The following is a 55227-nucleotide window of genomic DNA, read 5'->3' as shown; positions in this document are numbered from 1 at the left end:
GGGAAGTGAGAGTTTGAGGGAGAGATGATGGATGCTCCAGGCGATAGGTGCGTCCCGAACATCTTCGACATATGGATTGCAATGGATCCATCAATGGGGTTGATGCACTCGAGATGAATCTGGTTAAACAAACAAGCAGGAGATTGCATGCCGTTCGTGAATGAATATGTTCCGCCAGTTGAATCGGAGCCATCTGAATTCTTCCGGGAAGCTCGCGTGAGGCTGAAGATTGGCGCTAGTGATCGGAACGTATGGACTATCGATCGCGAGAATGACATGGTGCTTGTCCGTCAGGGCGGGGGGCATACTATCGATTCTCACAATGAAGACTACTGGTCATTTATTGATCGAAAAGGCTACTACTATTGGACTACCTATCTGCTGTCTCAAAGAGAAATCTCCCAGGACGAAGTTGCCATTACCCGTTCTATTGCCTTCCAGGTTGGGCGAGGACTTAGTAATCCAGATGCGGCCACGACTGCGCGCATCAAAGAGGCGCTGTGTGAATACAAGGATTACGGCGTAGCGTCGGACTATAAGCGCGGTCTCTTGATCCTAATCGACGCGGTGACTGGGAAGGAGATCTGAGCAATGTTGACCCTCAGCCAAGCGCTTAATCAGCTGGCACAGCTCAAAGAATCTGGAAATGTTACCACCGAGGCGCTAATGGCTTTGGCCCGCAGAAGGCCGGAATCGTCCGGATTCCACACCGTCGCGAGCTTGGCGACCGCATCGAGGGCCTGCTTAAACTTGTCTTTGGACATGACTCGTCTCCTCAGATCTCGACGTTCGAAGATCAACACCAAGCTTCTTGCCGAAGATCTCACGCAGGCTCCGTCGGCCTTGCCCTTGTTCAAGGTGAACTTCTTCCAGTTGGCGCACGCGACAACGACAGTCTCTTCTCGGCCGTAGGCATCGTCGCGGACACAAACGATGTCACGCCCCCCGTCGGCGCCGGATTGGCCAAATTAATCAAGCACGTGCCAAGGTTGCATTCGCAGCAGTGTCGCAAACACAAAACGCCCGAACTGGTTGCCCGAAAGAACACTGAAATCGATGGGATGGACGGTCTGCGTAAATGCAATCGGCATGGCGCCGGGGGACTTTCCAAGGTTTTGTGGCACAGCCCTGGCACAACAAGCGCAGGAACCGACATTATCGCCGACCAATCCATGCGCTAAAATGTCGCTAACTCATTGATTTCATTGCGGTGAGTTGTCCTGGATCGTCTTCACCTCTACCCGAAACTCATTCGTAATGAGAAGGTCGGGGGTTCGATTCCTCTCTCCGGCACCAGACTCGGGTCCCTTGCCACCCATGTGGAAGCAGACCCTTTCTGTTTTTTTCGGGCGCTAGCGCAAGCGCCCTACTCCTTTCCGACCTTCAACAAGTCCGCCGCCTTCTCCAGGCTCTGTCGACTCCGCCAATACCCCGCCCAGGGATCCATGCGGCCGGCGAGGAAATCGGCAGCCGTCCTGACGTTCCATTGGTCGCCGGACCCCACCGCATCCAGCTCGTCCCACCCGATCGTCACCGACACGCCCATTCCGGCTCGCGCGCGCGCCGAAAACGCCGCGACCGTTGTCTGCGCCGGCCCGTTGCGCAGGTAGTCCACGAACACGCGGCCGACTCGGTGGCCCGCGCCGCTCCTGGCGACGAAGCGTTGCGGGATGGTGCGGGCGAGATGCTCCACGATCGCGCGGGCGATCGCCTTCACCTCGCGGTGATCGCGCTCCGGCTTCAGCGGGACGGCCAGGTGCAGGCCCTTGCCGCCGCTGGTCTTCAGCCAGCAGCGCAGCCCGAGGTCCTCGAGCAGCGAGCGGACCAACAGCGCCGCCTCCTGCACCTGCCGCCATGGCACGTCATCACCGGGATCCAGATCGAGCATCATGCGGTCCGGCAGCTCGATCGCGGCCGCGGTGCTGTTCCAGGTGTGCAGTTCGATGATGTCCAGCTGTGCCGCAGCCACCAGGTCCTCGGGCGTGGCGATGGAGATCGCCGGCTCATGGCCCGGCCAAAGCGCCGGGTCGGTGCCGTGCAGGCCGCGCATGCCTTGGGGATGTTCCTGGAAGACCATGGTCTTGGCGACGCCGGCCGGCGCCCGCCGCACGAAGATGTGACGCCCCTTCAGGTGCGGCAGTGCCCACGCCGCCGCCTGCGCGTACCAGGTGACCAGCTCCCGTTTCGTGATGCCGGTAGCCGGGTCCAGCACGCGATCGCCGTGCGTGATCCTCACGAGCTCGCGCGGGGCGAGCGCGGCTGCCGGCGAAACCCACGCCGGCCGCTTCGGCGGCTCGGGCACCACGGCGGTCGCTGCCTTGTCCTCGCGCAGCCCCTTGAAGGACGCGTGCCGCAGGCTCGCCCCCTTCGGCCATTCGTTGTACGCGACTTCGCACACCAGGTCGGGACGCACCCAGGTCGCATGGCGGTCGTGGCCCGTGGGTCCGGCGAACGGCCGCTTCTTCTGCGCCATGCCCTCCAGGCGCTGACGCAACGCCGCGGAGACCTCACCGGTATAGCCCGTGCCGACCTTGCCGGCGTACTGCAGGAGGCCGGCCTCGTCATGCGTGCCGACCAGCAGCGCGCCGATTCCGTTCGGGCGCGAATTGTCCGGCCAGGTGAATCCACCGATCACGAACTCCTGGCGCAAGCTGCATTTGAGCTTGATCCAGTCGTCGCAGCGGCGCTGCACATACGGTGAGCCGCGCCGCTTGCCGATCACGCCCTCCAGGCCCAGCTGGCGGGCCGAATGCAGGATCGCACCCGCCTCGGCGGCGATCTCCTGGCTGAATCGAAGCTGCGCGCTTTCCTCGAACAGGGCCTGCAGCAGCGCCCGTCGCTGTTCCACCGGCACGCGACGCAGATCGTGACCGTCGCACCAGGGGACGTCGAAAAGATAGAAGACGATGGGGTCGTTGCGGTTGCTCTCGATCGCGTTCTGCAGGCCGTTGAAGCTCGGTGTGCCGCCCTCGTCCAGCAGCACGATCTCGCCGTCGTACCAGCCGGCCGGCAGCTTCGCCGCGGCAAGCGCCTTGCGCAGGACCGGAAAGCGCGCGGTCCAGTCGTTGCCGCGCCGTGTCACCAGGCGCACGTCACGGCAGTCGATGCGCGCGAGCATGCGATAACCATCGAACTTGATCTCGTAGATCCAGTCACCCGCCAGCGGCTGGTCGACCCGCGTCGCCAGTTCCGGCGAAAACTCGTGCGGCAGCGCAGCCGCAACGGCTCCACTCGGCAGGGGACGGTTCGCGCGCGCGCCTGGCATCGCCCGATGCTACGAACGTACGCTGGGTGCCAGTTGTAGGACTGCCGCTGCTGACGCGCGCAGTGGCGCCAAATGCAAGCACCTGCGTCATATGATCCATGCAGACACTCCCGTATCGCGATGATCTCCACCGGTCCTGACAGCATTGAAGTCGTGTTGGCGGACGATCACGACCTGGTGCGCACGGGCATCAAGGCGCTGCTGCTCGCCATCCCGGGAGTGCGGGTGGTCGGCGAGGCGCGCGATGGCCACGAGCTGCTCGCGCTGCTCACCGGACATCTGCCGGACGTGGTGGTGACCGACATCTCCATGCCCCGTCTGGACGGCCTCACTGCACTCGCGCGCATCAAGGCGCAGTATCCGCAGCTGCCCGTGCTGGTGCTTTCGATGTACGACACCGCCGATTTCATCAAGCGCGCGGTCGCCAGCGGCGCCGACGGCTATGTGCTCAAGGGCTCGTCGGCGCACGAACTCGAGCAGGCGCTGCGCTCGGTCGTGCTGACCGGTTCCTACTTCAGCGCCGCCATTACGCAGCAGTTGTTGAAACCGACCGAACCCGAGGCGGGCCAGGAATTGACGGAACGCCAGGTCGAGGTGCTGACCATGATGGCCCGTGGCCGTTCCGCCAAGGAGATCGGCTTCGAACTGGGACTGAGCTCCAAGACGGTGGACGCGCACCGCGCCCGCATCATGGAGCGCCTCGGGCTGAACGACATTGCCAGCCTCACGCTGTACGCCGTCCGCAAGGGGCTGGTGAAGCCCTGACAGGGGTCGCGGGGCGCACCCCGCAAAGGCTCAGAACGCCCGGACCAGCGCGAGCACCACGAGACTCCAGAGCCCGACGGACGCCAGGCCTCCCAGCCAGAAGGCGCGGCTGGCGAGAAGCCCCGTGGGCGTCTCGCCTTGGACGTCGGTGTGGCCGGTGCGGGCAACGGAAGGAGCCCCGACGCGCACGCGCAGAGGCTGGTGTCGAACTACTGATGACATGAAGCAAGATTAAGCGTGGGTCGCTGCGCGGCAGTAGGAATATGGCTGCAAGCCCTGTCGGCATCGCCCTAGCAGAGTCGGTTCCCGTCAGAAGAAAGTTCCCATCTGACCGGACTGGGTTTCCACGCTGCGCAGCGTCCACGCGACGAAGCCATCACCGCTGCGACAATCGTTTTCGTAAACCTTCGGTGATCATCCTTGGCGAGTCGGCCGACGCGGCCTGCAAGTCCTGGATGACACGACCGCGTCACTCGCACCGCTACAACGGGCAGGACGCAAGCAGGAGCCGTCCCGCCATGATGAATCCCAGACACCTGATGCAGCTGTTCGTGCGGTCGGCCAAGGCCTGGTCCGACGACTACGCCCCCAGCATGGGCGCGGCGATCTCCTACTACACGGTATTTTCGCTCGCGCCGCTGCTGGTGATCGTGATCGCCATCGCCGGGGCGGTGTTCGGTCGCGAGGCCGTGCAAGGGCAGATCGCCGCGCAGCTGAGCGGCTTGATCGGACAGCAGGGTGCGACGCTGGTGCAGAGCCTGGTCGCCGCATCGAGCGACATCCACAAGGGCCTGGTCGCCGGCGTCGTCAGCGTGTTCGTGCTGATCCTGGGCGCCACCAGCGTGTTCACCGAACTGCAAAGCTCGCTCGACCGCATCTGGCACATCCCGCCTTCGGAAAAGCCCGGCGGCATCATCGCCATGCTGCGCGCGCGGCTGCTGTCCTTTGGCCTGATCCTGGGGCTGGTGTTCCTGCTGATGGTCTCGCTGCTCGTGAGCGCCGCGGCCGCCGCCTTCGGCGATCTCGCGGGCGGCCTGATGCCGGGCGCCGCCGTGCTGGTACAGGTCGTGAACATCGTCATCTCGCTCGGCATCGCGACGGTGCTGTTCGCGATGATCTACAAGCTGCTGCCCAACACGCACATCAACTGGCGCGACGTGTGGGTCGGCGCTTTCACGACCGCGGTCCTGTTCGAGATCGGCAAGTTCCTGATCGGCCTGTATCTGGGCAAGAGCAACATGACGCAGTCCTTCGCCGCCGCGGGCTCGCTGGTGGTGCTGATCGCCTGGGTCTACTACGCCGCGCAGATCTTCCTGCTGGGGGCCGAGTTCACCAAGGTCTATGCGCAGGAACACGGCTCGAAGGCGGCGCACCATGCGCTCGCGATGACCGAAGCCACGGCCGCCCAGGGCATCCCTGCCGAGAAGCTGCCCAAGGCAAAGCAGCCGGTGCCGCCGGTGGCCGCGACGAAGGCGCAGGCGGACGAAGCTGCGACCAACGCCGAGAAGAAGAAGGACCAGCACGGCGACGCGGAGCCGCCGCTCGCGGGCGCCCAGCGCCTGCGCGAAAACCGCCAGAAGATGCGGCAGACGCGACCGCCGGAACCGGTGCCGCGTAGCGAGAGCGCAATGGCGGGTGCGTCGGCAGTCGCGGGGGTGATCGCGATGGCGGTGGCGCGGCACTTCCTGCATCGCAATACCAAGCGCAGGGCGCCGCGGCCCTCAGCGCCGTCGGCGGGTTAGCGCCTGCGCCGGGCGCAGAGCGACCGAGCGGTCGGACTTGCGCGACGCATTCAGTCCGGGGACGAGTCCGCGCGCCCCTTCAGCTTGACCGCCTCTTCTGCCATCACCGCCAGTTGGTCGGCCATGCCTTCTTCCATGAGGCGGGCGCGCTTGAGGATCTTCTCCACGGCGCGCTGCGCGGTGTTGGCCGAGGTGTTGATCTCCTCGAATCCCTCGATGTGCTTGCGCATGCGCTCGATGGCGCCGTCGACCCGCGCGAAGCTGGCTGCTTCCTGCTTGTCGTGACTGGCGGCCCGCACCGACAGTGCACTGGCCACCATCAGCGCGGCGCGCAGCCACACGTCGCTGGCGGGATCTTCGGCGTCCCAGCGCAGCACCAGGTCGTTGCCGAAGCGCTGGAACACGGGGATGCTGGGTTGCGCCGTGCGCGTCGAATGAACGAACAGGCAGACCGCGGCATTGCGATTGCGCCGCGCCTCGTCGGCTTCCTTCAAGGAACGGGCCAGGTCGTAGCCGGCGTGCTGCTTGGCTTCGATCACGATCCGGGCGCCGGCGGCCAGCTTCTCCGGGCCGATCGTGATGAGGTGGTCGCCGACCTTGCAGTTGGGAATGGTGCCGGTGCTGGCGCCGGTCTCCTCCACGATGTCGCCGCCGGCCGCCACCAGCTCGCGCAGGCAACGGGCCAGGCCCTCTTCGAACTCCAGGCCATGCTGAGTGCCGCGGGCCGCTTCCTCGCGGCGCGCCTGCAGCGCCTGCACCGCGGCGTTGAGGGTCTCGGACAGGCGCGTGTTGTGTTCAACCGTGATGCGCTGGTGCTCCTGCAGCATCAGGTACATGCGCTTGAGCGCGGAGTTCTCGTTGTCCAGGCTCAGCTCGCTGGTCAGGCTGCGCTGCGCGGCCTCGACGCGGCCGACCAGGCGGCTCAGGGCCGAATCGGGTTTGTCGAGCGAGAACTCGGCCACCACGGCGCCGAGGTTGCGCGACAGCGCCTCGTTCAGGTCGCCGTGCTTGGCACCCAGTTCCGACAGGAAGCGCACCAGCGCGCCTTCCTTGTTGTCCAGGGAGAACTGATGCAGGATGGCCCCGTTCTGCTGCTGCACGGCGCCGTCCAGGGTCTTCTGCAGGTTGGCGATCAGGGCGTTGTCGCCGCTCGGGTCCAGCGCCTTGAGCAACTGGCTGTTCTCGCCGATGAACTGGTCGAACAGCTTGGCCAGCGTCTGCTCCGCCTCCTTCACCTGCTGCTTCACGACCACGGCCAGGTCGCCGTCGGCACGCGTGAGGCGGTTCACGCGCTCGACGAAGATGCCCTGGGAGGGATCGAAGTAGTGCGAGAGCGAGCCGGTCACGCGCTCCTCGAACTTGCCGCGCCAGGTGTTCAGGCGTTCGCCCAGCTGCTCCATCAGGCGGTCACCCTCGCGCCGTACCGTGTCGCTGTCCAGGGTGCCACGGGCCGCCTTCAGGCTGAGGACGCCCACCTTCAGCGCCGTGACCAGGAAGTTGGTGCGCGCCGGGCCGTCGGGGTATTCGGCCATGGCGAGCAGGACCTCGGGGTCACTCACCGCAAAGGTGACGATGGTCGGCTCGTGGCCGGCTGCGGGCTTGGTCTGGATCGGGGCGATTTCCGGGCTGCTCATGCGGTACTTCTCTGCTGCAGAGACCGTATTGTCGCCGTGCCGCCGCCCGTGCGCACGCGGCGGGTCAGCGCTTGCGCAACTCCGGGCCGGGGCGTTCTTCCACGCCGCGCAGGGGCAAGGAGGGCTCGACGGCCTCGGCGCTCGGCGCCGTTCGTATGCGCGTGACGGTGTCGGCGCCGCGGCCCTGCCCATCGAGCCAGGTGGCGAAGTCGCCCACACGCATTCGCGCGAAGGCGGCATCGGCAAGGACGACGGCCGGGCACGGCGGGACAGCCGGGGCGGCCACGCTGCCGAAGACGACCAGCCGGCCGCCCGGATGGCTGCTCCGGGCGCAGGCGATCAGGTCGCTGCACCACCAGCCATCCAGGACGAGATCGATCACGGCGAGGTCCCAGCCCTCGCCATGCCCTTCGAACCAGGCGCGCGATTGCGCGTGCCCCTTGGTGCGCGCGACCAGCTGCAGGCCACCCAGCCGGCACAGCATGTCGGGCACGATGGACCTTACGGTCAGGATATCTTCGACAAGGAACACCCGCACGCTCGCAACTCCGGCTTGGGTAGGTGATCAGATTCTGACCATCGACTGACCCCTTGGGGGCCCCCCCATCCATTTAGGCCCGGTCGTGCCCAGAGGTCGGCACGGTGGTGCCCGCGTCGCTTCGCTCCCGCGCCACACTCAGGGCCTGTTCAGGCCCTGGTCGTGAAGCAGATCGTCCAGCCGGATGGGCAGGCGGCGCACCCGCACACCGGTTGCATTGAAGACCGCATTGGCGATGGCCGCATTGACGCCGGTGGCACCGATCTCGCCCGCGCCCTTCATGCCCAGCGGGTTGATGTGCGGGTCCTCTTCGGGCACCAGCAGCGTCGTGACCTCGGCCACGTCGCCGCAGGTGGCGACCAAGTATTCGGCGAGGTCGGCATTCACGTAGTGCGCGTCGCGGTGATCGACTTCCGAGGCTTCCAGCAAGGCGGACGCCATGCCCCAGATCTGCCCCGCCATCAGCTGGCTGCGGGCGGTGAGCGGGTTGGCGATGCGGCCGCAGGCGAAGGCGCCGACCAGCCGCGGTACGCGGATCTCGCCGGTGACGGCATGCACGCGCACCTCCGCGAACTGCGCGCCGAAGGCGTAGGCCAGGTGCTTTTCCATCACGCCGCCGCCGATCACGGGCACTCCCTTGCGCAAGAGCGCGAAACCGCCGTCCTCGCCGCCGACGCCTTCCGCGCGATGCGCGATGTCCACGGTCAGCGGATACGACGCAGCCGCAGTGGCCTGCAGGCGCCGCTTCATTTCCTGGCAGGCGTGGGCCACCGCGTTGCAGGTGGTCGTGGCGCTGTTCGAGCCGGCAGTGAGGGGCGCGGCCGGCAGCTCACTGGAACCGAGCACCACTTCCACGTGGTCGACGGGCAAGTCCAGGACGGCCGCCGCGGTCTGCGCGAGGATCGTGTAGCTGCCGTTGCCGATATCGTTGCTGCCGATCTCCACGCGCGCGCGATCGGCGGCCAACAAGGTGACGCGACATTCAGCCGGGCCCATCTTCGCGGGGTACAACGCGCTGGCGCAGCCGAAGCCGATGCGCCAGTCGCCCTCGCGCCACTGCCCCGGTTGCGCCGGCCGCCGCGACCAGCCGAAGGCCTGGGCCGCGAGATCGAAGCAGGGCATCAGCGAGCGGCTGGTGTAGGGCTTGCCTTCGACGGCATCCACCTGGGTGTCGTTGCGCCGGCGCAGCTCGATCGGATCGAGCGCCAGCGCCTGCGCCAGTTCGTCCATCGCCGATTCCAGCGCGAAGAGATAAGGCAGCTCGGGCGGCGCGCGCATGAAGCCCGGCATCTGCCGGTCGGCCAGCACGTTGTGCACCTGCGTGCGGATGTTGCGGCAGGCGTAGAGGCGCGCCGTCGAGTCCGAGCCCGCCAGCGCGAAGTGATCCACGCGGCTGGTCAGCTCCCAGCTCTCGTGGGCCAGCGCCTGCAGCGTGCCGTCGCGGCTGGCGGCGATGCGCACGTCGTGCCGCGTCTCCGCGCGGAACGTGCGCACGGTGAAGCCCTGCTGGCGCGTCACGACCAGTTTGACCGGCCGCTGCAACTGGCGCGCGGCAAGCGCGATCAGCGCCGTGTAATGCGCGAGCGGCCCGCGCGACCCGAAGGCGCCGCCGACAAAGGGACAGTGCACGCTGATGCGCTCGGGCGCGATGCCCAGTTGCGTGGCCAGGCCATGCTGGTAGGCGCGGGTGTTCTGGCTCGACTCCCACACGACCAGGCGATCGCCCTGCCACTCGCACGTCGCCTGGAACAGCTCCAGCGGATTGTGGTGCTGCGCCGGCGTGTCGTAGCGCAGGTGCAGTTGCACGGCGGCGGCCTTCCACGCGGCCTCGGCATCGCCGCGGGACAAGTGCGTCTCACCGAGCGCTTGCGCCGGGACCACCGACGCACCGGGATCGTCCATGCCTGCCGTGGCCGCCTGCGGCGCGTACTCCACGCGCAGCGACCCGGCCGCGTCGCGCGCGATCTCCGCGCTTTCGGCAACGACCACGGCGACGATCTGGCCGGCGAAGAAGATTTCGTCGGACGCCAGCGGCGGCCGCGAGAAGGTGAGGTGCCCGCGCCCGGCAACGCTCTTGGCTTCGTGCACGAGCCCGCTCGCGTTTTCATGCGTCAGCACCAGCAGCACACCGGGCCGGGCGGCGATGGCAGCGCTGTCGATCGCGCGGATGCGGCCCCGCGCGATCGGGCTGGACACGAGCCAGGCGTGCGCCGCGCCGGCCGGCTGGTGGTCGGCGCCGTACAAGGCACGGCCCGTCACCTTGTCGGGTCCGTCGACGCGGGGCAGCGCCTGGCCGAACGGGGCGGCAAGTGGAGTCATCACGGGGTCTCGCTACATGTTGGTCTGTTCAGGGGGCACGCGCTGCGGGTCGGGCAGGTCCGCCGCGCCGGCATTGCTGCCCCGGGTGTCCCCCTGCGGTACCTTGCCCAGCACGTAGCTGGTCATCGTGAGCGCGCCCATGGACCCGCCCTCCAGGAACGGCCGTGCCGGCTCGCCAGCGGCGCGGCACAGGCCCGCCAGATACGCCAGCGGCAGGAAGTGCTCGGGCGTCGGCACCGCGGCGTGGTAGTCGGCGTGGCGCCCGGCATCCGCCAGCCGCCCGGGATCGCGCGTCATGATGTCCTTCACTTCATCGTCGAAGCGCTGGGCCCAATCGAAGGCCTCCTCGGTCCGGTGCCGGTCGAGGCGACGCAGGTTGTGCACCACGTTGCCGCTGCCCAGGATGAAGATGCCGCGCTCGCGCAGCGGCGCGAGCCGTGCGCCCAGGTCCACGTGGTACTGCAGGTCCTCGGCAATGTGCAGCGAGAGCTGGATCACCGGGACGTCGGCGCGCGGATACATGTGCGCGAGCACCGACCACGTGCCGTGGTCCAGGCCCCAGCTGTCCTCGTCGAGGCCGAGGTAGGCGGGCCGCACCACCTCCGCGATTTCGCGCGCGATGTCGGGCGCGCCTGGAGCGGGGTAGTCGAAGTCGAACAGCGCCCGCGGAAAGCCGTAGAAGTCGTGGATCACGCGCGGCTGCTGCATGGCCGTGAGGGCGCTGCCCTGGATCGTCCAGTGCGCCGAGATCGCCAGGATGGCGCGCGGCCGCGGCAGGCTTTGTGCCAGCGCGTGCCAGGCCGTGGTGAAGCGGTTGGACTCGAGCGCGTTCATGGGACTGCCGTGCCCCACGAAGGCGGCGGGCATCAGGTCGGAAGCGGGCATCGCGGGCCTTTCGTGCGTGGGCAATTCTCGCTCGCGGCCCGGGGGCGTGGTGTAGGTCGCGATCATTCGGATAACTCTGCCGCCCTGTTCTGCGCTTGGCCTCATCCACTGCCTCGGCACCTCGCGGCTGCGCATCGCCGGTCGCGCGTCAAGCGCAGCTGTCACCTGGGCGACTGCATGCGGCTTGCAGGGGAGAGAGGCGCACGGCGCGCTGCATCGCAGCAAGCTCTCATGCCTGCCCCGTGCGATGCTCGCTTGTCAAGAGTGCCGTGACCGGACGGCACCAAAGTGCCTGCGGAATACTCACCCTGTCGAAAGCAAGCACTGGCGCGGCCTGCGACGCTTGCCCACGGCCTTTTCCACAGGCTTCTCCACCGTAGCTGTGGGAATCCGCCTACCGATGGTTGCAACATCCTTCATGGTCGACGCCCTGCGCGTGCTGCATGTCGACGCCGAACTCGTCGCCATCGCAGCGTTCGAGCGCGGGCGCGTGAGCAAGCGCTACCTCGCACGGACACCATTGCTTGATCACGCAAGCGTCGTGAGCTGCGGTGCCTGCACGGCGGGCAGGCCACCGAGGAACAGGTCGGCCACCACGGGTGCCATGTCCTCGTAGGCCAGCGCACCGTGCGGCTTCATCCAGGTGAACATCCAGTTCACCATGCCGAAGAGAAGCATCGTGAGCGGCTTGCCCAGCGCGGCGTCCTTCAGGTCCGGACGCAGGGCGACGACCACGCCCGTGAAGGCGGCCACCACTTGCCGTTCCTTGGCGAGGATGCGCTTGCGGTCCGCCGGCTCCAGGAACTTGACGTCTTCGGTCAGCACGCGGTGCTCGTTCTGCGCGTTGGCGTATTCCTGGACCAGCCGGCGGATCAGCGCGCGGAGTTGCCCCTGCGGCGCCGCCTCTTCCGCGAGCGCGGCGCCGACGATCCCCTGCAGGCGGGTGACGTGGCCCTCGGCGATATTCACGAGCAGCGCGTACTTGTCGCGGTAGTAGTGATAGAGCGTCGCCTTCGACAGGCCGCAGGCCTCGGCCACCTGGTTCATCGAGGTCCCCGGATAGCCGCCGCGCGCGAACAGCGCCGCCGCGTGCTGCAGGATCAGCTCGCGCTGGTCGTCGTAGCCGGAATGGCGTCCGCGTCCCATCAGCGTTCGTCGAAGGAAAGGACTACGCGCTCGGTGAGCGGATGCGCCTGGCAGGTCAGCACGTAACCGGCTGCCACCTCCTTCTTGTCCAGGGCGAAGTTGCGCTCCATCCGCACCTGCCCTTCGACCAGCTTGGCCCTGCAGGTGCCGCAGACGCCCGAGGTGCAGGAGAAGGGCACTTCCAGTCCGGCATCGGCGGCCGCATCGAGGATGCTGGCCTGCTCGCGGCTGAAGGCAATCTCGCGCGCCAGCCCGTCGCGCACGATCGTGATGCGTGCCTGCGCCGCATCCCCCGGCTGCGCCTCGTGGACGACGGCGCCGACCTGACCGCTGGCCGGCTGCGCGATGCCGAAGCGCTCGATGTGGATACGCTCCTCGGGCACGCCGGCGGCCAGCAGCGCGGCCTCGGCCTCGTCGTTCATCTGGAAGGGGCCGCACACATACGCATGGGCGATGCCTTGCGCCGGCACCAGCAGCGCCAGGAACTCCCGCAGCTTCTCCCGGTTCATCACACCCATGTTGATGTCCGAGTCGCTCTGCTCGTCGGAGAAGACATGGTGGATCGCCAGCCGGGACAGGTACTTGTCCTTCAGGTCCTCCAGTTCCTCCTTGAACATCGTGGAGCGCAGCCGGCGGTTGCCGTAGACCAGCGTGAAACGGCTGCCCGGCTCGCGCGCCAGCACGGTCTTCATGATCGAGAGGATGGGCGTGATGCCGCTGCCGCCGGCGATGCCCAGGTGGTGGCGCCGCGCGGCCGGCTCGATCGGCACGAAGAAGCGTCCCTGCGGCGCCATGACGCTGAGCGTGTCGCCGGCTTGGAGCTGCTCGTTGATCCAGTTGGAGAACAGGCCGCCGGCCACCTTGCGCACGCCCACGCGCAATTCGCCATCGTCGACCCCGGCGCAGATGGAATACGAGCGCCGCAGATCCTGGCCGCCGATCTCGCGGCGCAGGGTGAGGTACTGGCCCTGCGTGAAGCCGAACACAGGCCGCAGGTCTGGCGGCACCTCGAAGGTGACGATCACCGCTTCCGATGTATCGGGCTGCACCGAGCGCACCCGCAGCGGATGGAAGATCAAACTCACGGGAAAACCTCCGCGCGCAGCGCTGCGGTGCGAGCCCCTTCGGGCGGCCGTGCGGGGCTCATAGCGGCTTGAAATATTCGAAGGGTTCGCGGCACGCCAGGCAGCGGTACAAAGCCTTGCACGCGGTGGAGCCGAAAGCGGAGGTGCGCTCGGTTTGCGTGCTGCCGCAATGCGGGCAGGCGACGCGATCGGCATGGCGGCGGACGATGCGGATCGGCACGCCGCCCTCGGGAAGCGTAGCCCCGGGTGGGGCGATGCCGTAGTCGCGCAGCTTGCGCCTGCCCTCTTCGGAGATCCAGTCGGTGGTCCAGGCAGGGGCGCTGCGCAGCGTGGCACGCGCGGGGCCCAGGCCCTCGGTCTCGATGGCGGACAGCACGCTCCGTTCGATGGCCTCCGTCGCGGGGCAGCCGGAATAGGTTGGCGTGAGCACCACCTCGAGCTCCTGCCCATGATCGATCACCTCGCGCACGATGCCCAGGTCGCAGACCGACAGCGCCGGCACCTCGGGGTCGAGCACCTCGCCCAACACCCTCCAGGCGCGCTCGCTGCGCGTCACCACACGCCTCCCGGATAGCTGCGCTGCAGGTGCTGCATTTCGGCGAGCAGAAAACCCATGTGCTCGCTGTGCACGCCCTGCTTGCCCGTGCTCGTGAACGCGACGGACCCCGGCAGCGCCAGGCCCGCCTCGTCGAGGATCTGCGCCATCTCCGCCAGCCACGGCTCGCGCAGGTCGCTCCAGCGCGGGCCCAGGCCGCTGTCGTGCGCGTGCCGGTCCACCGCATCGTCCGCGAACAGCTCCGCGTGATAGCGCCACAGGTCCGCCATCGCGCGCTCCACCCGCGTGCGCGACACCTCGGTGCCGCCGGCCAGCCGCACCAGCCAGTCGGCCGCGTGCTCCTGGTGGTAGTGCGCTTCCTTGACCGCCTTGCCGGCGATGGCTGCGAGCTCGCTGTCCGTGGACTGCGCCAGCCACTGCCACAGCTGCTTGAAGAAGGTGGCCATCATCGTGTTGCGCAGCGTGGTGAAGGCGAAGTCACCGCGCGGCAGTTCGACCAGCGTCACGTTGCGGTAGTCGCGCTCTTCGCGCAGGAAGGCAAGTTGGTCCTCGTCGCGCCCCGCGCCTTCGCGTGTGCCGGCGTGCGTGAGGATGGCGCGGCATTGCCCGATCAAGTCCAGCGCCATGTTGGCCAGGGCGATGTCCTCTTCCAGCACGGGGGCGTGGCCGGTCCATTCCGAGAGGCGCTGCGCGAGGACCAGCGCGGTGTCGCCGATGCGCAGCAGGTACTGCACTTCGGGGCTCGTGCTGACCTGGATGGAAGGCTGCATGCCGGGCCTCACATGTGGTCGACGGATTCGGGCAACTGGTAGAAGGTGGGGTGGCGGTACACCTTGTCTTCCATCGGATCGAAGTACATGCCCTTGTCGCCAGGGTCGCTGGCCACGATGTGCTCCGAGCGCACCACCCACACGCTGGTGCCTTCCTGCCGCCGCGTATAGACGTCGCGCGCCAGCTGGATCGCCATCTTGGCATCGGCCGCATGCAGGCTGCCGCAATGCTTGTGATCGAGCCCGCTCTTGCTACGGACGAAGACCTCCCACAGGGGCCATTCGTTGCTGGGATTGCTCATGTGTGTCCCTTCAAAACCAAATATCCGGACGCAGAAATCGCAGAAGTTCCGCAGAAGACGCAAAAGGAAATCAATAGGGATGCTTCTGCGCCTTCTGCGAAACTTTTGCGCCTTCTGCGTCCGGATATTGGGTGTTACGCGGCCACGGCCTGCGCCACACCCTTGCGCGCAAACGCCAGCGCCGCCTCCCGCACCCACTCACCCTCTTCCCACGCCTTCACGCGGGCGGCCAGGCGGTCGCGGTTGCAGGGGCCGTTGCCGGCGATCACGTTCCAGAATTCGGTCCAGTCGATCGCGCCGAAGTCCCAGTGCTGGCGCTCCTCGTTCCACTTCAGTTCGGGATCGGGCAGCGTCACGCCCAGCACCTTCGCCTGTTCGACGGCGGCGTCGACGAAGCGCTGGCGCAGTTCGTCGTTGGAGACGCGCTTGATGCCCCAGCGCATCGACTGCGCGGTGTTGGGCGACTGGTCGTCCGGTGGGCCGAACATCATGATCGAAGGCCACCACCAGCGATTCACCGCGTCCTGCACCACCGCACGCTGCGCATCGGTGCCCTTGCCCATCATGGTCAGCAGGCTCTCGTAGCCTTGCCGCTGGTGGAAGCTCTCCTCGCGGCAGATACGGATCATCGCGCGCGCATACGGCCCGTAGGAGCAGCGGCAGATCGGCACCTGGTTCATGATCGCCGCGCCATCGACCAGCCAGCCGACGACGCCGACATCGGCCCAGGTCAGCGTGGGGTAGTTGAAGATCGAGCTGTACTTCGCACGACCGGTGTGCAGCGCCTCGAGCATCTGGTCGCGCGAGGTGCCCAGCGTCTCCGCGGCCGAATAGAGATACAGGCCGTGGCCGCCCTCGTCCTGCACCTTGGCCAGCAGGATGGCCTTGCGCTTGAGGGTCGGTGCGCGCGTGATCCAGTTGCCCTCGGGCAGCATGCCGACGATCTCGGAATGCGCGTGCTGGCTGATCTGCCGCACCAGCGTCTTGCGATAGTGATCCGGCATCCAGTCCTTGGGCTCGACGAACTCGCCCGCGGCGATGCGCGCCTCGAAGCGCTCTTCCTGCTGCACCTCATCGACTGCCCGCACCGGCCTGGGCGCATCCGGGTCGCGGGACTGGGTGTCCATGGCTTGGGTGTACATGCGAACTCCTGCGGACCGGACGAATGACCGACCGGTCGGTAGATAATAGCAGGAGGAATGGGACTTGCGTCAATGCACCGCATTCCTGGCGAACCGAAGCGTGAGCGCCCGAGGTGACAGCCAACCCAGGAGGATGGCCACGATGAACAGCGCAGGAACATCGCCGTACAGGTGGCCCAAGTGCTGCGGGTCGAGCAGCGATTGCACGCCCATGGTGGTGCCGTGCGCGACGCTGGACCAGATCGCGAACGCAATCAGGGCCACGTGCTGCTGCGGATCGCGCGCGGCAAGCCACAGGAAGACGCCCAGGGTGGCATAGATCGCGATGATCATCTGGAGGTATTCGGAGTGCCCGGAGTGCCACGACCAACCGGACGGCCAGAGGACGGTGAGCGGATAGACGCCCAGGATGAACAGCAATGCAAACGCGCGCAGTGCGAGCTTCAGGTATTTGACGCGCTCGGCTTCACTCATGAGCTTGTGCCTCGTTGTTGCCCGTCAGCCGCCGCGCGAAATGCCAGGCCACGCTCGCGGCAAGCGCCAGCCCCGCCAAGGCCTCGAACCCGATCGTGAAGTTCATCGTGAGCGTGTGCTCGGAGCAAAGCGCCAACGTGTAATGGGCCAACCCGCCGAGACCGAGCAGTCCGTAGAACGCGAGCGCCACGCCCGCTGCCCTGCCCCAACCCAGGACCCACATGCCAGCGCCTGCCAGCCCCACCGCCGAAACGGCGAGCCACGCAACGTAGACTTTCTCGCGCGTGAGCCACGCTGGCATGTGCGGGTACAGAGCGATGTACTCGGCGTTGTGCGAGAAGTGCCACAGGCTCGCCACGGCGTACAGCGCCAGCAAGCCGATCAGCGGGCGCGGAACTGGCTTGCGGCTTTCGGCGTGCATCACTTAAAGCGTGCTCCAAAGCGAGAGCGTGCCATATGCATGCAACAGGCCGATGACTCCGCACAGGCCGGACGAAATCCACCAGAAGGTGTTCGAGTTTTCAGGCAACCTGGGCTTCAGCAGCGGAAAGGCGACCGCGCGGCCGAGGTAGGCAAGGGTGATCGCAACCAAGGCAAGGCGAGTCAGTGGCAACCGCTGCACGACACCGGATCCCGAGAGCGCGAACACTGCCCAGGCAACGAGAACGCCGGCAATTGCCAGCGTGACCAGCGTGGGCCGCAAGCGCCCCGCCTCGACGGCGCGAGCCATGCGTTCCCCCGCACCCAGCACTCGATAGGCGGGCGCCCCCAGGACGATGCACGCGAGGTGGGCAATCGCCGCCGCCATGCTGAGCGATGCGCCCAAGAGCAGGGCGAGAGAGCCGGTGCTGAGCGCGAGCATTGAATGGTGTCTGGAGTCGGAGAGAAGTGCGCGTCGATTGCCCACGAGATTGCAGCAAGGGAGGCGCCGAAGCGCAAATGCCCGCCCCGCAAGCGATGCACTCGCGCGCTTTGCCCATCGAGTCAGCCCGCAAGATACCTTTGAATGCCGTACCAGAACAGCAGCAACATGACGAGGATCAGCGGCACCGCAAGCGCGCCGGCTAGCGCCCGGACAGCAAGCACTTTCTCAGAACGGACGACTTCCAGGCAAGCGAAGGTCGCGAGAACGGCCAGAACGTCGGTGAGAACCTGGCCCCGGTAACTGCCGCCGTAGTACGCATTCCCCAGGTTCGTGAACAGGATCAGGTAGTACGCCGCTGCGGTGAGGGCGGCAGAGAGCGACAAGAGGGCGGGCCTGGGTATGCGCATCCCGGATCTCGAATTCATTTTTTCTTCCCCTTCCGCCCCTCACCCTCCCCCACCTCCAGCGGCAGCCGCGTCTCCGCCTTCACCTCCTTCAGCACCACGCTCGACCGCACGTGCGTCACCCCGGGCAGCTTGAATGCGGTTTCGTGCAGGAAGGACTCGTAGCTTTTGATGTCCGGGACCAGCACCTTCAGCACGTAGTCGGCCTGCCCGGTCGTCGCGTAGCAGCTGACGATCTGCGGGGCTTCGGCGACGGCCTGTTCGAAGCGGCGGACATCGTCTTCGTTGTGGCGCGTGAGATTGACCTCGGCGAGCACGCACAGCGTCAGGCCCACCATCTCGCGGTCCACCAGCGCGGTGTAGCCGCGGATGATGCCGCTGCCCTCCATCTCCTTCACGCGCTTCCAGCAGGGCGTGCTGGACAAGCCCACGGCCTGCGCGAGCTGCTGCACGGTCTGGCGGGCATCGCGCTGCAGCTCCGCGAGCAGCAGGACGTCGTGGCGGTCGAGTTGAGTCATTCCGGGTTTTCGCAGACTTCGAGAAAACCATTCTCCACCAGCTGCATACAGCGAGCAAACAAGAAGCACTTTTTCGCTTGCCGCTCCTAAGCTGTGCTTCCACCGCCCTAGAACGCAGCAGTCCATGTCCGAGACCTTCACCCCCTCCTCCATCGCGCGGCCCGGGTACCGCCTGAGCGACAGCTTGTGGGCGGGCGGCGGCTCGGTTTTTCTCACCGGGGCGCAGGCGCTGGTCCGCCTGATGCTGATGCAGCGCCAGCGCGACGCCGCCGCGGGCCTGGACACGCGCGGCTTCATCAGCGGCTATCGCGGCTCGCCGCTGGGCATGGTCGATCAGGCTGTGTGGAAGGCCGGCGAGAAATTCGAGGAGGCCGGCCTGCGCTTCCTGCCGGCGATCAACGAGGAACTGGGCGCCACCGCGGTGCTGGGCACGCAGCGCGTCGAGGCGGACCCCGAGCGCACCTGCGCCGGCGTGTTCGCGCTCTGGTACGGCAAGGGCCCGGGCGTCGATCGCGCCGGCGACGCGCTCAAGCACGGCAACGCCTATGGCGCCTCGCCGCACGGGGGCGTGCTGATGGTGGCGGGCGACGATCATGGCTGCGTCTCGTCCTCGATGCCGCACCAGAGCGACCAGGCTTTCCAGGCCATGCACGCGCCCATCGTTTCGCCCGCCAACGTCGCGGAGTACCTGGAGTTCGGCCTTTATGGCTGGCAGCTCTCGCGCTTCTCGGGCAACTGGGTGGGTTTCACGGCGCTGTCCGAAGTAGTGGAAAGCGCATCGACGGTGGACCTGGACCTGGTGAACGCGCGCGTCGCGACCTGGCAGGACGCGGACACCGTGCGCCGCATTACGGGTTACGTGCCGCCCCCGGGCGGCTTGCACTATCGCTGGCCCGACCTCCCCTCGCTCACGATCGAGCAGCGCCTGCACGCCAAGCTCGATGCGGTGCGGGCCTTCGCGCGCGTCAACAGCATCGATCGCCACGTGGTGCAAGGCGAGCGTGCCACCGTGGGCATCGTCACCGCCGGCAAGGCGCACTACGACCTCATGGAGGTGCTGCGCCGCCTGGACATCTCGCTGGACACGCTGGCCGCGCACGGGGTGCGCATCTACAAGCTCGGATTGACCTATCCCGTCGAGCCGACACGCCTGCAGGAATTCATGCGCGGCTTGCACGAGGTGCTGGTCATCGAGGAGAAGGGGCCGGTCGTCGAGGAGCAGCTGCGCTCGCTGTTCTACAACGCGCCCGAGCGGCCGGCGATCGTCGGCAAGGCCGATGCGCAGGGCCGGCCGCTGGTTTCGGCGCTCGGCGAGCTGCGGCCTTCGCGCCTGATCGAGATCGTCGCGCGCTGGCTGGTGGGCCACTTCGCCGATCTCGATCGGCGCCATCTGGTGCGTGACTTCACCTTGCCCGAGCTGCTGTCCAACGAGAGCGACGCGGTCAAGCGCCTGCCTTATTTCTGCGCCGGCTGTCCGCACAACACCTCGACCAAGGTGCCCGAGGGCTCGCATGCGCAGGCCGGCATCGGCTGCCACTTCATGGCCAGCTGGATGGACCGGGACACCGAAGGGCTGATCCAGATGGGCGGCGAAGGCGTCGACTGGGTGTCGCACGCGATGTTCACCAAGGTGCCGCACGTGTTCCAGAACCTGGGCGACGGCACCTACTACCACTCCGGTTACCTCGCGATCCGGCAGGCCGTGGCGGCCCGGGCGACGCTCACGTACAAGATCCTTTTCAACGACGCGGTAGCCATGACCGGCGGCCAGCCGGTGGACGGCATCATCAGCGTCGACGGCATCGCGCGCCAGGTCGAAGCGGAAGGCGTGAAGCAGGTCGTGGTGCTCTCGGACGCCATCGCCAGATACGGGGCGATCAAGGACCGCTTTCCGGCCGGCACCGAGTTCCACGACCGCGCCGAGCTCGATGCCGTGCAGCGGCGGCTGCGCGAGATGCCCGGCGTCACCGTGTTGATCTACGAGCAGACCTGCGCCGCCGAGAAGCGCCGCCGCCGCAAGAAGGGCGAACTGGTCGATCCGGCGCGGCGCCTGTTCATCAACGACCGCGTGTGCGAAGGCTGCGGCGACTGTTCGGTGCAGAGCAACTGCGTCGCGGTGCAGCCGCTGGAAACGCCGCTGGGGCGCAAGCGCAAGATCGACCAGAGCAGCTGCAACAAGGACTACTCCTGCGCGAAGGGCTTCTGCCCCAGCTTCGTCGGCGTGCTGGGGGGCCAAGCGCGCAAGCGGGCGGGCGCCTTCGGCAGTGGCACCGCCGATTTCGTGCAACGCGTCGACGCATTGCCACGGCCCGCGCCGCACGTGTGGAGCGCGCCCTATGACCTGCTGGTCACGGGCGTCGGCGGCACGGGGGTGGTCACTGTCGGTGCGCTGGTGGCCATGGCCGCCCACCTGGAAGGCAAGAGCGCCAGCGTGCTGGACTTCATGGGCTTCGCGCAGAAGGGCGGCTCGGTGCTGTCCTTCGTGCGCTTCGCCGACCTCGCGGCACGCCTGAACCAGGTGCGCATCGACACGCAGCAGGCCGACGCGCTGCTCGCCTGCGACCTGGTGGTGGGCGCTTCGCCCGACGCGCTGGCCACCGTGCGCCATGGCCGCACGCGCATCCTGGCCAACACGCATGAAGTGCCCGTGGCCGAAAGCCTGCGCAATCCCGATGCGAGCTTGCGCGTGCCGCAGCTGTTGGAGAAGCTGCGCTTCGCCGCCGGGGCCGAGCGCGTGGAGACGCTCGATGCGCAGGCGCTGGCGGAAGCGTTTCTCGGCGACTCCATCTATTCCAACATCGTCGCGCTCGGCTCGGCGTGGCAGCGCGGCCTGGTGCCGGTGAGCCTCGAGGCGCTGCTGCGTGCGATCGAGCTCAATGGCGTGGCGGTCGAGAACAACCAGCGCGCGTTCTCGCTGGGACGCCTGGCAGCCGGAGAGCCGAAGGCGATCGAGGTGCTGCTGCGCGGCGAGGCGCTGCCTGCGACGGTGCCCGACGAGACGCTCGCCGCCATCCTCGCTCGCGGGGTCGCGCATCTCACCGGCTACCAGGACGCTGCGTATGCGCGGCGCTATGCGGATTTCCTTGCGCAGGTACGTTCGCGCGAAGAGTCGCTGGCGGCGGATGCTTCCTTGCCCTTCACGCGCGCGGTGGCACTGAGCCTCTTGAAGCTGATGGCGTACAAGGACGAATACGAAGTCGCTCGCCTGTACACCGACGGCGCCTTCCAGCGCGCCTTGCAGCAGCAGTTCGAAGGCGACGTGCATCTGGAGTTCTACATGGCGCCGCCGGCGATCAGCCATGCGAAGCACGGCGAGGCGCCACGCAAGCTGCGGCTCGGCGGATGGATGTTGCCGGCCATGAAACTGCTCGCGCAGGGGCGCAGGTTGCGCGGCACGGCACTTGACTTGTTCGGCCGCAGCGCCGAGCGGCGCATGGAGCGCGAGCTGGTCGCGAGCTACCGTGCCCGCATCGCGTCCCTGCTGCCGGACTTGACGGCGGAGCGGCTCGCGGTCGCGTGCGAGATCGCCTCCGTGCCGCAGCAGATGCGCGGCTTCGGCCACGTGAAGGCGGCCAACGTCGCGCTCGCCCGCGCCCGTGAGGCGGAGCTGCTGCATCGCTTCGATGCTTCGGCCTATCCGCGTCCCGAGCGCTCGCCGCAAGCCGGACAGCTGCGCGGCATTCCGGTCACCGCGGGCTAGGGCCTGTTCACAGGCCCTGGTCGACGGCTCGCCTGCGCCGCGGCTTGCCTGCTGCCGGGCGGCCCGGGAAAACCCCATTTGGTCAGCAGTCGGTCAGGATGCAGCATCTCTGGGTCAGCTTGCGGTCAGGCGATTCGCCGGCCGCAGTCGCAGAGAACCACGCATTCGAAGCAAGGAGACACCATGGCCATCCTGGGCAACACAAGCGCCGCCTACCCGGTTGCCGCGGACGCCGCGACGACGCAGGTCGCGCGCGGCTCCGGCTACCGTTGGGGGCAGCTGGCGATCGGCATCGTCTGCATGGCGATGATCGCCAACCTGCAGTACGGCTGGACGCTGTTCGTCAACCCGATCGGCGACCGGCACGGCTGGAGCCGCGCGGCCATCCAGGTGGCCTTCACAATCTTCGTGCTGACCGAAACCTGGCTGGTGCCGATCGAAGGGTATCTGGTCGACCGCTTCGGCCCGCGCATCGTCGTGATGGTCGGCGGGATCCTCTGCGGCATCGGCTGGGTCATCAATTCCTATGCCGACACATTGACCCTGCTGTACGTCGGCGCGGCGGTCGGCGGCATCGGCGCGGGCGCGGTGTACGGCACCTGCGTGGGCAACTCGCTCAAGTGGTTCCCGGACCGGCGCGGACTGGCCGCGGGCCTGACGGCGGCCGGCTTTGGCGCTGGCTCGGCGCTGACCATCGTGCCGATCTCGGCCTTCATCAAGTCCAGTGGCTACGAGGCGGCTTTCTTCTACTTCGGCATCGGCCAGGGGCTGATCGTGTTCGCGCTCTCCTGGCTGCTGACCGTCGCTCCCGAGTCCCGCAAAATCGCCAAGACCAGCAAGGTGCAGCAGACGCGCCGCGAATACGGGCCCAGCGAAGTCATTCGCAAGCCGGTGTTCTGGGTCATGTACGTGATGTTCGTGATGGTGGGCGCGGGCGGGCTCATGGCCGTGGCGCAGCTGGCGCCGATCGCCAAGGACTTCAAGATTGCCGACGTGCCGGTGAGCATCATGGGCCTGGTGCTGCCCGCGCTGACCTTCGCGCTGGCGATCGACCGCGTCCTCAACGGCGTCACGCGTCCCTTCTTCGGCTGGGTGTCGGACCAGATCGGCCGCGAGCTGACGATGCTGATCGCGTTCGGGCTCGAAGCGCTCGGCATCATGGCGCTGTACACGTTCGGCCAGAGCCCGGTGGCCTTCGTGGTGCTGACGGGCCTTGTCTTCTTTGCCTGGGGCGAGATCTACAGCCTGTTCCCTTCCACCTGCGCCGATACCTTCGGTTCGAAGAACGCCGCCGCCAACGCGGGACTGCTGTACACGGCCAAGGGCACCGCCTCGTTGCTGGTTCCCTTGTCGAGCGTGCTGGCCGCCGCGACCCACAGCTGGCAAGCGGTGTTCCTGGTCGCCGCGGCGCTGAATGCCATCGCCGCATTGATGGCGTGGTTCGTGCTGCGGCCGATGCGGGCGGCACAGATGGACCGGTCGGCGCAGGAAGCGTGAGAGGGCTCGACCGGTCCGGCTGCAAGGAGGCTTATGAGCGACGACTCCGATCTGTTGATCGCCGCGGCCGCGACCGCGGCGGTGTTCACGTGGGTGGGAACGCGCCGGCGCGAGCGCAGCAGCGGCGTCGCCCCCAATCCGCGCTGGCGCACGCTGCTGCAGGCCGTGGCCGCCGGCCTGGCGCGGTGCTGGCGTGAGACCCCCGGCTACCGGTTCGTGCAGGGCATCCGCGACGCGTTCTTTCGAAAACGCTGAGCGCAGCCGCAATTCTCAGGCCGCCAAGGCAGCGAGCTTGTCGGTCCAGAACGCAGGCTCCGGTGGCGCGCCGCGCCCGGCCAACGCGTTCTGCGCCATGTGCACCGGACTGCCGCTTCCCGGGATCGCACAGGTCACGGCCGGATGGCTGAGCGCAAATTTCAGCAGCAGTTGCGACCAGGTCGTGCAGCCGATCTCGTCGGCCCACGCGGGCAGTGCCCGGGCGCGCAGGCGTCGCAAGAGGCCACCACCACCCAGGGGCCGGTTCACCAGCACGGCGACGCCGCGTTCGGCGGCCAGCGGCAACAGGCGGCGCTCGGCCTCGCGCTCCTGCGCCGAGTAGTTGATCTGCAAAAAGTCCAGGCGCTCGCGTCGCAGCACCGCCTCCACCTCGGCATACGCGGAGGCCGTGTAGTGCGTGATGCCGATGTAGCGCACGCGACCCTGCTGCTGCCACGCGCGCAGCGTCGCCAGCTGGTTCTCGCAATCGACCAGGTTGTGCACCTGGAGCAGGTCGACCCGCTCGGTGCGCAGCAGGCGCAAGGAGTTTTCCATCTGCCGGATGCCGGCGGCGCGACCGGTGGTCCAGACCTTGGTCGCGACGAAGGCCTGCGGGCGCGTGCCCGCCTCGTCAAGCAACTGCCCGACTGCCGCTTCCGCCTTGCCATACATGGGCGAGCTGTCGACCACGCTGCCGCCGCCGGCGAACAGGGCGGCGAGCACGTCAGGCAACTGCGTGAATTCGCCGCTGCCAGGCGCGTGGTCGAAGCCCATGTACGTGCCGCAGCCGATCACGGGCAAGGGCTCGCCGGTACAGGGAATGGGGCGGGTATGCATCTCGGCGTTCATGGCGGCCTCCAGCAGCAGTCCGGACCATAACGCAGCGGCGGCCTGGGCGGCGGCTGTAGGAGCGATCCGACCCGGCGCTGCACCCGGGAGCCGGCTCGCTTACGATGCGGTCGTGCGTCATAACGAAGAACAAGCCGCCGGCACCGCCGCGCCGGCACGCGAGGACCCTACCAGCCTGCTTTCCGAAGGCAGCCTGCCTTCCTCCACCACCGGTGGCGAGGACGCCGAGTCCGGCAGCGAGAGCGCCGCGCCACCGGGAAACACCGGCATCGCGCGCTCGTCGTTCTTCGCCCTGTTCAGTGCGGTCATGCTGCCGATGTTCATGGGCGCGGTCGACCAGACGCTGCTCGTGACCGCGACGCCGCGGATCGCGACCGAACTCGGCGGGCTCTCGCAGACCTCGTGGATCGCCGCCGGCTACCTGCTGGCCGCGACCGTCACCGCGCCCCTGTACGGTCGGCTCGGGGACCGCTTCGGCCGCCGCAACATCATGCTGGCGGCGCTGACCGTGTTCGCGCTCGGCTCGCTTGCGTGTGCCATCGCCCCCACGATGCTGCTGCTGATCGCCGCGCGCGTGCTGCAGGGCCTGGGAGGCGGCGGCCTGATGGTGCTGTCGCAAGCCCTCATCGGCGAGCTGGTCCCGCCCTGGGACCGGCCGCGCTACCAGGGCTACTTCGCGGTGATCTTCACCACCTCCAGCGTCGGCGGTCCGCTGGTGGGCGGCTTCGTCGTGCACCACGGCGACTGGCGCTGGCTGTTCCTGGCCAACCTGCCACTGGCGCTGCTTGCCTTCTGGCGCATGAGCCTGTTGCCGAAAGCGCTACCGTCCGCGGCGCGGCACGCGCCTTACGATCCGCTGGGCTTCGTCCTGTTCGTGGTCTGTGCAACCAGTACGCTGCTGTGGTTCGGCCAGGTGGGCCACAGCTTCCAGCCGCTCTCGCTGCCCAGCGCCTTGCTGGTGGCTGTGGCGGTCGGCAGCGGCATCGTGCTGGCCCGGCAGCAGAGCAGCCATCCCAATGCCTTCCTGCCGCTGGACATCCTGCGCTTGCCCGGCGTCTACTGGGTGTGCGCCTCGGTGATCGGTTTCGCGGGCACGATGTTCGCGCTGCTCTTCCTGCTGCCGATCTACCTGCAGGTGGCGCGCCACGCCAGCGCGATGGACGCCGGCCTGCAGTTGCTGCCGCTCACCGCCGGCATCGTGGTGGGCTCCACCCTCAACGGCCGCTTCAGCGCGCGCACCGGCACCAGCGGGCGGCTGCCGCCGTTCGGCCTCGGGGCGGCAGCGCTCGGGATCCTTGCCATGGCCGTGCTGCCGCCGTTTCCGTGGTTGATCACGGCGGTCGCCGCGGTGTGCGGTGTCGGCTTCGGCACGGTCATGCCCAGCTCGCAGCTGGCCACGCAGATCCTGGCCGGACGCCAGCGCCTGGGCGCGGCGGCCGCCCTGCTCGCATTGACGCGCTCCAGCGGTGCGACCATCGGCACCGCGGCCTTCGGCGGGCTCGCCTTCGTGCTGCTGCAGCCGCCCCAGGGCGGCGCCGACGCGCTGCAGTTGCAGGGCCTGGACCCGGCCCGGGTGGAGCACGCCTTCCACATCGTGTTCGGCGTGCTGGCCGTGTTTGCCGCCCTGGGCGCCTTCGCGGCCTTTCGCGCACCCTGCATGGACCTGCGCAAACACGCGGCCGAGGGTCGCCGCTAGATTCGAATCCTTCTCCTGCTGACCATGACTTCCACTTCCACCCCCTGGCGCTATTCCACCCCGGCCGTCTTCCTCCATTGGGTCCTCGCCGCCCTGATCACATTCATGGCCGGACTCGGCTGGTTCATGATGACCGTGGAGGAGGAGCCGGGTGGCGAGCGCTATTTCGATTTGCACAAATCGATCGGCCTGATCGTCTTCACGCTGGTGGTGCTGCGCATCCTCTGGCGCATCTTCCACCGGCCACAGCCCCTGCCCTCAGCCATTCCGCGCTGGCAGGTGCGGCTGTCCGAGCTCGTGCAGTGGCTGTTGTACGTTGTGATGGTGCTGCTGCCCTTGACCGGCATCCTCGGCGCCAGCTACAGCAAGGCCGGCCTGCAGTTCTTCGGGATCGCGTTGCCGCGATGGGTCACGCCGGCGAAGGCGACAGCGCAGCAGCTGTTCGATATCCACTCGACCCTGGTGTGGGTGACCGTGGCGCTGCTGGTGCTGCATGTCCTGGGCGGACTCAAGCACCTGCTGATCGACCGCGACGAGGTGTTCGGCCGGATGTGGCCGGCGCGGCGGTGAGCCGCAGGGTGGATTGCGCTGCGCACAATCCACGCTGCGAATAGCAGCGCCATCGGCTCACGCCCTGGGCACTGTCCCCTTGATTTCCGGTGCCGCCAGGAAGTCGAAGTCCACTCCCTTGTCCGCCTGCGTCACCGTCGTGAGGAACAGCTTGCGGTAGCCCCGGTCGGCGGTGGGCACCTGCACGGGCTGCTCCCTGGCACGGCGGGCGAGTTCTTCGTCGGAGACCAGCAGGCTGATCTCGCGTTGCTTCACCGAGAGGCGGATGCGGTCGCCATTGCGCACGTGGGCGAACGGCCCGCCGACCGCCGACTCGGGCGTCACGTGCAGCACGATGGTCCCGAAGGCGGTGCCGCTCATGCGGCCGTCCGAGATCCGCACCATGTCCTTCACACCCTGGCGCGCCAGCTTGCGCGGCAGCGGGATGTAGCCGGCCTCCGGCATGCCGGGCGCACCCTTGGGGCCGATGTTCTTCAGCACCAGGATGTCGTCGGCCTTGACGTCCAGGGCGTCGCTGTCGATGCGCTCGGCCAGGTCCTGCAGGCCTTCGAACACCACCGCCCGACCCTCGTGCTCCATCAGCTTCGGATCGGCCGCGGACTGCTTGATGATGGCGCCGCCGGGCGCCAGGTTGCCCTGCAGCACCGCGATGCCGCCCTGCGGGTAGATCGGATTTTCGCGCGTGCGGATCACGTCCTGCTGGAAGGGCGGGCTGGCACTTTCCAGCTCCTCGCCCAGGGTGCGGCCGGTGACCGTCAGGGCGTCCAGGTGCAGCAGCGGCTTGAGCTCGCGCAGCAGCGTGGTCATGCCGCCGGCGGCGTGGAAGTGCTCCATGTAGTGCGCACCGGAGGGCTTGAGGTCCACCAGCACCGGCGTCTCGCGACCCATGCGGTCCAGCGCCTTCAGATCGACCTCGAAGCCGAGGCGGCCGGCGATCGCCGTCAGGTGCACGATCGCGTTGGTCGAGCCGCCGATGGCAAGCAGCACGCGCATGGCGTTTTCGAACGCCTTCTCGGTCAGGATCTTGTCGATGGTCAGGCCGCTCTTGGCCATCTGCACGGCGACCGTGCCGGTGTGTTCCGCCACCCGCATGCGCGCCGACGTCACCGCCGGCGGCGAGGCGCAACCGGGCACCGTCATGCCCAGCGCCTCCGCGATGCACGCCATGGTGCTGGCCGTGCCCATCACCGAGCAGGTGCCCACGCTGGCCACCAGCTGGTTGTTGACGTCGTCGATCTCCTGCTGGTCGATCTCCTCCGCGCGGAACTTGCCCCAGTAGCGGCGGCAGTCGGTGCAGGCGCCGACCGTCTCGCCGCGGTGCGAGCCGGTCAGCATGGAGCCGGTGATCAGCTGGATGGCGGGCAGGCCGGCGGAAGCGGCTCCCATCAGCTGCGCGGGCACGGTCTTGTCGCAGCCGCCGATCAGGACGACGGCGTCCATCGGTTGCGCGCGCAACATTTCCTCGGTGTCCATGGACATGAGGTTGCGCAGGTACATGCTGGTCGGCGTGGCGAAGCTCTCGCCGATCGAGATCGTCGGGAACCTTACCGGCAGGCCGCCGGCCAGCATGATCCCGCGCTGCACCGCCTCGATCAGCTGCGGCATGTTGCCGTGGCACGGGTTGTAGCCGCTGCCGGTGTCGGCAATGCCGATCACGGGGCGTTCGAGCGCGTTGTCGGTGAGCCCTGCGCCCTTGATGAAGGCCTTGCGCAGGAACAGCGAGAAGCCCGCGTCACCGTAGTTGACGAGGCCCTTGCGCATGCCGGTGGAGTCGTCTTGCTTTGTCATTTCATCATTTCATCATGGGTCATGCGACGCTTACTCGTCCGCCTTGACGCCGGTCTCTTCGATCACCTTCGCCCACTTGGCCACTTCGGCCTTGAGGCGGGTGCTGGCTTCGGCGGGGGTCTGCGGCGGCAGGGCATAGACGCCCTGCTGCAGGAACTGCTCCTTGGCCGCCGGGTCCTGCATGATCTTGCCGATTTCGGCGTTCAGCTTCGCGATCACGCCGGCCGGCGTGCCGGCGGGGACCATGACGCCGAAGGTGGAGACCACGTCGAAGTCCTTCCAGCCGGATTCGTTGACGGTCGGCACGTCGGGCAGCATGGAGATGCGCTGCGGCGTGGTGACGGCCAGCGCGCGCAGCTTGCCGGCCTTGATCTGCTGCAGCGCCGCCGGGACGGTTTCGGCCGCCATCAGCACCTGGCCGCCCACCAGGTCGATCATCGCCGGGCCGCTGCCCTTGTACGGCACGTGGATCATGTCGGCGCCGCTTTGCATGCGGAACATCTCGACCGCCATGCGCTGCGGCGCGCCGGCGCCGGAGGAGGCATAGGTCAGCTTCTTCGGATTCGCTTTCGCATAGCTCACCAGTTGCTGGAACGTGGTGGCAGGCACGGAAGGATGCACGATGAACACGAGGGGCACGTAGCCCACCACCTGGACGGCCGTCAGGTCCTTCTGCAAGTCGTACGCGAGGTGGCCGCGTTCCAGCCGCGCCATCGTCGAATGCGAGGTCATGGCCGCCATCAGCAGCGTGTAGCCATCGGGCCTGGACTTGGCCACCGCGTCGGCGCCGATGTTGCCGCCGGCGCCGCCGCGGTTGTCGATCACCACGCTCTGGCCGAGGGCCGTTCCGAGGCGCTGCGCGACGATGCGGCCGATCACGTCGGTGGCGCCACCCGGGGGATACGGCACGACCAGCTTGAGCGGGCGGTCGGGCCACGCCGCGAGGGCGGCGGCGGGCAGCAAGGCAGCGGCAATGACGGCGGCACACAGGCCGCGGCGAAGTTTCTGGGGCAAGTCTTGTCTCCTGGATATTCGAATGGATTGCTCCAGGACGCAGTGTGCGCAGGCCGGCGTCCAGTGGAAACACGCTTGCCCTATCTTCTGACGCAAAATACTTTGCATTCCCGCACTCCACAATCGCCCACCATGACTGCTGCCACCACCCGCCTGCAGGGCGTCTTCTCGCCCGTCCTCACGCCGTTCAACGCCGACTACACGCCCGATGCGGACCGCTTCATCCGCCATTGCCGCTGGCTGCTGGACCAGGAGGTGGGGCTGGCGATCTTCGGGACCAACTCCGAGGCGAACTCGATGTCGGTGGCGGAGAAGCGCAAGCTGCTGGATGCGCTGCTCGAAGCCGGCGTGGATCCGGCGCGCCTCATGCCCGGCACCGGCTGCTGCGCGATCTCCGATTCCATCGAGCTGACCCGGCGCGCGGTGCAGGCCGGCGTCGGCGGCTGCCTGATGCTGCCGCCCTTCTACTACAAGGGCGTGAGCGAGGAAGGCCTGTACCGCGCCTTCGCCAGCGTGATCGATGCAGTGGCGGACGAGCGCCTGCGCGTCTACCTGTATCACATCCCGCCCGTGTCGAACACGCCCATCACGCGCGGCCTGGTGGCGCGCCTGCTGAAGTCCTACCCGGGCATCGTCGCGGGCATGAAGGACAGTGGCGGCGACTGGCACTACACGAAGTCATTCATCGAGGAGTTCGGGCCGCAGGGCTTTGGCGTGTACGCGGGCAGCGAAAGCTTCCTGCTGGCGGACCTGCGCGCGGGCGGCCCCGGCTGCATCACGGCGACGGCCAACGTCAATCCCACCGCCATCGTGCAGTTGTACAAGACCTGGAAGCAGGCCGACGCCGACGAGCAGCAGAAGAAGCTGGACACGACGCGCGCCGCCTTCGCGCAGTTTCCTCTGATCGCCGCGATGAAGGCGGCGATCGCCTGGAAGACGGGCCGGCAGGACTGGCTGCACGTGCGCCCGCCGCTGGTGGAGCTCGACGCCGCGCAGCAGAAGACGCTGCAAGCTTCGCTCGACCAGGTCGGCTTCACCATGCCCAACGCCGGCGCGCTGGCCTGACGGCATTCGGCCGCGGGCACTCGCCTGCGGCCGCAAAGCGCGCGGCACTGCGGCGATTGCACGACACGCACGCTGGGCGCGCGGCGCGCAATCGCCATCCGCGCGAGATAAGTCCCACGCTCATCGATTCGCTGTCGGCGCCGGCTGCGCTCCTGCTCGACAATAAATGCCGGATCGGGCGGCACTGCTGCCGCCCTGCCGTCAAAACGAATCGGAATTGGGAATCATGAACCGCATGCAAGCAAGCAAGCTGGCCGTCGCCCTGTGCGTCGCTGCCTTCGCCGGCGCCACCTGGGCCGCCGCCGCCGCCGACACCCCCGCCACCGCCAAGGAAGCGGAAGCCATGGTCAAGAAGGGCGTCGCGTACATCAAGGCCCACGGCAAGGACAAGGGCTACGCCGAAATCATCAACCGCGACAACAAGGACTTCCACGACCGCGACCTGTACCTCGCGGTGCACAAGCTCGATGGCACCTGCGTCGCCCACGGCACCAACGAGAAGATGGTCGGCAAGAACTTCATCGAGATGAAGGACATCGACGGCAAGGAATACATCAAGGAACGCGTGGAGCTGGGCAAGGCCAAGACCAGCTTCTACACCGACTACAAGTTCCCCAACCCGATGACCAAGAAGATCGAGGCCAAGACCGCGTACTGCGAGCGCCTGGACGACACCGTGGTCTGCGGCGGCGTCTACAAGAAGTAATCGACCCCAATGCAAAAGGGCGGCGCCGTCGGCGCCGCCCTTTTCGTTTGCCCATAGGGTGGTGGGATGCCGTCGGCAACCCACCCCGCAGGCTCAGGGCTCCTGGCGGATCACGTCGCGGATGGTGAAGTGCACTTGACGCAGCAGCGTGGCCGTCCCGGCAGTGGTGCCATAGCCGGTTTGCTGCGCCAGGGTCGTCCAGCGCTGCGCTTCACCGTCGTTCACCTGCTTCTCGATGGCCGCGCGGATGGTGTACACGAAGCGCTTGCCGGCCGCATCGGGCGCGCATTGCACTTCGGCATGGATGGCCATGCCCTTGGGCAGGTCGAGGCCGGTGTCGGCGCCTGCCTTGCGGATCACGCGCGTCAGATCGGCGGGCGTGATGAGATTGCACTGCGACTCCTGCAGTACCGAGTACGTGCCGGCCTGCACGGCACCCGCCGCGAGCAGCACCAGCGGCAGCAGGATCAGATTCTTCCTCATACGACGTCACCTCCTAAGATGTGAACAATCGTAACTAAAGATGCTTGATGTTTCCGATCGGCGCCCGACCGGCGGGCGCCGCCAGCGACGAGCGGCCCGCGCGTGTGGCGCCACCGCCCAGGAAAACTGGCAGTCGCCTCAGCTCACCACGCCGATGTTCCAGGGCACGAACTCGTGGTTGCCCAGGTCGAGCAGTTCGCTCTTGCTGCGCTCGCCCGAGGCGGTGCTGAGCATCAGGCGGAAGATCTCCTCCGCGGTCTCGGGCATCGTCTTCGTGCCGTCCAGGATCTCGCCGCAGTTGTAGTCCATGTCTTCCGTGAGGCGGCTGTACATGGGCGTGTTGGTGGCCAGCTTGATCGAGGGCACCGGCTTGGCGCCGAACATCGAGCCGCGGCCGGTGGTGAACATGATCATGTTGGCGCCCCCCGCGATCTGGCCGGTGGCGGAGCACGGGTCGAAGCCGGGGGTGTCCATGAACACGAAGCCATGCTGCCTCACGGGCTCGGCGTAGCGATATACCTCCATCAGGCCGGTGGTGCCGCCCTTCATCGAGGAGCCCAGCGACTTCTCGAAGATGTTGGCCAGGCCGCCCACGTTGTTGCCCGGGCTGACCGCGCCGTTGATCTGCACGTCGCGGCCGGGCGAGTACACCTCCTTCCACCAGCGGATGCGCTCGATCAGCTTCTCGCCGACCGGGCGGCTCACCGCGCGCCGCGTGAGCGTGTGCTCCACGCCGTAGATCTCGGGCGTCTCCGACAGGATGGCCGTGCCGCCATGGCGCACGAGGATGTCCATGGCCGCGCCCAGCGCCGGATTGGCGGTGATCGAGGAGAAGCCGTCCGAGCCGCCGCATTGCAGGCCGATCTTCAGGTGACTTGCCGAGACCGGCACGCGGACCACGTCGTTGGCGCCCGGCAGCATCTTCTTCACCGCTTCGACCGCCGCTTCCACCGTCTTGCGGGTGCCGCCCGTTTCCTGCATCACGAAGGTCTGCAGCCGCGGATTGGCTTGCAGCTTCTCCTGCGCCAGGATGCCGGACAACTGGTTGCGCTCGCAACCCAGGCCGATGATCAGCACGCCGGCGAAGTTGGGGTGCTTCGCATAGCCCCCCATGGTCCGCCGCAGCAGGTCCATGGGCTCGCCGCTCATCTCCATGCCGCAGCCGAGGCCGTGCGAGAGGCCCACCACGCCATCGATGTTGGGAAAGGCCGCGAGGCGCTCCTCGGTGAACCACTCGGCCACCTTGTGCACCACGGTCGCCGAGCAGTTCACCGTCGACAGGATGCCGATGTAGTTGCGCGTGCCCACCTGGCCGTCCGGGCGCACATAGCCCATGAAGGTAGCCTGCTCGGACTCCGGCAGCACCGGCGTCGCTACATAGTCCTGGCCCCAGGCATAGTCGCGGTCGAACTCCCGGAAGGTCACGTTGTGCGAGTGCACGTAGCTGCCCGGCGCGATGTCCTGCGCCGCGAAGCCGATGCACACGTTGTACTTCAGGATCGCTTCACCCGCCTGGATGGCGCGCGCGGCGAGCTTGTGGCCCGCCGGCACCTGGCTGCGGCTGGTAAAGCCCTCGCTGGGCACGACGGTGCCAATGCCGACCTCGGTCCGCGCCACCACGACGTTGTCGTTGGGGTGCAGGCGGATGATCGGACCGGTGACCTTCTTTGCGGAGAGTTCGAGCATGCGTGTCCTCAGTCGGCGTGCACGTTGGCCGCCTTGATCAACTTGGCCATCCGCGGCACCTGCGCCTTCATCAGGTCGGTGAACTGGGCGCTGGTGCTGCCCACGATGGTGAAGCCCTGCCCGCTCACCTTGGAGGCGAGGTCCTTGTTCTTCAGCGCGCTGATGGCCTCGGATTCGAGCTTCTTCACCACTTCCGTCGGCGTGCCGGCGGGGGCGAAGAGGCCGTACCACGTCAGCACCTCGAAGTCGGGCAGCCTGGCGGATTCGGCAATGGTGGGCACGTCCGGGAAGGCGGGATGGCGCTTCAGGCTGGTGACCGCGATGGCGCGCAGCTTGCCCGACTGGACGTAGGGGGTGATCGCCGGCACGTTGGAGAACAGCATGGGCACCTGGCCACCGACCGCGTCGGTCAGCGCGGGCGCCTCGCCCTTGTACGGGACGTGCGTGATGTCCAGACCCAGTCCGGCCTTGAACAGTTCGCCGGCCACGTGCTGCGGGCCGCCGGCACCGGCCGAGGCGTAAGACAGCTTGCTCTTCTTCGCCAGCGCGATCAGCTCCTGCATGTTGTGCGCGGGCACGCTGGGATGCACGGCCAGGATCATCGGCATCGACACCAGCATGGAGATCGGCGTGAAGTCCTTGACCGGGTCGAACTGCAGCTTCGGGTAGATCGCCGGAGCCACCAGCATGGTGGACTGCGAGCCCAGGAAGATGGTGTAGCCATCGGCCTGCGAGTGCGCGACGAAGGTCGCGGCGATGGTGCCGGTGGCGCCCGGCCGGTCGTCGACGATGAAGGTCTCGCCGGTCTGCGCTCCCATCTGCGTGCCCACCATGCGGGCGATGATGTCGGCGCCGCCGCCGGCGGCAAAGCCCACTGCGATCTTCACCGGCCGGTCGGGGTAGCCGGCGGCCCGCGCGGGCAGGACGGTGGAGGCGAGGGCGGCGGCAGTGGCGCCCAGGGCGCCGCGACGGGTGATCATCAAACTTGTCTCCTGTAATTCATTGATAGCGGCCGGGGGACCCGGCACCGCGGGATCATGGACCAGCACGCGGCAGCGGGAAACGGGCTGGTTCCACATTCATTCGATAATGAAGTTTTGTTCCGGATGGACACGCAGTTCCTGCAAAGCTTCGTGATGGTGGTCGACTGCGGCTCGATGGCGGAGGCCGCGCGCCGCCTCGACCTCACGCCGGCCGCCGTGGCGGCGCGCGTCAAGTCGCTGGAGGAAGCGATGGGCGCACCCCTCGTGCGGCGCGCCGGCCGCACCGTCAAGGCGACCGAGGCTGGCGTGCGCATCCTGAACCACGCACGCGGCGTGCTGCGCGACGTGCGCAACCTGCAGGCCCTGGCCACCGACGATGCACCGCTGGGCGAATGGCGCCTGGGGGTCTCGGCCTCGGCCCTGACCGGATTGCTGCCGCCGCTGCTGCGCGGCCTCTACGACAAGCATCCCAAGCTCGCCGTCTACATGGAGCCGGGCAACTCCGGCAGCCTGTACCAGCGCGTCACCGGCGGCCTGCTCGACGCGGCCGTGATCGTGGAGCCGCAGTTCACGCTGCCCAAGTCCTGCGCCTGGGAACTGCTGGCCGAAGAGCCCCTGTGCCTGCTCGCGCCCGCCGCCATGGTGGGGCGCGATCCGCTGGACCTGCTGGCGAGCGAACCCTTCATCCGCTACGACCGCACGATGTGGGGCGGCCGCATGGCCGACGCCTGGTTGCGCGAACACCAGATCCAGCCGCAGGAACGCATCGAGATCGACGCGCTCAACGCGATCGCCGTGTTCGTGCACCAGGGCCTGGGGGTGGCGCTGGTGCCGGACTGGACACCGCCCTGGCCCGAAGGCCTGCACGTGCTGCGCATCCCGCTGCCGCCGCCGGCGCCGGTGCGCCGCATGGGCCTGGTCTGGACCGAGGGACCGAAGGCGGCGCTCGCGCGCGCGCTGCTGGCGCAGTCGCATCGGCTGCCCGGGCGCGCCGCCGCGTAGCTGCGAGCGAGCCGCGCGTTCCGGCCGGCGGCAAAAAAATAATTGCTCGGCCGTTGTCACGTTTTTCCCGTCGGGTGCATCTATGCCTCACCGCCGCATTCCCGGCGCAGGAGACATGACATGCAGAGGCCCTTCGCAACGATGCTTTCCTCGGGTTCGCTGGTGGCGGCGGTCGCCGCCGCGGCGACCGCGCTCGTGAGCTGCGGCGGCGGTGGCGGCGGCGATGCGGCGGTCGCCACCAGCGCCGATCCCGCCGTGCTCGCGTCCGGGCAGCAGATCTTCCGCCACGACACCTTCGGCGACGAGATCTTCTGGAGCGACACGCTGAAGATGCACACGGTCATCGAACAGAGCGTGACGCCGCGCGTCGCCCTGTCGGTCGGCCTGAAGGTCGACGTCGACGCGCTGCCGCAAGGGGTGAAAGACGCGCTGGCTGCCGGCAAGGTCGATCTGGACAATCCGCAAACGACGCTGACCCTGCTCAAGCTCGGCGCCGTGATCGGCCTGGAGGGACAGGTCACCACCGACGCGAACGGCGTCAACCACCTCGCGCGCCTGGGCGTCACCTGCGCCGTCTGCCACTCCACGGTTGACAACAGCTTTGCCAGCGGCATCGGCCACCGGCTCGATGGCTGGCCCAATCGTGACTTCAATTCCGGCGCGGTCGTCGCCCTGTCGCCTGCGCTCAACCCCGCGCAGAAGGCCATCTACAGCTCCTGGGGCCCCGGCAAGTACGACGCGCGCTTCAACTTGGACGGCCAGAACAAGCCCTCGGTGATCCCGCCGGCCTATGGCCTGGCGGGGATCCACAAGGTCACCGTCACGGGCGACGGCGACGAGGTCGCCTACTGGAACCGCTACGTCGCCGTGACCCAGCTCGGGGGCCAGGGCACCTTCAGCGAGCCGCGCACCGGCGTGAACGTGACGCACGGCGACCAGGATCTGGTGACCAGCGCACTGCCCGCCCTGCAGGCCTACCAGCTTTCGCTGGCGGCACCCACGCCACCCGCGGGTTCCTTCGACGGGCAGGCGGCCGCGCGCGGCCAGCTCCTGTTCCAGGGCAAGGCGCAATGCGCCAGCTGCCACAGCGGAGCGCAGTTCACCGACGCCAACGAGCGGCTGCACCCGGTGAGCGACTCCATGGCCGAGCCCGAGGTGCCCAGCGCAGCGGCCCGTTCCGCCACGAAGCAGTACCGCACCTCGCCGCTGCGCGGCGTGTGGCAGCACGCGCCTTATTTCCACGACGGCTCCGCGCCCACCCTGGAGGCGGTGGTCACGCGCTACAACGCGCGCATGGTGCTGGGCCTGACTCCGCAGGAAGTGTCGGACGTCGGCCAGTACCTGCGCTCGCTGTGACGTGATGCGGGCGCACGGGGGCGCGCGGCACTGCTAGAGTCCGCGCACCCCGTCTTCGTGCCCGCCTCATGTCCGAATCCGCCGAAAAAGCCCATCGACGCGCCAAGCTCTGGCCCGCCTTGCGGGCGCGCCCGCGCCTGCTCGGCTCCCTGGTCTTCGGGCTGGCCGTGTTCCTGGCCACCCGCCTGACGGGCCTGTCGCGCGCGGCCGACACGCTGATCGCCTGGAACGCGGGCGCCCTGATGAACCTGGCGCTCACGTGGCACCTGGTGTGGCACACGGATGTCGACGACATCAAGCGCCGCGCCATCAGCCAGGACCAGGGACGACTCACCATCCTCACGGTGGTGGTGCTGACGGCCGCGGCGGTGCTGCTGGCAGTGGGCACGCAGCTGTCGCAGGTGAAGAATCTCTCGGGCACGGTGCGCGTGGCGCACCTGCTGCTGGCCATCCTGACCGTGGTCACCTCCTGGCTGTTCACCCAATGCGTCTTCGCGATCCACTACGCGCATGACTTCTACGCCGCGCGCGTGCGCAACGCACCGGATCCGCTGGACTTCCCCGGCACGCCCGACCCGCTGTACGGCGACTTCTTCCACTTTTCCTGCGTGATCGGCACATCCGCGCAGACCGCCGACATCAGCTTCCATGGTTCGGCGCTGCGGCCGGTGGGCACCTTGCACTGCGTCGTGTCCTTCTTCTTCAATGCCAGCCTGCTGGCGCTGTCGATCAACGTCGCCGCCGGCATGTTGCTGTAGCAGCCAAGCTGCCGGCGCCGCGATGACCAAGCCCTTGTTCTCGCCCTCCCGCCGCGGCTTGCTCGCTACGGCCTGCGTGCCGTTCCTGCCGGCAGCGTTCGCCGCCGACGCACAGGCGGCGCGCAAGGAGTGGCCGCGGCGACGCGCAACGCCGACGGTCGAACTGGCTGGGCTGGACGGAAGCGCCTGGCAGCTGGCCGCCACGCGAGGCAAGCCCGTGCTGCTGAATTTCTGGGCAAGCTGGTGCGAGCCGTGCCGCGCCGAAATGCCGGCGCTGCAGCAACTCGCGCGCGAGCACCGTGGGGAGGGCGTGCAGGTGCTCGCGGTGAACTACCGCGAGACCGAAGCCGCGGTGCGCCGCTTCCTGCAAACGACGGGGCTGGACTTGCCCGTGCTGCTCGATCGCGAGGGCGCGGCGGCCAAGGCCTTCGACGTGCACATCTTTCCCAGCACGATCGCCATCACGCGCAGTGGACGGCCCAGGTTCGTGGTGACCGGTGAATTCGACTGGAGCAGCCCGCTCGCCGCGCGCTGGCTCGCGGAGCTCTGAAGAGTGCCGCTCTACTTGGCGTCGTCCGCCTCGAACGACGGATAGCCCGCCGCTTCGGTCGCCTTGGTCAACCCGGCGACGCTGGTCTTCGCATCGTCGAAGCTCACCTTCGCATTGCGGCGGGCGTAGCTCACCACCGCGCGGCTCACGCCCGGCACCTTCAGCAAGGCGATGCGGATCGTCACCGGACAGGTGTCGCAGTCCATGGTCGGCACGCTCAAGGTCACCTGGCGCGGCGCGGCGCTGGCCGCACCTGCGATTGCGAGCAAGCCAGCGGCGACGACGGCAGAGATCTTGTTCATGTTCACCTTCCTCAATAGAACAGCGGCGCCGCGATGGGCACGAGCAGCGGCACCAGCGTGAGCACCACGACCAGCCAGAACCAGCGCCGGCCGGCGGCACCGACCCGACGGCAGGCAGCGGGGTCGCTGGCATCGCAGACGGCCGCGGCCGCGGCCGCGGGGCGATACAAGCGCCAGCCGGCAAATGCGAGCGCGGCAACGGCCAACCCCGACAACGTCCCCGACCAGGGCTCCAGCCGCCGCAGCTGACCGATCCACGCACCGGAGACGCCGACGATCGCGAACACCAGCGGCATGACGCAGCACGCCGACGACAGCAGCGCGGCGATGCCGGCCAGCGTCAGCGCGGGCGCAGTACCGCTCGCCTCGGGCTGCTGCGGGCCGGGTCCGGAAGCGGTGTTCATTCGCGGGCGATCAGGCCGTGATCTCGCGCGCCGTGATCTGGTACGCGAAGCTGTCGGGATCGTAGGGGTCGCGCGCGCCGCTGGCGGTTTCCGCCTGCGGGTACATGAAGAAGCCCAGCTTGCCCTGTCTGGCACCGGGCAGCTTCACGTCGCTGGCGCTGTTGTAGCCCATCCAGTTGCCTTCCCAGTTGCCGAACAGCGCCTTGCGCACCGGTGCGACGACGGGGTTGCCGGCGTCCTTGATCCACTCCGGCGTTTCCTGGCGCATGACCTTGGTGACGTCGGCCGGATCCATCGCGACCCAGCCCTGCTCCTTCAGGTACACCTCGGCGCGGCAATGCTGCGCGCCCTTGAGGCTGGCCGGGTTGGCCCCGAGCTCGCGGTAGTTGAAGGCGCTGGGCACCAGCCGGACGCCGTAGATGTCGCGCGCGGGCACGCCAGCGGCGCGGCACAGGCCGACGAACAGCGCATTGATATCGGCGCACTTGCCACTCAGATTGCCGGTCTCCAGCATGGCCTTGATGTCGCCGGTGCCGCAGCCACGCACCTTGGGCTCGCGATACGTGCTGACGATCACCCAGTCGTAGATGCGCTGCACCTTCTCGCGGTCGCTGCGCGCGCCCAGCACGATCTGCGTGGCCACCTTGCGCACGATGCCGTCGGTCGTGATGAGTTCAGTGGGCGCCAGCCAGTGGCGCAGATCGGCCGGGTCGGCGGCGACAGCGGGACGTTCCTTCCAGTCGACCACGCGGTTCTGCGTCTCGACGCGGTTCGTCAGCACCAGGCGGGGATCGGGCGTGCCGGCGTCGAAGCGCGCCACCAGCACGCGGGCGCCGGTCGCGCCGTCGGCGGCCAGCCGCACGTTGCTGGCATTGCCCGACCAGCTGACATCCGTCGTGCGCTGCCAGGGGTTCTCCAGCGAGGGCACCGGCAACCACACGGAAGCACCGCCGGCTGCGTCACGCAGCTGCACGGTCGTGGTCACCTCGAAGCTGCGCCAGCCGGTGGGCCGCGGCTCGAAGCGGCGGGCCGCTTCCTCGGCCTGCGCGAGCGGCAGCGCGCCCAGCGCCAGCGCGGACGAGGCAGCCTTGACAAAGTCGCGACGCGAGACGGGCAGGCTCATGGAAATCTTTCGGTGGTTCGACAGCGAGCGACCGCGCTGGGACGCGGGAACGGGAGCGCGGCCGGGGGCACCGAGTATAGGACCTCGCCCCATTCCCTGGCCCGCGTGGGGCCGAGCAAATCAGGGCACCGCGACGCTGCGCAGGCCGGCAAAGATGTCGCGCCGGTGCGGCTCGAAAAAGTTGCGGTAGCGGGCATGCGCCAACGCGGGCGCGGTGGCCGGGGAGGCGCCGCGCAGCACCCGGCGACTGCCGAACCACGGCTGCGAATAGTCGCGGTAGGGATGCGGCGCGAAGCCGGGATACGGCTCGAAGGCGCTGGCCGTCCACTCCCACACCTGGCCCCAGCGAAAGCCGGGGCGCGTGCAGGCCGCGCACTCCCATTCGGCTTCGGTCGGCAGGCGCCGGCCGGCCCAGCGGCACCAGGCATCGGCCTCGTGCGCGCTCACGTGCATCACCACCTGCTGCGGCACGAGCGGCAGCCACTGGCGATGGCGTAGTTGCTCCCAGCCCGAGCCCGTGGAGCGAATGCCCGCCGGTCCGCGCTGGCGTTGCCCCTGCAGCCAGGCGCTCCCCTCGGGGGTCCACCACTGCGCCTGCTCGTAGCCACCCGCCTCGACGAAGGGCAGGAAAGCGGCCCAGGTGACCGGCTCGGCGTCGATCTCGAACGCGCCCAGATCCAGCGAGCGGGGCGGCAGCTCGTTGTCGAAGGCGAAGCCGCCCGGCGCCGCCCCGACTTCGAAGCGCTGGGCGCGCACCTGCACCGTCGCGCTGGCAGCCGCGGTAGCCGGGGCGCCGCGTTCGCGCACCGGGATACCCAGGCCGTGCGCCATGTAGACGGCCGCCTCGGCGTGCATCTGCTCGTGCAGGGTGGCCAGGCGGAAGAAGTAGAGCGCGTCGTCGCCGGCGTCCTCGGGCAGCTGGTCCAGCAGTTCGAGCGTGCGCCTCAGGGTATACGTGAGGTAGTCGACCGTGCCGGCGAAACCCGGCAAGGGGAGTTCCCAACGGTGCGCGTGCGGCACGCGACTGGAGTCGTACCACGCATCGGACTCGGGCAGCTCCGAAGCGGTGCGCCGGGCCGCGGGTACGGCCGCCGTGCCGAGGCCGCGCTCGGGGTTGCGGGCGATCCACCATTCCTGGAACCAGGCGAGGTGTCCCAGTTCCCACAGGGGCGGATTGACTTCCAGCGCGTAAGGCACGCGCGCCTCGGGACCCAGCGCTTCGATCACGTCGTGCGTGAGCGCCAAGGTGCGCTCGCGGGCGTCGAGCAGGCTGGCGCGCACGGCCTCGGGCGGGCCGTGTCGCAATGCCAGTGCCGCGTCGGCGGCCGGCGCGCTATAAATCAAGGATGTCGCGTACCCCATCGGTAGTCATCGTAAGCCCAGCCTTGGCGGACGCCAACAATGGCAACTGGCGGACCGCCCGGCGGTGGCAGGACCTGCTGGCCGGCGCGGCCCGGGTGCGGATCACGAAGGCCTGGCCCGATGACGCTAGCGCCAGCGACGAACTGATGCTGGCGCTGCATGCGCGGCGCTCGGCCCAAGCGATCGCCGCCTGGGCCGATGCACACCCGGGACTCGGCCTTGCGGTGGTGCTGACCGGCACCGACCTTTACCAGGACATCGCCAGCGATGCCGCCGCCCAGCGCTCGCTCGCCCTGGCGCAGCGGCTGGTGGTGCTGCAGGAGTGCGGGCCGCAGGGGCTGCCGGCGCAGCACCGGACCAAGGCGCGCGTGATCTTCCAGTCGACCCCCGCGCAGCCGCCCTTGAGCAAGGACAGCGGTGTGCTCGATGTGGTGATGGTCGGCCACCTGCGCGCGGTGAAAAGCCCGCAGACGCTGTTCGCCGCGGCCCGGTTGCTGTGCCGCGAGACCGATATCCGCATAGCTCACATCGGCGATGCCATGACCGAGCCCACCTTGGCACACGCGGCGCGCGCCACCGAGGCGGACTGCCCGGCCTACCACTGGCTCGGACCGCTGCCGCACGAGGCCACGCTGGCCCGCATCCGCGCGGCGCACGTGCTGGTGCACACGAGCTCCATCGAGGGCGGGGCCCACGCGATCATGGAGGCCGTGCGCTGCGGCACGCCGGTGCTGGCCAGCCGGATCAGCGGCAACGTCGGCATGCTCGGGGTGGACTATGCCGGCTACTTCCCGCATGGCGATGCGCTGGCGCTGGCCGCGCTGCTGCGCGAATGCCGGGCGGGCCAGCGAGGGCAAGACCCCGGCGGGGGCCTGCTCGTGCGTCTCGCCGCACAATGCGCCCTGCGCGCGCCGCTGTTCGACGCGGCCGCCGAGCGCGTCGCGCTCCTCAACCTGATCCGAGAACTGGAAAGCCCCCGATGAACGCGCCCTTGCCCACCGCCGCCGCGGAACCCCGCCTCACCTCGCTCTCGCATGGCGGCGGCTGCGGCTGCAAGATCGCGCCGGGCGTGCTGTCGGAGATCCTCAAGGGTACGGCGCGCCTGCCGGTGCCGCCCGAGCTGCTGGTGGGCATTGAAACCGCCGACGATGCGGCGGTCTACCAGCTCAACGAAGAACAGGCGCTGATCGCCACCACCGATTTCTTCATGCCGATCGTCGACGACCCGTTCGACTTCGGCCGCATCGCCGCCACCAACGCGATCTCCGACGTCTACGCCATGGGCGGCAAGCCGATCATGGCGCTGGCGCTCGTCGGCATGCCGATCAACGTGCTGTCCACGGCCACCATCGCGCGCATCCTCGAAGGCGGCGAGTCGGTCTGCAAGGCCGCGGGCATCCCGATCGCGGGCGGGCACACGATCGACTCGGTCGAGCCGATCTACGGGCTGGTCGCACTCGGCCTGGTGCATCCGAAGCGCGTGAAGCGCAATTCGGATGCCCGTGCCGGCGACGTGCTGGTGCTCGGCAAGCCGCTGGGGGTGGGCGTGCTCTCGGCCGCTTTGAAGAAGGAGCGGCTCGATGCCGCCGGCTACGAACGCATGATCGCCACCACGACGCGCCTGAACACGCCCGGCCCCGAGCTGGCAGCCATCGCGGGCGTCCATGCGCTGACCGACGTGACCGGCTTCGGCCTCGCCGGCCACGCGCTGGAATTGGCCCGCGGCGCCGGCCTGACGCTGACGATCGACTGGAGCAAGGTCCCGGTGCTCGAGGGCGTGCGCGAGCTGGCGCGTGCCGGCTTCATCACCGGCGCCTCCGGCCGCAACTGGGCGGGCTATGGCGCCGAAGTCGCGCTGCCTTCCGGCTTTGCGGATGCCGAGCAGGCGCTGCTCAGCGATCCGCAAACCAGCGGCGGGCTGCTCGTGTCCTGCACGCCGGAAAGCGTCGCGCAGGTGCTGCGGATCTTCCAGCAGCACGGCTTCGAAGAGGCTGCCGTGATCGGCGCAGCGCACGCCGCCGGCGCGGGCGCGCGGCTGGTCGTGCGCTGAGCGCACTGCGCACCATGAACGTGCGCGACGCTGGCTCGCTGCGATGTTCATGGCGATGTCGCGGTCAGCCTGCTGAAAGCAAGTCGACGGCGCTCACCGCACATGCCATGCTCCTGAATCCGTAGCAGAAGAAGGGCCTCCAGTCTTGCGCAGGGACGATCGATTGCCGGAAAATGGGATCGCTTGCAGCCTGCCCGTTCGCAAAAACACCTAGGGTCCAACCCCCTGTCCGGCCCTCGCCCGGGCTCCCACCATTGGCGCCTTTGCGGGGCCTTTGCCGCTCCGGGGATTGCTACGCCGTCATGCAAGGAGAGGCTTTGTCGTCTGAGACCATCCTGGAAACCCAGGGCCTGACCAAGGAGTTCAAGGGCTTCGTCGCCGTGAACCAGGTGGACCTGAAGGTCAGGCGCGGCGACATCCATGCGCTCATCGGTCCGAACGGCGCCGGCAAGACCACCTTCTTCAACCTGCTGACCAAGTTCATCGCGCCCACGCGCGGCAAGATCCTCTACCAGGGCAGCGACATCACGCACGAGAAGCCGGCGCAGACGGCGCGCCGCGGCATCGTGCGCTCCTTCCAGATCTCCGCCGTGTTCCCGCACATGACGGTGCTCGAGAACGTGCGGGCCGCGCTGCAGCGGCGCCTGGGCACCTCCTTCCATTTCTGGAAGCCCGAGCGCTCGCTGCATCCGCTGCACGAGCGCGCGCTGCAACTGCTGCGCGAGGTCGACCTGCAGGACTTCGCCAGCGAGCTGACCGTCAACCTGCCCTACGGCCGCAAGCGCGCGCTCGAACTGGCCACGACGATGGCGCTCGAGCCGCAGCTGATGCTGCTCGACGAGCCGACGCAGGGCATGGGCCACGAGGACGTCAGCCGCGTCACGCAATTGATCAAGAAAGCCTCCGAAGGGCGGACGATCCTGATGGTGGAACACAACATGAACGTGGTGTCCTCGATCGCCGACCGCATCACGGTCCTGCAGCGCGGCACCGTGATCGCCGACGGCCCGTATGCCGAGGTCTCGCGCAATCCGCAGGTGATCGAAGCCTACATGGGCAGCACCGAAGCCGAACTCCAGGGAGCGCATTGAGATGAGCTCCACCGTGCTCGCTGCCCGCAGCACCCTGCCCTCCGAAGGCGCGCCCACCTCCCTGCGCGGCTCCGGCGGCGGCGGCGCCGCCGAGATGCTGCGCATCGAGGGCCTGAACGCCTGGTACGGCGAATCGCACATCCTGCACGGCGTCGACGTCACGGTGCAGGAGGGCGAGGTCGTCTGCCTGCTCGGGCGCAACGGCGCCGGCCGCACCACCACGCTGCGCGCGATCGTCGGCCTGACCGGCGCGCGCAAGGGCTCGATCCGCATCCGTGGACAGGAAGCGATCAAGCTGCCCCCGCATCGGGTGGCGCGCCTCGGCGTGGGCTACTGCCCCGAAGAGCGCGGCATCTTCTCCACGCTCTCGACCGAGGAGAACCTGCGCCTGCCGCCAGTCACGGCGCAGGGCGGCATGAGCATCGACGAGATCTACGCCATGTTCCCCAACCTGCAGGAACGCGCCGGCAGCCCCGGCACGCGCCTGTCGGGCGGCGAGCAGCAGATGCTGGCAGTGGCCCGCATCCTGCGCACGGGCGCGCGCCTGCTGCTGCTCGACGAGATCTCCGAAGGGCTGGCACCGGTCATCGTGCAGAAGCTTGCCGAGACCATTCGCACCCTCAAGGCCCGCGGCTACACCATCATGCTGGTGGAGCAGAACTTCCGCTTTGCGGCGCCGCTGGCGGACCGGTTCTACGTGATGGAACACGGGCGCATCGTCCACCAGTTCGCGCAGCAGGAACTCGCGGCCAACATGGCCATGTTGCGCGAGTTCCTGGGCGTCTGAAGTTAGTCGTTCGTTTCAACCAAGGAGACCTCATGAAGAAGCACCTTTCCCTGACCGCGGTGGCCCTCGCAGTGGCCGCAGCCTTCGTGGCCCCCGCCGCGATGGCGGCCGCCAACGAGGTGGTGATCGGCGACATCGACGACATGTCCGGCCCCTATGCCGACGTGATCGGCCAGGGCGGCGTCGAAGCCGCGAAGATGGCGATCGCGGACTTCGGCGGCTCGGTCCTGGGCAAGAAGGTCGTCCTCATGTCGGCCGACCACCAGAACAAGCCCGATCTCGCCGCTTCCAAGTTCCGCGAGTGGGCCGACCAGAACGGCGTCAACATGATCCTGGGCGGCTCCAACACGGGCACCTCGATCGCCATGTCCAAGGTGGCCGGGGCCAAGCACGTGCCCTTCATCGCGATCGGCGCCGCCGGTGCCTCGCTGACCAACGAGGACTGCACGCCGTACAGCGTGCACTACGCCTACGACACGACCTCGCTGGCCAACGGCACCGCGAGCGTGATGACCAAGGAAGGCGGCAAGACCTGGTACTTCCTGACCGCCGACTACGCGTTCGGCACGCAGCTGCGCGAAGCCGCCACCACGGTGGCGCAGGCCAACGGCGGCAAGTCGCTGGGCGAAGTGCGCGTGCCGCTGGGCACCACCGACTTCTCGTCCTTCCTGCTGCAGGCGCAGGGCTCCAAGGCCCAGGTGCTGGGCCTGGCCAATGCCGGCACGGATTTCACCAACTCGCTCAAGGCGGCGCAGGAATTCGGCATCACCAAGACCATGAAGCCGGCGGCGCTGCTGGCCTTCATCAGCGACATCCACTCGCTGGGTCTCAAGACCGCGCAGGGACTGTACTTCACGACCAGCTGGTACTGGGACATGAACGCCGACTCGCGCGCCTGGGCCAAGCGCTTCTTCGCCGTGGCGAAGAAGGAGCCGACCGAGAACCAGGCCGCCTACTACTCGGCGACGCTGCAGTACCTGAACGCCGTGAAGGCCGCCAACACCACCGATCCCGACAAGGTGATGGCGGAACTGAAGAAGATGAAGATCAACGACATGTTCGCCAAGAACGGCACCATCCGTTCCGACGGCGTGATGATCCATCCGATGTACGTCATGCAGGTCAAGACGCCGGCCGAGTCCAAGTACCCCTGGGACTACTACAAGCTGGTCAAGACCATGTCCGGTGAAGAGGCCTTCGGCCCCGTGACCGGCAAGTGCAAGGCCGTCAAGGGCTGATGCCTGCAGGGCGCGCGGCGGCCGGGCCGCCGCGCGCCAGTTTTCCATTTGCGAGCCCCATGACCGAAATCTTCGGCTACCCCATTCCCGTGATCCTCGGCCAGCTGATGCTGGGCCTGGTGAACGGCTCCTTCTACGCCATGCTCAGCCTGGGCCTGGCGGTGATCTTCGGTCTGCTGGGTGTCGTCAACTTCGCCCACGGCGCCTTCTACATGCTCGGGGCCTTCGCGGCGCTGATCGGGCTGGACGCGTTCGGCATCAATTACTGGGTGGCGCTGGTGCTGTCACCCCTCGTGGTCGGCGCCTTCGGCATCGTGCTGGAGCGCCTGCTGCTGCGGCACCTGTACAAGCTCGATCCGCTGTACGGCCTGCTGCTTACCTTCGGCCTGGCGCTGATCTTCGAGGGCGTCATGCGCTATCGCTTCGGCGCCAGTGGCACGACCTATCCGGTGCCGGACGCGCTGCAAGGCGTGCTCAACCTCGGCTTCATGATCCTGCCGGTGTACCGTGCCTGGGTGATCGTCGCCTCGCTGGTGATCTGCTTCGTCACCTGGTTCACGATCGAGCGCACGCGCCTGGGCGCCACGCTGCGCGCGGCCACCGAGAACCCGCGGCTGGTGCAGTCCTTCGGCATCAACGTGCCGATCATCGTGATGCTCACCTACGGCGCGGGGGTCGGCCTCGCGGCGCTGGCCGGCGTGCTGTCGGCGCCGGTGATCCAGGTCTCTCCGCTCATGGGGACGTCCGTGGTGGTCGTCGTGTTCGCGGTCGTGGTGATCGGCGGCATGGGCTCGATCCTCGGCGCGATCGTCAGCGGGCTGGTGCTCGGGATGGTCGAAGGCTTCACCAAGGTGATCTACCCGGAAGCTTCCAACATCGTGGTGTTCGTGATCATGGCCATCGTGCTGGTGCTGCGGCCCGCCGGGCTGTTCGGGCGGGAGTAACCGGCGATGAAGCGTTCCCTTCTTGGCTTCTACGTCGTGCTGGTGCTGATCGGCCTGGTTGCGCCCTGGCTGAACATCTATCCCGTCTACCTGATGACGCTGTACGCGTTCGCGATCTTCGCCTGCGCGTTCAACCTGCTGCTCGGATTCGGCGGCATGCTCTCCTTCGGCCATGCCGCCTACTTCGGGCTGGGGGCGTACACGGTCAGCTGGCTGGTCACCGCACTGCACTGGAACACGGTCCCCGCAATCGTCGGCGGCATGCTGGTGGCGATGCTGGGCGGACTGGCCATCGGCCTGCTGGCGATCCGCCGCTCGGGCATCTACTTCGCCATGATCACGCTGGCCCTGGGCCAATTGATCTACTTCATCTGCCTGCAGGCACCGCTCACGGGCGGCGAAAACGGGCTGCAGGGCGTGCCGCGCGGCACGCTGCTCGGGGTGGTCCCGCTGCGCAGCGACCTGGCGATGTACTACTTCGTGTTCGCGCTGTTCGTCGCGGTGTTTCTCGCGATCCGCCGCATCGTGTCTTCGCCCTTCGGCCAGGTGCTCAAGGCGATCCGTGAGAACGAACCGCGCGCGATTTCGCTCGGTTACGACGTCGACCGCTACAAGCTGCTGGTGTTCGTGCTCTCGGCCACCATCGCCGGCCTGGCTGGCGCGCTGAAGGCGCTGGTGCTCGGGTTCGCGACGCTGACCGACGTGCTGCAGGCGACCTCCGGCGAGGTGATCCTGATGACGCTGCTGGGTGGCGCCGGTACCTTCCTCGGGCCGGTCGTGGGTGCGGGCGTCGTGGTCACGCTGCAGGACGTGCTGTCCGATCGCGTCGGCTCCTGGGTGACCGTGATCATCGGCGGCATCTTCGTGCTGTGCGTGCTGGCCTTCCGCAAGGGCATCGTCGGGGAATACCTGGCGTGGCGGGAGCGCAGGGTGGCGCGGGCCTGAGGCGGCGCTGCTGGGGTGCCCTGCGGGCAGCCCAGCCTACCTTGCCGCAGCCGCTAGCCGCCACTCACATCCGTGCCGCGGTGCGCAGATCCGCATACGGCACCACCCGACCATGCAGCGGCAGGATGCGATCCACGCTGTAGCCAAGCCGCTGCACGTTGTCGAGCAGGTTGAGGTTCAGCAGGCTGGGCCGTGTCGGCGGCGGCGTGTTCGGCGGCGGCGGCGTGAAGGCGTCGGCTTCGACCAGCAGGCGCTCCCTGGGCAGCCACGCCATCATGAAGCCCTGCGCGTGCGGGCTGTCCTCGATGTACTGCATGTGCACGGTGCGCGTGCCGTCACTGAAAATGCGCTGCTTGTCGACCCCCTCGAACGTGACGGCGCGGCGCGCCTGCGCGAAAGCATCCGGGTGCACGGTGTTCGCCGTGGCAAAGGTCTTCTCGTACCAGGGCCGCGCCAGCTCGCTGACGACCAGCGTGGCGCCGCTCGCCGCCGCGGCGCGCAGGCCGCCGGCGTGATCGAAATGATGGTGCGAGTTGACGACGTAGCGCAGCGGCTTGTTCGGCACCAGCTCGCGCGCCTGGGCGATCACGGCCTGCGCCCGGCCGTCGTACAGGGGGCTTTCGATCAGCATCAGGTGGTCGGCAAATTCCACCAGCACGCTGTTGTGGGAGCCGCCGCCGAAGAACCAGACGCCGTCTGCCACCTTCTGCACGTCGACCTTCTCGCGAAAGCCCGCCACCTCCGCGGGCACGTCGATGCCGGCGGCCACATTCCCCTGCACCTCCTTCACCCGCACGTCGAGCACCGGATTGCCGCCGGCCATCTGGATGATGCGGCTGGGGAACATCACGCCGCCCCAATCCTTCCAGCCCGAATAGGTCGCGGTCACCGGCGTATCCCCGGTGACTGGATTGGGCATGACCGACTCGACGCCCTGCACCAGGCCGTCGGGGTCGATGTAGACGGTGGCGCGGTACAGGCCTGGCTCGGTGAAGCTCACTACCTTGAGGCCTTCCTGCATGCGCAGGGTGGCGGGCCGGCGCATGGCGGCGCGGATGACGCCGTGCGGCGTGGTCCACAGGTCGTGCAGGCGCTGCTCCAGGGCGACCGGCGCGGCCTGCGCGGTGGTGCCGGTCACGTTCCAGGCGCGGTCGCCCCGCACCCACGCGGAGACGCGCTGTTCGCCCTGGCCCATGAGGGGTAGCGCGCCGCCGCCGCTGGGCTCGGCGCGCACCCGCACGGAGTCCTCGCGCATCGCGCCGTTCTCGTAATCCATCACGCGCACGAAGCTGGGGATGGTGATCAGGGGCCATTCGTTGCCTGGCAGGAAGGCCTGTCCGAAGGTGGCGCCGCTGCCGCTGGCCGTGAACCGCACCGTGTTGAGCCTGCTGGCACCGATTGCCTGGTCGGCCTGCGCCAGGGCGGCGGCCGCCTCGTCACGGTGGGCGCAGGCCGCGAGCACGGGGGCGGCGGCAAGGGAAACGAAGGCACGACGATGCATGGAGTCCTCCTGGCCAGCAGCGCCGCGCGCGAGGCAGCAGCCGCTGGCTGTCATTCAGGTGATTGGAAGTCGCGCGCAATGAAGCTAGGCTGACACTATGCAAAAGGAGTGGCCATGCTCAAAGACCTGTTTTCCCTAGAGGGGCGCGTTGCCCTGGTCACCGGCGGCTCGCGCGGCATCGGCCGCATGATCGCCACCGGCCTGCTGCACCAGGGCGCGAAGGTCTATCTCACGGCCCGCAAGGCGCCGGCTTGCGAGGCGGCGGCGGCCGAACTGTCGGCCATAGGCCCGTGCACGGCGCTGGCGTTCGACGTGTCCTCGGTCGAGGGCGCGCGCAGCCTGGCGGCGGAGATCGCGCGGCGCGAGGGCGCGCTGCACATCCTGGTGAACAACGCCGGCGCGGCCTGGGGCGAAGAGTTCGACACCTTTTCCGAGGCAGGCTGGGACAAGGTGGTGGACCTGAACATGAAGGCGCCTTTCTTCCTCACGCAGGCGCTGCACGAGAGCCTCAAGCGCGGCGCCCGGCCCGAGCGGCCGGCCAAGGTGATCAACATCGCATCGATCGACGGCATCTCGGTGAATCGCTGGGAGACGTACTCGTACAGCGCCAGCAAGGCCGGCCTGATCCATTTGACCAAACGCATGGCGTTGCGGCTGGCGCAGGACCACATCGTGGTCAACGGGATCGCGCCCGGCCCCTTCCCGAGCGAGATGAACAAGGAGGCGCGCGACCACGGCGACGAGGTGGCGCAACGCGTTCCCGTCGGCCGTGTGGGCGAACTCGAGGACATGGCGGGCGCGGCGATCTATCTCGCATCGCGGGCGGGAGACTATGTGGTCGGCGAGACGATCGTCGTGGACGGGGGAGTGACGATCGCGCGGTGACGGGAAAAGCGCAGGTCATTGCGGGCTCGACCCGCCATCCAGACGGCGCTTGTTCGACTGCCGCGTGGATCCCGGGTCAAGCCCGGGATGACATCGCGCCCGGAATGACAGGGCTGCTAGCGTTGCAAGCCCTCGAGCGTGTAGTTCTGCGGCCCTCTGCTCGCGATCTTGATCGCGCCGACCTGGTTGCCCAGGCGGGCGCAGCGCGCCAGCGTCCAGCCCTGCTCCAGTCCGTGCAGCAGCGCACCGCGCCAGGCATCCCCGCAGCCGGTGGGATCGACGATGGCCGCCGGCCGTTCGGACGGCACCAGGCTCACCTCGCCGTTCACCCACACCTCGCAGCCGTCGCCGCCCAGCGTGACGACCAGGCCATCGACGCGCCGCGAGATCTCCGCACTGCTCCAGCCGGTGCGCTCGCTCAGCATCTTGCCTTCGTAGTCGTTGACCGTGACCCAGGTCGCCAGCTCGATGAAGCGGGCGAGCTCGGGGCCGTCGAACATCGGCAGCCCCTGGCCCGGATCGAACACGAAGGGGATGCCCGCCGCCTTGAACTGCTGCGCGTGCTGCAGCATCGCGTCGCGGCCGTCGGGGGAGATCATCCCCAACTTGATGTCCGCCCGGGCATGCACTTGCGTGCGGTGCGCCTGCATCATCGCCCCGGGGTGGAAGGCCGTGATCTGGTTGTTGTCGCGGTCCGTCATGATCATCGCCTGCGCGGTGTACGTGTCGTCCACCGGCAGCACGAACTCGGTGCTGATGCCCAGGTCGGCGAAACGCTGCAGGTAGTCGCCGCCATCGCTGCCGACCGCGCCCATGGGCAGCGGCGTGCCTCCGAGCAGCTTCAGCGCATACGAAATGTTGCCGGCGCAACCACCGAAGTCGCGCCGCAGGCTGGGCACCAGGAAGGACACGTTCAGGATGTGCAGCTGGTCCGGCAGGATCTGCTCGGCGAAGCGGCCTTCGAAGCCCATGATGGTGTCGAAGGCGAGGGATCCGCAGATGACGGCGGCCATGGTGTCTTTCGTGGGGTTCAGGGATAGAAGGCAAGCAGGCGGTAGCCCGCGACGCGCGCGCTGCCCGGCATCGTGAGCACGACGCCAAGCGAGCGTGCCCATTCGCTGCCGGCCGGGATGGCCTCGCCGGGTGCGCCCAGCTCCGCAGGCGTCAGCACGCGGCGCGCGACGGCCTGGTCCTGCGCATCGGTCACGGTCAGCTCCAGCGCCGGCACCGCCACCTGCACGGCGGCCGAATTGCGCAGCGTGAAGGCGAGGCGATAGGTGTCGTTGCGCAGCCGATTGAAGCCGGAGCTCTCGATGACGATCGCTTCGATCCGGCGCGGCGGCCCCAGCGTGCATTGCAGCACGTCACACATCCGCTCCAGCGCGGGCCGCAGGGCGGGCTCGGCGAGCGCGAGCCGGTCGCGGTCCTGCCACGCGAGTTGCAGCACCAGCAGTGCGGCCAGCAGCAGGCTGCCGAACGCCAGCGCGATGCGCACCAGCGGCCGGCGCCAGAAGGCACGGCGTCGCCCCTGCCGCACGAACGAAACGTTCGCCACGACGGCGGCAGCGGCCTCGTCGTGTTCGTCCTCGTCGTGCGGACGGCGATCCTCCAGCGGCTCGGCTGGCAGCACCGAGGAGTCGTCCGGCAACACCAGGTCGGAGCGGCGAAACACGAACGGGCTGTCCAGCGGCGAGGGCTCCAGCGCCTGGCTGTCGCCGAAGAAGACCGAGGGTTCGGGCGCGGGGGCCGGCGCCGGTGCGGCGCGCGGGCGCTCGGGACGGCGCAGCGGCGGAGTCACCGGCTGGCCGGCGAGTTCGCCGGATGCCGTCGGCCGCTCAGGCATGGCCGGCGGGGCGACCCCGCGGGGCGTTGCTTCGGGCACCGGCGGCGGAGCCGCCACCCGAGCGGGCGGGTCCGGTGGGCGGGCGGCGGCCTGCGCGGTGGCGGGTTCGGCCAGGATCGACTCGTCGCTCAGGTGCGCGGTCGCGTCGAAGATCTCGCTGCAATGGCCGCAGCGCACCCAGCCTTCGGAGATCTTCAGCTGGTCCGGGACCACGCGGAACATCGTGCCGCAGGCAGGGCAGCTGGTGATCAGGCTCATGAGCCCGCGATTGTAGAGAGCGCGCTCAGAAGCGGGCGGTCATGAGGATCCAGCCGTCCTCTTCGTCGCTGACTTCCAGCCCGCAATACGGCGCGTACGCTGCCTTCAGTTCGTCGGCCTGGCGCGCGAGGATGCCCGCGAGCACCAGGTGCCCGCCCGAAGCGACGTGCGCGCACAGCAGCGGCGCCAGCACCTTCAGCGGCGTGGCGAGGATGTTGGCCAGCACGGTCTGGTACTGGCCACTGGCGCGATCGGGCAGGCCAGCCGCGAGTTGCACGCCGTTGGCCTGCGCATTCGCTTGCGTAGCCCGCACCGCGGCTTCGTCGATGTCGACTGCGTCCACGCTGCTCGCCCCGAACTTCGCCGCGCCGATGGCGAGGATGCCCGAGCCGCAGCCGTAATCCAGCACCCGCTGCCCCACGGGCGCATGGTGCGCGATCCAGCGCAGGCACATGCGCGTGGTGGGATGCGTGCCGGTGCCGAAGGCCAGCCCCGGGTCGAGGCGGATCACCTCGCGCGCAGCGGCCGGCGGCTCATGCCAGGTCGGCACGATCCAGAACGTCGGCGTGATCTCCACCGGCTCGAACTGCGACTGCGTAAGGCGTACCCAGTCCTGGTCGGGCACGGCGTTGACCGCCAGGATCCGGCAATCGGCAAAGAAGTCCTGCGGCGGCAGCAGCTGCGCCGCTTCCTGCGCCTGCGCCTCTTCGTGGAACAGCGCAATCACGGTGGAGCGCTGCCACCCCTCCTTGGGCGGCGGCATGCCCGGCTCACCGAACAAGGCTTGCTCTGCCGGCGTCTGCGCATCGGCGTCTTCCACCGAGATGCTCAGCGCATCGAGGGCGTCGAGCGCATCGCTCACCGCCTCGACGCGGTCTTCCGGACACAGCAGGCGCAGTTCGAACATCGGGTCAGGCCGCCGGGCGGCAAGAAGGCGACCTGCGCCCCCTCGGCGGGTGGCGACGACACGAAGTGCGGAGACTGGGGGCCATGTTCAGCGCTTATGGTGCGACAGCCACTCTTCGAGATAGTGGATGTTGGTGCCGCCGGCCATGAACTTGGCATCGACCATCAGCTCGCGGTGCAGCGGGATGTTGGTCTTGATGCCCTCCACCACCGTCTCGCCCAGGGCGCCGCGCATGCGGGCCAGGGCCTGCTCGCGCGTGTCGCCGTGGACGATGATCTTGCCGATCATGGAGTCGTAGTTGGGCGGCACGAAGTAGTTGTTGTAGACGTGCGAGTCCACGCGCACGCCCGGCCCGCCCGGCTGGTGCCACAGCGTGATGCGCCCCGGCGAGGGCACGAAGGTGTACGGGTCCTCGGCGTTCACACGGCACTCGATCGAATGCCCGCGCAGCACGATGTCGCCCTGCTTGAAGGGCAGCTTCTCGCCGGCCGCGACGCGGATCTGCGTCTTGACGATATCGATGCCGGAGATCAGCTCCGTCACCGGATGCTCCACCTGCACCCGCGTGTTCATCTCGATGAAATAGAACTCGCCGTTCTCGTACAGGAACTCGAAGGTACCGGCGCCGCGATAACCGATCTTCTTGCAGGCGGCCACGCAGCGCTCGCCGATCTTCTCGATCAGCTTGCGCGGGATCCCCGGGGCCGGCGCCTCCTCGATGATCTTCTGGTGGCGCCGCTGCATGGAGCAGTCGCGCTCGCCCAGGTAGACCGCGTTCTTGTGCTTGTCGGCCAGGATCTGGATTTCGATGTGGCGCGGGTTCTGGAGGAACTTCTCCATGTACACCGCCGGGTTGTTGAAGGCCGCACCGGCCTCCGCCTTGGTCATCTGCACCGCGTTGACCAGGGCCGCCTCGGTGTGCACCACCCGCATGCCGCGCCCGCCACCGCCGCCCGCCGCCTTGATGATGACGGGGTAGCCGACGGCCTTGGCGATGCGCTTGATGACCACCGGATCGTCCGGCAACTCGCCTTCGGAGCCCGGCACGCAGGGCACGCCGGCCTTGATCATCGCCAGCTTGGCCGACACCTTGTCGCCCATGATGCGGATCGATTCGGGCGTCGGGCCGATGAACTGGAAGCCGCTCTTTTCCACCCGCTCGGCGAAGTCGGCGTTCTCGGAGAGAAAACCGTAGCCGGGGTGGATGGCCTCGGCGTCC

Annotated in this window: 55 protein-coding genes; 22 read left to right on the top strand and 33 right to left on the bottom strand. The window is 68.2% G+C overall.

From position 1 onward, the window contains the following. The first annotated feature begins 147 nt into the window (after positions 1-147). Positions 148-588 carry a hypothetical protein gene (locus JWP60_RS22710; protein WP_299796464.1) on the top strand — a complete coding sequence of 147 codons (441 nt, stop codon included), beginning with the start codon at positions 148-150 and terminating at the stop codon, positions 586-588. A gap of 29 nt (positions 589-617) precedes the next feature. Here JWP60_RS22710 and JWP60_RS22705 read toward each other — a convergent pair whose 3' ends face one another. Both JWP60_RS22705 and ligD read right to left on the bottom strand, forming a co-directional pair. Next, positions 618-764 carry a hypothetical protein gene (locus JWP60_RS22705; RefSeq protein WP_299796461.1) on the bottom strand — a complete coding sequence of 49 codons (147 nt, stop codon included), beginning with the start codon at positions 762-764 and terminating at the stop codon, positions 618-620. 602 nt (positions 765-1366) lie between these two features. Continuing rightward, the gene (ligD, locus tag JWP60_RS22700; RefSeq protein ID WP_299796458.1) at positions 1367-3265 is read right to left on the bottom strand and encodes a DNA ligase D; all 1899 of its coding nucleotides are present in this window, start codon (positions 3263-3265) and stop codon (positions 1367-1369) included. 153 nt (positions 3266-3418) lie between these two features. Here ligD and JWP60_RS22695 point away from each other — a divergent pair, with 153 nt between their 5' ends. Beyond that, positions 3419-4030 (top strand): response regulator transcription factor, encoded by a 612-nt coding sequence (locus JWP60_RS22695; protein WP_299796455.1) that lies wholly within the window; start codon positions 3419-3421, stop codon positions 4028-4030. A gap of 30 nt (positions 4031-4060) precedes the next feature. On the opposite strand, the gene JWP60_RS22690 is transcribed toward JWP60_RS22695, so the two are convergent. Then, entirely contained in the window at positions 4061-4252 is a 192-nt protein-coding gene (locus JWP60_RS22690) for a hypothetical protein (protein WP_299796452.1), read from the bottom strand. Between the two features lie 296 nt (positions 4253-4548). Between JWP60_RS22690 and JWP60_RS22685 the strand changes: the two genes are divergently transcribed. Further along, positions 4549-5772, top strand: coding sequence for a YihY/virulence factor BrkB family protein (locus JWP60_RS22685; protein ID WP_299796449.1), 1224 nt, complete (start codon positions 4549-4551; stop codon positions 5770-5772). 50 nt (positions 5773-5822) lie between these two features. Here the strand turns inward: JWP60_RS22685 and JWP60_RS22680 are convergent, their stop codons facing one another. The 15 genes from JWP60_RS22680 to JWP60_RS22610 all read right to left on the bottom strand — a co-directional run bounded on the left by JWP60_RS22680 (position 5823) and on the right by JWP60_RS22610 (position 18410). Continuing rightward, positions 5823-7406 carry a hypothetical protein gene (locus JWP60_RS22680; protein ID WP_299796446.1) on the bottom strand — a complete coding sequence of 528 codons (1584 nt, stop codon included), beginning with the start codon at positions 7404-7406 and terminating at the stop codon, positions 5823-5825. 64 nt (positions 7407-7470) lie between these two features. Next, positions 7471-7944: a hypothetical protein gene (locus JWP60_RS22675; protein WP_299796443.1), complete on the bottom strand. Its 474-nt coding sequence runs from the start codon at positions 7942-7944 to the stop codon at positions 7471-7473. 138 nt (positions 7945-8082) lie between these two features. Then, a complete protein-coding gene (locus JWP60_RS22670) occupies positions 8083-10263 on the bottom strand; it encodes a xanthine dehydrogenase family protein molybdopterin-binding subunit (RefSeq protein ID WP_299796440.1) in 2181 nt (726 codons plus the stop codon). A gap of 12 nt (positions 10264-10275) precedes the next feature. Continuing rightward, the gene (gene ygiD, locus JWP60_RS22665) at positions 10276-11214 is read right to left on the bottom strand and encodes a 4,5-DOPA dioxygenase extradiol (protein ID WP_299796438.1); all 939 of its coding nucleotides are present in this window, start codon (positions 11212-11214) and stop codon (positions 10276-10278) included. Positions 11215-11676: 462 nt separating this feature from the next. Further along, a complete protein-coding gene (locus JWP60_RS22660; protein ID WP_299796435.1) occupies positions 11677-12294 on the bottom strand; it encodes a TetR/AcrR family transcriptional regulator in 618 nt (205 codons plus the stop codon). After that, positions 12294-13379 (bottom strand): 1,2-phenylacetyl-CoA epoxidase subunit PaaE, encoded by a 1086-nt coding sequence (paaE, locus tag JWP60_RS22655; protein WP_299796432.1) that lies wholly within the window; start codon positions 13377-13379, stop codon positions 12294-12296. The genes JWP60_RS22660 and paaE overlap by 1 nt, the downstream gene beginning before the upstream one ends. 58 nt (positions 13380-13437) lie before the next feature. Then, the gene (gene paaD / locus JWP60_RS22650; RefSeq protein ID WP_299796429.1) at positions 13438-13938 is read right to left on the bottom strand and encodes a 1,2-phenylacetyl-CoA epoxidase subunit PaaD; all 501 of its coding nucleotides are present in this window, start codon (positions 13936-13938) and stop codon (positions 13438-13440) included. Further along, the gene (gene paaC, locus JWP60_RS22645) at positions 13932-14705 is read right to left on the bottom strand and encodes a 1,2-phenylacetyl-CoA epoxidase subunit PaaC (RefSeq protein WP_299796426.1); all 774 of its coding nucleotides are present in this window, start codon (positions 14703-14705) and stop codon (positions 13932-13934) included. The genes paaD and paaC overlap by 7 nt, the downstream gene beginning before the upstream one ends. 8 nt (positions 14706-14713) lie before the next feature. Continuing rightward, positions 14714-15007: a 1,2-phenylacetyl-CoA epoxidase subunit PaaB gene (gene paaB, locus JWP60_RS22640; protein WP_299796423.1), complete on the bottom strand. Its 294-nt coding sequence runs from the start codon at positions 15005-15007 to the stop codon at positions 14714-14716. A 134-nt stretch (positions 15008-15141) separates the two neighbouring features. After that, positions 15142-16149 carry a 1,2-phenylacetyl-CoA epoxidase subunit PaaA gene (gene paaA / locus JWP60_RS22635; protein ID WP_299796420.1) on the bottom strand — a complete coding sequence of 336 codons (1008 nt, stop codon included), beginning with the start codon at positions 16147-16149 and terminating at the stop codon, positions 15142-15144. Between the two features lie 69 nt (positions 16150-16218). Beyond that, positions 16219-16623 carry a DUF6632 domain-containing protein gene (locus JWP60_RS22630; protein ID WP_299796418.1) on the bottom strand — a complete coding sequence of 135 codons (405 nt, stop codon included), beginning with the start codon at positions 16621-16623 and terminating at the stop codon, positions 16219-16221. Next, positions 16616-17044 (bottom strand): hypothetical protein, encoded by a 429-nt coding sequence (locus JWP60_RS22625; protein WP_299796416.1) that lies wholly within the window; start codon positions 17042-17044, stop codon positions 16616-16618. The genes JWP60_RS22630 and JWP60_RS22625 overlap by 8 nt, the downstream gene beginning before the upstream one ends. Before the next feature lie 3 nt (positions 17045-17047). Further along, the gene (locus JWP60_RS22620) at positions 17048-17485 is read right to left on the bottom strand and encodes a hypothetical protein (RefSeq protein ID WP_299796414.1); all 438 of its coding nucleotides are present in this window, start codon (positions 17483-17485) and stop codon (positions 17048-17050) included. 122 nt (positions 17486-17607) lie between these two features. Beyond that, positions 17608-17913, bottom strand: a complete 306-nt coding sequence (locus JWP60_RS22615; RefSeq protein WP_299796412.1) for a hypothetical protein — start codon at positions 17911-17913, stop codon at positions 17608-17610. After that, entirely contained in the window at positions 17910-18410 is a 501-nt protein-coding gene (locus JWP60_RS22610; RefSeq protein WP_299796409.1) for an Lrp/AsnC family transcriptional regulator, read from the bottom strand. The genes JWP60_RS22615 and JWP60_RS22610 overlap by 4 nt, the downstream gene beginning before the upstream one ends. A 124-nt stretch (positions 18411-18534) precedes the next feature. On the opposite strand from JWP60_RS22610, the gene JWP60_RS22605 reads away from it, so the two are divergent. The 3 genes from JWP60_RS22605 (at position 18535) to JWP60_RS22595 (ending at position 23862) form a co-directional block, all read left to right on the top strand. After that, on the top strand, positions 18535-22110 hold the full coding sequence (locus tag JWP60_RS22605) for an indolepyruvate ferredoxin oxidoreductase family protein (RefSeq protein ID WP_299796406.1): 3576 nt from the start codon (positions 18535-18537) through the stop codon (positions 22108-22110). Positions 22111-22293: 183 nt separating this feature from the next. Then, positions 22294-23607, top strand: a complete 1314-nt coding sequence (gene oxlT / locus JWP60_RS22600) for an oxalate/formate MFS antiporter (RefSeq protein WP_299796403.1) — start codon at positions 22294-22296, stop codon at positions 23605-23607. Between the two features lie 33 nt (positions 23608-23640). Then, complete coding sequence (locus JWP60_RS22595; protein WP_299796400.1) at positions 23641-23862, top strand: hypothetical protein; 222 nt, start codon at positions 23641-23643, stop codon at positions 23860-23862. A gap of 15 nt (positions 23863-23877) precedes the next feature. On the opposite strand, the gene JWP60_RS22590 is transcribed toward JWP60_RS22595, so the two are convergent. Then, positions 23878-24711, bottom strand: a complete 834-nt coding sequence (locus JWP60_RS22590; RefSeq protein ID WP_299796397.1) for an aldo/keto reductase — start codon at positions 24709-24711, stop codon at positions 23878-23880. 112 nt (positions 24712-24823) lie between these two features. On the opposite strand from JWP60_RS22590, the gene JWP60_RS22585 reads away from it, so the two are divergent. Together JWP60_RS22585 and JWP60_RS22580 are read left to right on the top strand one after the other, a co-directional pair. Further along, positions 24824-26407, top strand: a complete 1584-nt coding sequence (locus JWP60_RS22585; protein WP_299796394.1) for an MFS transporter — start codon at positions 24824-24826, stop codon at positions 26405-26407. Between the two features lie 24 nt (positions 26408-26431). Beyond that, entirely contained in the window at positions 26432-26977 is a 546-nt protein-coding gene (locus tag JWP60_RS22580) for a cytochrome b (RefSeq protein ID WP_299796391.1), read from the top strand. 57 nt (positions 26978-27034) lie between these two features. On the opposite strand, the gene JWP60_RS22575 is transcribed toward JWP60_RS22580, so the two are convergent. Further along, positions 27035-28765 carry an IlvD/Edd family dehydratase gene (locus JWP60_RS22575; RefSeq protein WP_299796388.1) on the bottom strand — a complete coding sequence of 577 codons (1731 nt, stop codon included), beginning with the start codon at positions 28763-28765 and terminating at the stop codon, positions 27035-27037. Between the two features lie 30 nt (positions 28766-28795). Further along, positions 28796-29779, bottom strand: coding sequence for a tripartite tricarboxylate transporter substrate binding protein (locus JWP60_RS22570; RefSeq protein WP_299796385.1), 984 nt, complete (start codon positions 29777-29779; stop codon positions 28796-28798). 132 nt (positions 29780-29911) lie between these two features. Between JWP60_RS22570 and JWP60_RS22565 the strand changes: the two genes are divergently transcribed. Further along, on the top strand, positions 29912-30844 hold the full coding sequence (locus tag JWP60_RS22565) for a dihydrodipicolinate synthase family protein (RefSeq protein ID WP_299796383.1): 933 nt from the start codon (positions 29912-29914) through the stop codon (positions 30842-30844). A 235-nt stretch (positions 30845-31079) separates the two neighbouring features. Continuing rightward, a complete protein-coding gene (locus JWP60_RS22560) occupies positions 31080-31550 on the top strand; it encodes a cache domain-containing protein (RefSeq protein WP_299796380.1) in 471 nt (156 codons plus the stop codon). 93 nt (positions 31551-31643) lie between these two features. Here the strand turns inward: JWP60_RS22560 and JWP60_RS22555 are convergent, their stop codons facing one another. From JWP60_RS22555 to JWP60_RS22545, 3 genes are all read right to left on the bottom strand, one after another. Next, positions 31644-32033: a hypothetical protein gene (locus JWP60_RS22555; RefSeq protein ID WP_299796376.1), complete on the bottom strand. Its 390-nt coding sequence runs from the start codon at positions 32031-32033 to the stop codon at positions 31644-31646. A 138-nt stretch (positions 32034-32171) separates the two neighbouring features. After that, the gene (locus JWP60_RS22550; RefSeq protein WP_299796373.1) at positions 32172-33719 is read right to left on the bottom strand and encodes an altronate dehydratase family protein; all 1548 of its coding nucleotides are present in this window, start codon (positions 33717-33719) and stop codon (positions 32172-32174) included. 8 nt (positions 33720-33727) lie between these two features. Then, a complete protein-coding gene (locus JWP60_RS22545) occupies positions 33728-34699 on the bottom strand; it encodes a tripartite tricarboxylate transporter substrate binding protein (RefSeq protein ID WP_299796371.1) in 972 nt (323 codons plus the stop codon). 126 nt (positions 34700-34825) lie between these two features. On the opposite strand from JWP60_RS22545, the gene JWP60_RS22540 reads away from it, so the two are divergent. The 4 genes from JWP60_RS22540 to JWP60_RS22525 all read left to right on the top strand — a co-directional run bounded on the left by JWP60_RS22540 (position 34826) and on the right by JWP60_RS22525 (position 38368). Beyond that, positions 34826-35704: a LysR family transcriptional regulator gene (locus JWP60_RS22540; RefSeq protein WP_299796368.1), complete on the top strand. Its 879-nt coding sequence runs from the start codon at positions 34826-34828 to the stop codon at positions 35702-35704. 120 nt (positions 35705-35824) lie between these two features. After that, positions 35825-37060: a c-type cytochrome gene (locus tag JWP60_RS22535; RefSeq protein ID WP_299796365.1), complete on the top strand. Its 1236-nt coding sequence runs from the start codon at positions 35825-35827 to the stop codon at positions 37058-37060. 68 nt (positions 37061-37128) lie between these two features. Continuing rightward, positions 37129-37818 (top strand): DUF1345 domain-containing protein, encoded by a 690-nt coding sequence (locus tag JWP60_RS22530; protein ID WP_299796362.1) that lies wholly within the window; start codon positions 37129-37131, stop codon positions 37816-37818. Between the two features lie 22 nt (positions 37819-37840). Then, complete coding sequence (locus tag JWP60_RS22525; protein ID WP_299796360.1) at positions 37841-38368, top strand: TlpA disulfide reductase family protein; 528 nt, start codon at positions 37841-37843, stop codon at positions 38366-38368. Positions 38369-38379: 11 nt separating this feature from the next. Here JWP60_RS22525 and merP read toward each other — a convergent pair whose 3' ends face one another. From merP to senA, 4 genes are all read right to left on the bottom strand, one after another. Further along, on the bottom strand, positions 38380-38670 hold the full coding sequence (merP, locus tag JWP60_RS22520) for a mercury resistance system periplasmic binding protein MerP (RefSeq protein ID WP_299796357.1): 291 nt from the start codon (positions 38668-38670) through the stop codon (positions 38380-38382). A gap of 11 nt (positions 38671-38681) precedes the next feature. After that, on the bottom strand, positions 38682-39074 hold the full coding sequence (locus JWP60_RS22515; protein ID WP_299796354.1) for a mercuric transporter MerT family protein: 393 nt from the start codon (positions 39072-39074) through the stop codon (positions 38682-38684). A gap of 10 nt (positions 39075-39084) precedes the next feature. Next, positions 39085-40197: a transglutaminase domain-containing protein gene (locus JWP60_RS22510; RefSeq protein WP_299796351.1), complete on the bottom strand. Its 1113-nt coding sequence runs from the start codon at positions 40195-40197 to the stop codon at positions 39085-39087. Positions 40198-40317: 120 nt separating this feature from the next. Beyond that, positions 40318-41559, bottom strand: coding sequence for a selenoneine synthase SenA (gene senA, locus JWP60_RS22505; protein ID WP_299796348.1), 1242 nt, complete (start codon positions 41557-41559; stop codon positions 40318-40320). On the opposite strand from senA, the gene senB reads away from it, so the two are divergent. The 7 genes from senB (at position 41502) to JWP60_RS22470 (ending at position 48614) form a co-directional block, all read left to right on the top strand. Next, positions 41502-42542: a selenoneine biosynthesis selenosugar synthase SenB gene (gene senB / locus JWP60_RS22500; protein ID WP_363320961.1), complete on the top strand. Its 1041-nt coding sequence runs from the start codon at positions 41502-41504 to the stop codon at positions 42540-42542. The two genes, senA and senB, sit on opposite strands and share 58 nt — an antisense overlap. Beyond that, positions 42539-43609, top strand: a complete 1071-nt coding sequence (gene selD, locus JWP60_RS22495) for a selenide, water dikinase SelD (RefSeq protein WP_299796341.1) — start codon at positions 42539-42541, stop codon at positions 43607-43609. The genes senB and selD overlap by 4 nt, the downstream gene beginning before the upstream one ends. A gap of 317 nt (positions 43610-43926) precedes the next feature. Beyond that, positions 43927-44700, top strand: coding sequence for an ABC transporter ATP-binding protein (locus JWP60_RS22490; protein WP_299796339.1), 774 nt, complete (start codon positions 43927-43929; stop codon positions 44698-44700). Between the two features lie 94 nt (positions 44701-44794). Then, positions 44795-45487 (top strand): ABC transporter ATP-binding protein, encoded by a 693-nt coding sequence (locus tag JWP60_RS22485; protein WP_299796470.1) that lies wholly within the window; start codon positions 44795-44797, stop codon positions 45485-45487. A 32-nt stretch (positions 45488-45519) separates the two neighbouring features. Then, a complete protein-coding gene (locus JWP60_RS22480; RefSeq protein ID WP_299796336.1) occupies positions 45520-46725 on the top strand; it encodes an ABC transporter substrate-binding protein in 1206 nt (401 codons plus the stop codon). A 59-nt stretch (positions 46726-46784) separates the two neighbouring features. Then, complete coding sequence (locus tag JWP60_RS22475) at positions 46785-47669, top strand: branched-chain amino acid ABC transporter permease (RefSeq protein ID WP_299796334.1); 885 nt, start codon at positions 46785-46787, stop codon at positions 47667-47669. Between the two features lie 6 nt (positions 47670-47675). Next, positions 47676-48614, top strand: coding sequence for a branched-chain amino acid ABC transporter permease (locus JWP60_RS22470; protein ID WP_299796332.1), 939 nt, complete (start codon positions 47676-47678; stop codon positions 48612-48614). A 64-nt stretch (positions 48615-48678) separates the two neighbouring features. Here JWP60_RS22470 and JWP60_RS22465 read toward each other — a convergent pair whose 3' ends face one another. Continuing rightward, positions 48679-50115, bottom strand: coding sequence for an MBL fold metallo-hydrolase (locus JWP60_RS22465; protein ID WP_299796330.1), 1437 nt, complete (start codon positions 50113-50115; stop codon positions 48679-48681). A 114-nt stretch (positions 50116-50229) separates the two neighbouring features. Between JWP60_RS22465 and JWP60_RS22460 the strand changes: the two genes are divergently transcribed. Beyond that, a complete protein-coding gene (locus tag JWP60_RS22460) occupies positions 50230-51000 on the top strand; it encodes an SDR family oxidoreductase (protein ID WP_299796328.1) in 771 nt (256 codons plus the stop codon). 116 nt (positions 51001-51116) lie between these two features. On the opposite strand, the gene JWP60_RS22455 is transcribed toward JWP60_RS22460, so the two are convergent. The 4 genes from JWP60_RS22455 to JWP60_RS22440 form a co-directional block, all read right to left on the bottom strand. Next, on the bottom strand, positions 51117-52013 hold the full coding sequence (locus JWP60_RS22455; RefSeq protein ID WP_299796327.1) for a carbohydrate kinase family protein: 897 nt from the start codon (positions 52011-52013) through the stop codon (positions 51117-51119). Positions 52014-52030: 17 nt separating this feature from the next. Continuing rightward, entirely contained in the window at positions 52031-53101 is a 1071-nt protein-coding gene (locus JWP60_RS22450; RefSeq protein WP_299796326.1) for a DUF3426 domain-containing protein, read from the bottom strand. Between the two features lie 25 nt (positions 53102-53126). After that, complete coding sequence (prmA, locus tag JWP60_RS22445; RefSeq protein WP_299796325.1) at positions 53127-54008, bottom strand: 50S ribosomal protein L11 methyltransferase; 882 nt, start codon at positions 54006-54008, stop codon at positions 53127-53129. An 87-nt stretch (positions 54009-54095) separates the two neighbouring features. Further along, the coding region (locus JWP60_RS22440) for an acetyl-CoA carboxylase biotin carboxylase subunit (protein WP_299796324.1) at positions 54096-55227 on the bottom strand (1132 nt) is incomplete at its 5' end.

The organism is Ramlibacter sp. (genome assembly GCF_028291745.1).
In the GTDB taxonomy this organism is placed as follows: domain Bacteria; phylum Pseudomonadota; class Gammaproteobacteria; order Burkholderiales; family Burkholderiaceae_C; genus Ramlibacter.
This window is presented reverse-complemented; position numbering and strand designations above follow the sequence as displayed.

Excerpts from the sequence above, each read along its gene's own strand:
- JWP60_RS22450 (WP_299796326.1), bottom strand. The coding sequence starts at position 53,101 with ATGAGCCTGATCACCAGCTGCCCTGCCTGCGGCACGATGTTCCGCGTG.
- JWP60_RS22605 (WP_299796406.1), top strand. The coding sequence starts at position 18,535 with ATGTCCGAGACCTTCACCCCCTCCTCCATCGCGCGGCCCGGGTACCGC.
- JWP60_RS22575 (WP_299796388.1), bottom strand. The coding sequence starts at position 28,765 with ATGACAAAGCAAGACGACTCCACCGGCATGCGCAAGGGCCTCGTCAAC.
- senA (WP_299796348.1), bottom strand. The coding sequence starts at position 41,559 with ATGGGGTACGCGACATCCTTGATTTATAGCGCGCCGGCCGCCGACGCG.
- JWP60_RS22625 (WP_299796416.1), bottom strand. The coding sequence starts at position 17,044 with ATGCACGCCGAAAGCCGCAAGCCAGTTCCGCGCCCGCTGATCGGCTTG.
- ygiD (WP_299796438.1), bottom strand. The coding sequence starts at position 11,214 with ATGATCGCGACCTACACCACGCCCCCGGGCCGCGAGCGAGAATTGCCC.
- senB (WP_363320961.1), top strand. The coding sequence starts at position 41,502 with ATGCCAGTGCCGCGTCGGCGGCCGGCGCGCTATAAATCAAGGATGTCG.
- JWP60_RS22680 (WP_299796446.1), bottom strand. The coding sequence starts at position 7,406 with ATGAGCAGCCCGGAAATCGCCCCGATCCAGACCAAGCCCGCAGCCGGC.
- JWP60_RS22475 (WP_299796334.1), top strand. The coding sequence starts at position 46,785 with ATGACCGAAATCTTCGGCTACCCCATTCCCGTGATCCTCGGCCAGCTG.
- JWP60_RS22580 (WP_299796391.1), top strand. The coding sequence starts at position 26,432 with ATGACTTCCACTTCCACCCCCTGGCGCTATTCCACCCCGGCCGTCTTC.
- merP (WP_299796357.1), bottom strand. The coding sequence starts at position 38,670 with ATGAACAAGATCTCTGCCGTCGTCGCCGCTGGCTTGCTCGCAATCGCA.
- paaB (WP_299796423.1), bottom strand. The coding sequence starts at position 15,007 with ATGAGCAATCCCAGCAACGAATGGCCCCTGTGGGAGGTCTTCGTCCGT.
- prmA (WP_299796325.1), bottom strand. The coding sequence starts at position 54,008 with ATGTTCGAACTGCGCCTGCTGTGTCCGGAAGACCGCGTCGAGGCGGTG.
- JWP60_RS22685 (WP_299796449.1), top strand. The coding sequence starts at position 4,549 with ATGATGAATCCCAGACACCTGATGCAGCTGTTCGTGCGGTCGGCCAAG.
- JWP60_RS22565 (WP_299796383.1), top strand. The coding sequence starts at position 29,912 with ATGACTGCTGCCACCACCCGCCTGCAGGGCGTCTTCTCGCCCGTCCTC.
- oxlT (WP_299796403.1), top strand. The coding sequence starts at position 22,294 with ATGGCCATCCTGGGCAACACAAGCGCCGCCTACCCGGTTGCCGCGGAC.
- JWP60_RS22690 (WP_299796452.1), bottom strand. The coding sequence starts at position 4,252 with ATGTCATCAGTAGTTCGACACCAGCCTCTGCGCGTGCGCGTCGGGGCT.
- JWP60_RS22620 (WP_299796414.1), bottom strand. The coding sequence starts at position 17,485 with ATGCTCGCGCTCAGCACCGGCTCTCTCGCCCTGCTCTTGGGCGCATCG.
- JWP60_RS22525 (WP_299796360.1), top strand. The coding sequence starts at position 37,841 with ATGACCAAGCCCTTGTTCTCGCCCTCCCGCCGCGGCTTGCTCGCTACG.
- paaC (WP_299796426.1), bottom strand. The coding sequence starts at position 14,705 with ATGCAGCCTTCCATCCAGGTCAGCACGAGCCCCGAAGTGCAGTACCTG.
- JWP60_RS22710 (WP_299796464.1), top strand. The coding sequence starts at position 148 with ATGCCGTTCGTGAATGAATATGTTCCGCCAGTTGAATCGGAGCCATCT.
- JWP60_RS22660 (WP_299796435.1), bottom strand. The coding sequence starts at position 12,294 with ATGGGACGCGGACGCCATTCCGGCTACGACGACCAGCGCGAGCTGATC.
- JWP60_RS22630 (WP_299796418.1), bottom strand. The coding sequence starts at position 16,623 with ATGAGTGAAGCCGAGCGCGTCAAATACCTGAAGCTCGCACTGCGCGCG.
- JWP60_RS22560 (WP_299796380.1), top strand. The coding sequence starts at position 31,080 with ATGCAAGCAAGCAAGCTGGCCGTCGCCCTGTGCGTCGCTGCCTTCGCC.
- JWP60_RS22550 (WP_299796373.1), bottom strand. The coding sequence starts at position 33,719 with ATGCTCGAACTCTCCGCAAAGAAGGTCACCGGTCCGATCATCCGCCTG.
- JWP60_RS22670 (WP_299796440.1), bottom strand. The coding sequence starts at position 10,263 with ATGACTCCACTTGCCGCCCCGTTCGGCCAGGCGCTGCCCCGCGTCGAC.
- JWP60_RS22590 (WP_299796397.1), bottom strand. The coding sequence starts at position 24,711 with ATGAACGCCGAGATGCATACCCGCCCCATTCCCTGTACCGGCGAGCCC.
- JWP60_RS22595 (WP_299796400.1), top strand. The coding sequence starts at position 23,641 with ATGAGCGACGACTCCGATCTGTTGATCGCCGCGGCCGCGACCGCGGCG.
- selD (WP_299796341.1), top strand. The coding sequence starts at position 42,539 with ATGAACGCGCCCTTGCCCACCGCCGCCGCGGAACCCCGCCTCACCTCG.
- ligD (WP_299796458.1), bottom strand. The coding sequence starts at position 3,265 with ATGCCAGGCGCGCGCGCGAACCGTCCCCTGCCGAGTGGAGCCGTTGCG.
- paaA (WP_299796420.1), bottom strand. The coding sequence starts at position 16,149 with ATGTACACCCAAGCCATGGACACCCAGTCCCGCGACCCGGATGCGCCC.
- JWP60_RS22530 (WP_299796362.1), top strand. The coding sequence starts at position 37,129 with ATGTCCGAATCCGCCGAAAAAGCCCATCGACGCGCCAAGCTCTGGCCC.
- JWP60_RS22485 (WP_299796470.1), top strand. The coding sequence starts at position 44,795 with ATGCTGCGCATCGAGGGCCTGAACGCCTGGTACGGCGAATCGCACATC.
- JWP60_RS22455 (WP_299796327.1), bottom strand. The coding sequence starts at position 52,013 with ATGGCCGCCGTCATCTGCGGATCCCTCGCCTTCGACACCATCATGGGC.
- JWP60_RS22535 (WP_299796365.1), top strand. The coding sequence starts at position 35,825 with ATGCAGAGGCCCTTCGCAACGATGCTTTCCTCGGGTTCGCTGGTGGCG.
- JWP60_RS22610 (WP_299796409.1), bottom strand. The coding sequence starts at position 18,410 with ATGACTCAACTCGACCGCCACGACGTCCTGCTGCTCGCGGAGCTGCAG.
- JWP60_RS22510 (WP_299796351.1), bottom strand. The coding sequence starts at position 40,197 with ATGAGCCTGCCCGTCTCGCGTCGCGACTTTGTCAAGGCTGCCTCGTCC.
- JWP60_RS22545 (WP_299796371.1), bottom strand. The coding sequence starts at position 34,699 with ATGATCACCCGTCGCGGCGCCCTGGGCGCCACTGCCGCCGCCCTCGCC.
- JWP60_RS22705 (WP_299796461.1), bottom strand. The coding sequence starts at position 764 with ATGTCCAAAGACAAGTTTAAGCAGGCCCTCGATGCGGTCGCCAAGCTC.
- JWP60_RS22515 (WP_299796354.1), bottom strand. The coding sequence starts at position 39,074 with ATGAACACCGCTTCCGGACCCGGCCCGCAGCAGCCCGAGGCGAGCGGT.
- JWP60_RS22555 (WP_299796376.1), bottom strand. The coding sequence starts at position 32,033 with ATGAGGAAGAATCTGATCCTGCTGCCGCTGGTGCTGCTCGCGGCGGGT.
- JWP60_RS22540 (WP_299796368.1), top strand. The coding sequence starts at position 34,826 with ATGGACACGCAGTTCCTGCAAAGCTTCGTGATGGTGGTCGACTGCGGC.
- JWP60_RS22460 (WP_299796328.1), top strand. The coding sequence starts at position 50,230 with ATGCTCAAAGACCTGTTTTCCCTAGAGGGGCGCGTTGCCCTGGTCACC.
- JWP60_RS22470 (WP_299796332.1), top strand. The coding sequence starts at position 47,676 with ATGAAGCGTTCCCTTCTTGGCTTCTACGTCGTGCTGGTGCTGATCGGC.
- JWP60_RS22480 (WP_299796336.1), top strand. The coding sequence starts at position 45,520 with ATGAAGAAGCACCTTTCCCTGACCGCGGTGGCCCTCGCAGTGGCCGCA.
- JWP60_RS22615 (WP_299796412.1), bottom strand. The coding sequence starts at position 17,913 with ATGAATTCGAGATCCGGGATGCGCATACCCAGGCCCGCCCTCTTGTCG.
- JWP60_RS22465 (WP_299796330.1), bottom strand. The coding sequence starts at position 50,115 with ATGCATCGTCGTGCCTTCGTTTCCCTTGCCGCCGCCCCCGTGCTCGCG.